General features: G+C 63.2%; 47 protein-coding genes (1 of these 47 running past the window's edge). 22 read left to right on the top strand and 25 right to left on the bottom strand.

Annotated features, from left to right (window positions below; genetic code table 11):
• Positions 1-360 precede the first annotated feature (360 nt).
• The 11 genes from FLO80_RS09780 to FLO80_RS09830 all read left to right on the top strand — a co-directional run bounded on the left by FLO80_RS09780 (position 361) and on the right by FLO80_RS09830 (position 15933).
• Positions 361-840, top strand: a complete 480-nt coding sequence (locus tag FLO80_RS09780; protein ID WP_246156641.1) for an ImuA family protein — start codon at positions 361-363, stop codon at positions 838-840.
• On the top strand, positions 782-2260 hold the full coding sequence (locus tag FLO80_RS09785; protein WP_111367848.1) for a Y-family DNA polymerase: 1479 nt from the start codon (positions 782-784) through the stop codon (positions 2258-2260). Before FLO80_RS09780 ends, FLO80_RS09785 begins: the two co-directional genes overlap by 59 nt.
• On the top strand, positions 2257-5637 hold the full coding sequence (locus FLO80_RS09790) for an error-prone DNA polymerase (protein WP_111367850.1): 3381 nt from the start codon (positions 2257-2259) through the stop codon (positions 5635-5637). Before FLO80_RS09785 ends, FLO80_RS09790 begins: the two co-directional genes overlap by 4 nt.
• Positions 5638-5950: 313 nt before the next feature.
• Positions 5951-6301, top strand: coding sequence for a hypothetical protein (locus FLO80_RS09795; protein ID WP_146611057.1), 351 nt, complete (start codon positions 5951-5953; stop codon positions 6299-6301).
• A 36-nt stretch (positions 6302-6337) separates the two neighbouring features.
• The gene (locus FLO80_RS09800; protein WP_111367854.1) at positions 6338-7393 is read left to right on the top strand and encodes a PseG/SpsG family protein; all 1056 of its coding nucleotides are present in this window, start codon (positions 6338-6340) and stop codon (positions 7391-7393) included.
• Complete coding sequence (locus FLO80_RS09805; protein WP_111367856.1) at positions 7390-8526, top strand: ATP-grasp domain-containing protein; 1137 nt, start codon at positions 7390-7392, stop codon at positions 8524-8526. The genes FLO80_RS09800 and FLO80_RS09805 overlap by 4 nt, the downstream gene beginning before the upstream one ends.
• Positions 8523-9404 (top strand): NAD-dependent epimerase/dehydratase family protein, encoded by an 882-nt coding sequence (locus FLO80_RS09810; RefSeq protein WP_111367858.1) that lies wholly within the window; start codon positions 8523-8525, stop codon positions 9402-9404. The genes FLO80_RS09805 and FLO80_RS09810 overlap by 4 nt, the downstream gene beginning before the upstream one ends.
• Before the next feature lie 44 nt (positions 9405-9448).
• On the top strand, positions 9449-10660 hold the full coding sequence (locus tag FLO80_RS09815) for a tetratricopeptide repeat protein (RefSeq protein WP_111367860.1): 1212 nt from the start codon (positions 9449-9451) through the stop codon (positions 10658-10660).
• A gap of 69 nt (positions 10661-10729) precedes the next feature.
• A complete protein-coding gene (gene pseI / locus FLO80_RS09820; protein ID WP_111367862.1) occupies positions 10730-11800 on the top strand; it encodes a pseudaminic acid synthase in 1071 nt (356 codons plus the stop codon).
• A gap of 6 nt (positions 11801-11806) precedes the next feature.
• Positions 11807-14746 carry a hypothetical protein gene (locus FLO80_RS09825; RefSeq protein WP_111367864.1) on the top strand — a complete coding sequence of 980 codons (2940 nt, stop codon included), beginning with the start codon at positions 11807-11809 and terminating at the stop codon, positions 14744-14746.
• Positions 14743-15933 (top strand): tetratricopeptide repeat protein, encoded by a 1191-nt coding sequence (locus FLO80_RS09830; RefSeq protein ID WP_111367866.1) that lies wholly within the window; start codon positions 14743-14745, stop codon positions 15931-15933. Before FLO80_RS09825 ends, FLO80_RS09830 begins: the two co-directional genes overlap by 4 nt.
• A gap of 37 nt (positions 15934-15970) precedes the next feature.
• On the opposite strand, the gene FLO80_RS09835 is transcribed toward FLO80_RS09830, so the two are convergent.
• Positions 15971-18919, bottom strand: coding sequence for a hypothetical protein (locus tag FLO80_RS09835; RefSeq protein WP_111367868.1), 2949 nt, complete (start codon positions 18917-18919; stop codon positions 15971-15973).
• A 277-nt stretch (positions 18920-19196) separates the two neighbouring features.
• On the opposite strand from FLO80_RS09835, the gene FLO80_RS09840 reads away from it, so the two are divergent.
• Both FLO80_RS09840 and FLO80_RS09845 read left to right on the top strand, forming a co-directional pair.
• Complete coding sequence (locus FLO80_RS09840; RefSeq protein ID WP_111367870.1) at positions 19197-20000, top strand: SDR family NAD(P)-dependent oxidoreductase; 804 nt, start codon at positions 19197-19199, stop codon at positions 19998-20000.
• A gap of 4 nt (positions 20001-20004) precedes the next feature.
• A complete protein-coding gene (locus FLO80_RS09845; protein WP_188078259.1) occupies positions 20005-21666 on the top strand; it encodes an aldo/keto reductase in 1662 nt (553 codons plus the stop codon).
• A 33-nt stretch (positions 21667-21699) separates the two neighbouring features.
• On the opposite strand, the gene FLO80_RS09850 is transcribed toward FLO80_RS09845, so the two are convergent.
• Genes FLO80_RS09850 through FLO80_RS09890 form a run of 9 tightly spaced genes read right to left on the bottom strand, consistent with a single transcriptional unit; the run spans position 21700 to position 31378 of the window.
• Positions 21700-22449, bottom strand: a complete 750-nt coding sequence (locus FLO80_RS09850; protein ID WP_111367874.1) for an aspartate/glutamate racemase family protein — start codon at positions 22447-22449, stop codon at positions 21700-21702.
• Entirely contained in the window at positions 22449-23102 is a 654-nt protein-coding gene (locus FLO80_RS09855; RefSeq protein ID WP_111367876.1) for a flavin reductase family protein, read from the bottom strand. The genes FLO80_RS09850 and FLO80_RS09855 overlap by 1 nt, the downstream gene beginning before the upstream one ends.
• The gene (locus FLO80_RS09860; protein WP_111367878.1) at positions 23102-24097 is read right to left on the bottom strand and encodes an ABC transporter ATP-binding protein; all 996 of its coding nucleotides are present in this window, start codon (positions 24095-24097) and stop codon (positions 23102-23104) included. Before FLO80_RS09860 ends, FLO80_RS09855 begins: the two co-directional genes overlap by 1 nt.
• Positions 24094-25119 carry an ABC transporter ATP-binding protein gene (locus tag FLO80_RS09865; protein ID WP_111368186.1) on the bottom strand — a complete coding sequence of 342 codons (1026 nt, stop codon included), beginning with the start codon at positions 25117-25119 and terminating at the stop codon, positions 24094-24096. Before FLO80_RS09865 ends, FLO80_RS09860 begins: the two co-directional genes overlap by 4 nt.
• Positions 25120-25133: 14 nt before the next feature.
• Positions 25134-26618 (bottom strand): chlorohydrolase family protein, encoded by a 1485-nt coding sequence (locus FLO80_RS09870; RefSeq protein ID WP_111367880.1) that lies wholly within the window; start codon positions 26616-26618, stop codon positions 25134-25136.
• On the bottom strand, positions 26615-27811 hold the full coding sequence (locus FLO80_RS09875) for an amidohydrolase family protein (protein ID WP_111367882.1): 1197 nt from the start codon (positions 27809-27811) through the stop codon (positions 26615-26617). The genes FLO80_RS09870 and FLO80_RS09875 overlap by 4 nt, the downstream gene beginning before the upstream one ends.
• A gap of 10 nt (positions 27812-27821) precedes the next feature.
• Positions 27822-28778, bottom strand: coding sequence for an ABC transporter permease (locus FLO80_RS09880; RefSeq protein WP_111367884.1), 957 nt, complete (start codon positions 28776-28778; stop codon positions 27822-27824).
• Positions 28775-29746, bottom strand: coding sequence for an ABC transporter permease (locus tag FLO80_RS09885; RefSeq protein ID WP_111367886.1), 972 nt, complete (start codon positions 29744-29746; stop codon positions 28775-28777). Before FLO80_RS09885 ends, FLO80_RS09880 begins: the two co-directional genes overlap by 4 nt.
• Positions 29747-29806: 60 nt before the next feature.
• Positions 29807-31378 (bottom strand): ABC transporter substrate-binding protein, encoded by a 1572-nt coding sequence (locus tag FLO80_RS09890; protein ID WP_111367888.1) that lies wholly within the window; start codon positions 31376-31378, stop codon positions 29807-29809.
• Between the two features lie 331 nt (positions 31379-31709).
• Between FLO80_RS09890 and FLO80_RS09895 the strand changes: the two genes are divergently transcribed.
• Entirely contained in the window at positions 31710-32357 is a 648-nt protein-coding gene (locus tag FLO80_RS09895; protein ID WP_246156642.1) for a GntR family transcriptional regulator, read from the top strand.
• 180 nt (positions 32358-32537) lie between these two features.
• Here the strand turns inward: FLO80_RS09895 and FLO80_RS09900 are convergent, their stop codons facing one another.
• Both FLO80_RS09900 and FLO80_RS09905 read right to left on the bottom strand, forming a co-directional pair.
• Positions 32538-32807 (bottom strand): DksA/TraR family C4-type zinc finger protein, encoded by a 270-nt coding sequence (locus tag FLO80_RS09900; protein ID WP_111367892.1) that lies wholly within the window; start codon positions 32805-32807, stop codon positions 32538-32540.
• Positions 32808-32848: 41 nt separating this feature from the next.
• On the bottom strand, positions 32849-34309 hold the full coding sequence (locus tag FLO80_RS09905; RefSeq protein ID WP_111367894.1) for a ferredoxin reductase family protein: 1461 nt from the start codon (positions 34307-34309) through the stop codon (positions 32849-32851).
• Between the two features lie 143 nt (positions 34310-34452).
• On the opposite strand from FLO80_RS09905, the gene FLO80_RS09910 reads away from it, so the two are divergent.
• Positions 34453-35565 (top strand): cytochrome c3 family protein, encoded by a 1113-nt coding sequence (locus FLO80_RS09910; protein ID WP_111367896.1) that lies wholly within the window; start codon positions 34453-34455, stop codon positions 35563-35565.
• Positions 35566-35576: 11 nt separating this feature from the next.
• Positions 35577-38327 carry a cation-transporting P-type ATPase gene (locus FLO80_RS09915; protein WP_111367898.1) on the top strand — a complete coding sequence of 917 codons (2751 nt, stop codon included), beginning with the start codon at positions 35577-35579 and terminating at the stop codon, positions 38325-38327.
• Between the two features lie 144 nt (positions 38328-38471).
• Here FLO80_RS09915 and FLO80_RS09920 read toward each other — a convergent pair whose 3' ends face one another.
• From FLO80_RS09920 to FLO80_RS09930, 3 genes are read right to left on the bottom strand one after another with little or no spacing between them, the layout of a single operon-like run.
• Positions 38472-39515 (bottom strand): alpha/beta hydrolase, encoded by a 1044-nt coding sequence (locus FLO80_RS09920; RefSeq protein WP_111367900.1) that lies wholly within the window; start codon positions 39513-39515, stop codon positions 38472-38474.
• A 54-nt stretch (positions 39516-39569) separates the two neighbouring features.
• Positions 39570-40307 (bottom strand): FG-GAP repeat domain-containing protein, encoded by a 738-nt coding sequence (locus tag FLO80_RS09925; protein WP_246156643.1) that lies wholly within the window; start codon positions 40305-40307, stop codon positions 39570-39572.
• Positions 40308-40348: 41 nt separating this feature from the next.
• Positions 40349-40672, bottom strand: coding sequence for a 2Fe-2S iron-sulfur cluster-binding protein (locus tag FLO80_RS09930; protein WP_111367902.1), 324 nt, complete (start codon positions 40670-40672; stop codon positions 40349-40351).
• 427 nt (positions 40673-41099) lie between these two features.
• On the opposite strand from FLO80_RS09930, the gene FLO80_RS09935 reads away from it, so the two are divergent.
• Positions 41100-41627 (top strand): peptidoglycan-binding domain-containing protein, encoded by a 528-nt coding sequence (locus FLO80_RS09935; protein ID WP_246156644.1) that lies wholly within the window; start codon positions 41100-41102, stop codon positions 41625-41627.
• Positions 41628-41711: 84 nt separating this feature from the next.
• Here FLO80_RS09935 and FLO80_RS09940 read toward each other — a convergent pair whose 3' ends face one another.
• The 7 genes from FLO80_RS09940 to FLO80_RS23370 form a co-directional block, all read right to left on the bottom strand.
• Positions 41712-43088: a DegQ family serine endoprotease gene (locus FLO80_RS09940; RefSeq protein ID WP_111368191.1), complete on the bottom strand. Its 1377-nt coding sequence runs from the start codon at positions 43086-43088 to the stop codon at positions 41712-41714.
• Positions 43089-43350: 262 nt separating this feature from the next.
• On the bottom strand, positions 43351-43548 hold the full coding sequence (locus FLO80_RS09945) for a DUF2065 domain-containing protein (protein WP_188078260.1): 198 nt from the start codon (positions 43546-43548) through the stop codon (positions 43351-43353).
• Positions 43545-44597, bottom strand: a complete 1053-nt coding sequence (gene hflC, locus FLO80_RS09950) for a protease modulator HflC (protein ID WP_111367906.1) — start codon at positions 44595-44597, stop codon at positions 43545-43547. Before hflC ends, FLO80_RS09945 begins: the two co-directional genes overlap by 4 nt.
• Positions 44597-45763, bottom strand: coding sequence for an FtsH protease activity modulator HflK (hflK, locus tag FLO80_RS09955; RefSeq protein ID WP_111367908.1), 1167 nt, complete (start codon positions 45761-45763; stop codon positions 44597-44599). The genes hflC and hflK overlap by 1 nt, the downstream gene beginning before the upstream one ends.
• Positions 45764-45825: 62 nt before the next feature.
• Positions 45826-47184, bottom strand: a complete 1359-nt coding sequence (gor, locus tag FLO80_RS09960; protein WP_111367910.1) for a glutathione-disulfide reductase — start codon at positions 47182-47184, stop codon at positions 45826-45828.
• 120 nt (positions 47185-47304) lie between these two features.
• On the bottom strand, positions 47305-48093 hold the full coding sequence (gene rpiA, locus FLO80_RS09965) for a ribose-5-phosphate isomerase RpiA (protein ID WP_111367912.1): 789 nt from the start codon (positions 48091-48093) through the stop codon (positions 47305-47307).
• Between the two features lie 95 nt (positions 48094-48188).
• Positions 48189-48320, bottom strand: coding sequence for a hypothetical protein (locus tag FLO80_RS23370; protein WP_281286990.1), 132 nt, complete (start codon positions 48318-48320; stop codon positions 48189-48191).
• 143 nt (positions 48321-48463) lie between these two features.
• Here FLO80_RS23370 and FLO80_RS09970 point away from each other — a divergent pair, with 143 nt between their 5' ends.
• The 4 genes from FLO80_RS09970 to FLO80_RS09985 all read left to right on the top strand — a co-directional run bounded on the left by FLO80_RS09970 (position 48464) and on the right by FLO80_RS09985 (position 52605).
• Complete coding sequence (locus FLO80_RS09970) at positions 48464-49168, top strand: glutathione S-transferase family protein (protein WP_111367914.1); 705 nt, start codon at positions 48464-48466, stop codon at positions 49166-49168.
• The gene (locus FLO80_RS09975) at positions 49169-50542 is read left to right on the top strand and encodes an L-serine ammonia-lyase (protein ID WP_111367916.1); all 1374 of its coding nucleotides are present in this window, start codon (positions 49169-49171) and stop codon (positions 50540-50542) included.
• A gap of 124 nt (positions 50543-50666) precedes the next feature.
• A complete protein-coding gene (locus FLO80_RS09980; protein WP_111367918.1) occupies positions 50667-51581 on the top strand; it encodes a DMT family transporter in 915 nt (304 codons plus the stop codon).
• 76 nt (positions 51582-51657) lie between these two features.
• Positions 51658-52605 carry a DMT family transporter gene (locus FLO80_RS09985; RefSeq protein ID WP_111367920.1) on the top strand — a complete coding sequence of 316 codons (948 nt, stop codon included), beginning with the start codon at positions 51658-51660 and terminating at the stop codon, positions 52603-52605.
• Here the strand turns inward: FLO80_RS09985 and FLO80_RS09990 are convergent.
• Entirely contained in the window at positions 52517-53212 is a 696-nt protein-coding gene (locus FLO80_RS09990; RefSeq protein WP_111367922.1) for a thiamine diphosphokinase, read from the bottom strand. The genes FLO80_RS09985 and FLO80_RS09990 overlap by 89 nt on opposite strands.
• 142 nt (positions 53213-53354) lie before the next feature.
• Between FLO80_RS09990 and FLO80_RS09995 the strand changes: the two genes are divergently transcribed.
• Positions 53355-55322: a hypothetical protein gene (locus FLO80_RS09995; RefSeq protein ID WP_111367924.1), complete on the top strand. Its 1968-nt coding sequence runs from the start codon at positions 53355-53357 to the stop codon at positions 55320-55322.
• 79 nt (positions 55323-55401) lie between these two features.
• Here FLO80_RS09995 and FLO80_RS10000 read toward each other — a convergent pair whose 3' ends face one another.
• A complete protein-coding gene (locus FLO80_RS10000) occupies positions 55402-56637 on the bottom strand; it encodes an acyl-CoA dehydrogenase family protein (RefSeq protein ID WP_111367926.1) in 1236 nt (411 codons plus the stop codon).
• A 277-nt stretch (positions 56638-56914) separates the two neighbouring features.
• On the bottom strand, positions 56915-57671 hold the 3' portion of the coding sequence (gene ettA, locus FLO80_RS10005) for an energy-dependent translational throttle protein EttA (RefSeq protein WP_111367928.1). It continues 899 nt past the right edge of the window; the window shows 757 of its 1656 coding nt (coding positions 900-1656); the start codon falls outside the window, past its right edge; its stop codon occupies positions 56915-56917.

Here is a 57671-nt window from a genome sequence, read left to right on the forward strand (position 1 = left end):
CCCTGACCGACAGACCGCCGAAATCCACATCCGCATCGCACTCATGAACCGCTTCTCTGCCCTCGGCACCGCCGAGATCATCCGCGTGGCTCGACAATGACGGGGCAAGGGGCAGTCACGCCCAACGCGTGAATTGCGCAACAACGCCTCGATTCCGCCCCCGACACCACTTAAACTCAACAAAAGCAAAAGCCTATAAGTTATGAGTGGCCGGCTGCCGTGTTCGAGGATTCGCGCTGGGTATCAATTGGGTAGCAACGGTTTGCTTCCATCCGCTATGTATGTGGCATGGTATTTGCAACAGGCATGAACCTCCCTTTATGCAAGGCGCGTGTGCATGAAGCATGCGGACCAGCTGCCATGGTGTTTGCCGCGATCTCTGCGGCTCGGGCTGGACGGGTGCTTTGGGTGCGTGAGGCGTGGCAGGAAGAGTTGGTAAACCCCGTTGGGTTGGCGGACTTTTTCGATCCGGCCTGCATGTTGGTGGCCCAGACCAGGAATCAGACCGAAACTCTGGCCGTTGCGGAAGAGGCGCTCAAGGATGGGGCGGTGCCATTCGTTATCCTCGAGATCACGCGCCCGCTCGATCTGCGCGAAGGGCGACGCTTGCAGCTTGCGGCGAAAGCGGGGAACACAACGGGTTTGTGTCTGATCCCCGAAGGTATGGGCAGCAATGCGGCGGAGACCAGATGGCACTGCGCCCCGGTTTTTGACCCGGATGACTCGACTCTGATGCGCTGGGAAATTATTAAGAACAAATCAGGAACATTGAAGGCCTGGCATGTTCGATGGAATGCAGCGGCGCGTCGTCTCGATGTGGTTTCCCCGGCTGGCGAGTGACCGGGTTCTGCAGATACGCCCGGTTGACGGCCCCTTTGCGCTGACACTCCGCCAAACGAATGCGGATCGACTTTATTGCCTGAACCCCGAGGCAGAACGGCAAGGGCTACACCGGGGAATGTCCTTTGCCGATGCGCGGGCGTTCTGCCCCGATCTGCAAAGCCGCCCGGCAGACCCGCTTGGCGACGAACGGTTCCTGCGCGTGTTGCGCCGTTGGGCCACCCGCTATTGTCCGTGGGTCGGGTTAGAGGGCAATGACGGGCTGGTGCTGGATATTACCGGAGCCGCCCATTTATTCGGCAGTGAGGCGATGATGCTGGCGGATATGCGCCAGCGGCTTACACGTGCGGGGCTAAACAACCGGATTGGGCTGGGCGATACGCGCGGGGCGGCCTGGGCGCTGGCCCATTTCGGAGAAGGCCGGGCAGAGATTGGTCAGCCTTATGCAGCATTGGCAGAATTGCCTGTCGCGGCGTTGCGGTTGGAGGAGAAGACCGTCATCGCTCTACAACGCTTGGGTTTGCGCACAATCCGCGATCTGGAAGATGCGGCCCGCGCTCCGCTGGCCCGCCGTTTTGGGCCGGACCTGATGATGCGTCTGGATCAGGCGCTTGGCCGTCAACCGGAACAGATTACCCCACTGACCGAGCGCCCCCATTACGGGGTGCGTATGACCTTGCCCGATCCGGTTGGCCTGTTTGATGATGTAATGGCCGGAACATCGCGCCTGCTGGATCAGCTTTGCACCAAATTGAAGGCGCAAGAGGCCGGAGCACGAGTGTTGCGGCTGACCTTGCGCCGGGTCGATCAGGAGGCTCATACGGTGGAGTTGCGCCTTGCAGGCCCGTTGCGTGATGCGACCCGTATCCTGCCGCTGTTCGAACGGGGCGTGGGGGAAGTTGATGCAGGCTATGGCATCGACCAGATGCGGCTGGAGGCAACACAGGTCGAATCGCAGCCGATGCATCAGGTCAGTCACATGCCCTCGGGGCGTGCGGATCAGTTGGATGACCTGATCAGCCGGATCGGCACCCGGATTGGGCTGGAAAATGTGCAGCGGTTTCTGCCTGCCGACAGTCACATCCCGGAACGTAGTTTCATTATTGCAGCAGCGGCTTTTTCAGAACCGGGCGGACCATGGGCAAGCGCGCGCCCACGTCCCTTGCGGCTGTTCCCGCCGGAGCCCGTCACCGGAACTGGTCCCCGCCCACCCCGGCACTTCCGCTGGCGGCGCATGTCGCTCTCCACGGCACGGGCGACGGGACCGGAACGGATTGCCCCGGAATGGTGGCTTCCGGATGAAAACTGGCACAGTGGAATACGCGACTACTGGCATGTGGAAACCTTGCAGGGGCGGCGGCTCTGGCTGTTTTACACGCCGCAACACCCCGGCTGGTTCGTACAGGGGGAATTCGCATGATCGAAATTGTACGAGATCACCGACAGGCCGAGACGGCCCGTTTTGATGCACTGCTCACGAGGCATGGTCGACCTGATTATGCCGAGCTTTGCGTCACGACGAATTTCACCTTCTTGACCGGCGCGTCCCATCCCGAGGAAATGGTTGTGCGGGCTGCTGAATTGGGTCTGTCCGCTATTGCAATCACAGACCACAACTCATTGGCCGGAGTGGTGCGTGCTTACCGGGCGTTGACAGAACTTCGACGTGGTGTCGAAGAGGCTATTCGCATTCGTTCGCAACACCGGATCGACCAATGTTCGCGTCAAGAGGTGGGTCAACCCACCCCGATTGAACGACCTGAGGCGGCGCAACTGCCGAAACTGATCGTTGGGTGTCGCCTGGTGCTACGCGATAGCCCGGTCGACTGGATCGCCCTGCCACGGGATCGTGCTGCCTATCAACGGCTGACCCGGTTGCTGACCCTGGGCAAACGGCGGGCAGAGAAAGGTGACTGTCATCTTGATCGGGCCGATCTGCTTGCGGCTTGTACCGGTATGATCCTGATTGCCCTGCCGCAAGGTGAACTGGACCCCGCCGCCCCGCATATCCAGCAGATGCAGCGCCGCTTTCCCGGCCATGTCTTTCTGGGGGCGACCCCGCGTTATGACGGCTCCGACCAGGCCTGGCTGAAGGCCTGTGCCCGATTGGCGCTTCAAAGCTCGGCCCCAATGGTGGCGGTGGGCGATGTGCTCATGCACCGGGGATCTCGCCGACAATTGGCTGATGTGCTTACCTGCATGCGTGAACATATCACCATCGACCAGATCGGCACCCGCGCCTTGCCCAATGCCGAACGCCGCCTCAAGGGTCGCGCGGATATGGAACGGGTGTTTCACGATCATCCCGCTGCCCTGCGCCGGACGCTGGACATCGCCGCCCGGTGCAGTTTTTGCCTGAGTGAACTCAGTTACGAATACCCGGATGAAATTTCCCAAGGCGAATCTCCGCAAGCGCGGCTGGAACGGCTGGCGCGAGACGGGTTGAAACGGCGTTATCCGGACGGCGCATCCCGGCGCGTTCATGATCTGATGGACAAGGAGTTGAAACTCGTCGCGGAACTGGGTTTTCCGGCATACTTCCTGACGGTTTATGACATTGTTCAATTCGCCCGCTCGCAGGGCATCCTCTGCCAGGGGCGTGGCTCGGCGGCCAATTCCATCCTGTGTTACCTGCTTGGCATCACGGATGTGTCCCCCGAGAAAATCGCCATGGTGTTCGAGCGTTTCATTTCGAAACACCGGGGTGAACCACCCGATATCGATGTGGATTTCGAACATGAGCGGCGCGAAGAGGTCATCCAGTGGATCTACGAAAAATACGGTCGTCACCGGGCGGGGCTTTGCGCCACGGTGATCCATTTCCGCTCCCGTGCGGCGATCCGCGAGGTCGGCAAGGTCATGGGCCTGTCCCAGGATGTAACCGCGGGCCTGTCTGGGCAAATCTGGGGCATGTCCAATGGCGGAGCCGATCCAGAGCGGATCAAGGAGCTTGGCCTTGATCCGAACGACCGCCGTCTGGCCCAGACCATCCGCCTGATCGGCGAGATCATCGGCTTTCCCCGCCATCTGTCCCAGCATGTGGGTGGGTTCGTCATTACCAAGGGGCGGCTGGATGAACTGGCCCCCATCGAGAACGCGGCGATGGAGGACCGCACCATCATCGAATGGGACAAGGACGATATCGACACGCTGGGCATCCTCAAGGTTGATGTGCTGGGCTTGGGGATGCTGTCCTGTATCCGCAAGGCTTTTGACTTGATACAGCAGCATGAGGGAGAGACATTGACCATCGCCTCTGTCCGGCCAGACGATGCAGCCACCTACGATATGCTTTGCAGGGCGGATGCGGTGGGGGTGTTTCAGGTCGAGAGCCGGGCACAGATGAATTTCCTGCCCCGAATGCAGCCTCGTACTTTCTATGATCTGGTGATCGAGGTTGCCATCGTCCGCCCCGGCCCGATTCAGGGCGGCATGGTGCAGCCATATATCAAACGTCGTCAGGGGTTGGAAAAAGCGGAACCGTTCGGCCCGGAGTTGGAAGCGGTGACAAGTCGTACCCTCGGCATCCCGCTGTTTCAGGAACAAGCCTTGCAGATCGCCGTGATCGGCGCGGGCTATTCTGCCGAAGAGGCCGATCACCTGCGCCGCTCGCTGGCGTCTTTCCGGCGCATGGGAACGATTGGGCAGCATCGGGACAAATTCATCGCCGGAATGCGCCGCAATGGCTATAATCAGGAGGTAGCCGAGCGTTGTTTCGGACAGATCGAGGGCTTTGCCGATTACGGCTTTCCCGAAAGCCACGCGGCGGCCTTTGCCATGCTCGCCTATGTATCGGCCTGGCTGAAATGCCATCACCCGGCGGTGTTTGCCTGCGCGCTGCTGAATTCCCAACCGATGGGATTCTATGCGCCTGCCCAGATCGTGCGCGATGCGCGTGACCATCAGGTGAAAGTGCGCCCCATTTGCGTGAATACCAGCCATTGGGACAACACCCTGGAACACCGCACCGACGGGCCGCTGGCCCTGCGGCTGGGGTTCCGCCAGATCAAGGGGTTCAAGGAAGAAGATGCTGGCTGGATCGTTGCCGCGCGTGGCAATGGCTATCGCGACCCGGAGTCCCTCTGGCTGCGCGCAGGAGTGGCCCCCGCAGTGCTGGAACGGCTGGCCGAGGCGGATGCGTTTTCCGATATGGGCCTGTCCCGGCGCGACGCGCTCTGGCAGGTTCGGGCAATCCGGGGACAGGCGCCGCTACCGCTGTTCAACGATCCGATTGACCGGGAAAGCATCCGTGAACCGCATGTTACCCTGCCGCCGATGCATCTGGGCGAAGAAGTGGTGGAGGATTACGTCTCCATGCGCCTGACCCTGCGCGCCCACCCGATGGAACTGCTGCGCCCCACACTTCCCGGCCTGACGCCACATGACAAACTGGTTACGACCCCACTTGGCCGTGTCAGCGTCTGTGGGCTCGTCATCACCCGTCAACGTCCCGGCACCGCCTCTGGCGTGATCTTCCTGACGCTGGAGGATGAGACCAGCGTATCAAACGTGGTTGTCTGGCCCAAAACCTATGAGCGGTTCCGCCGGATCGTCATGGGCGGGCGGCTGTTGCGGGTGACAGGGTATCTTCAACGCGAAGGGATCGTGGTGCACCTGATCGCCCAGCAGATCGAAGACCTCTCGCACCGCCTTTCCGACTTGGGACACCCGATGGAGAATGCAGTCAGCCAGACAACGCCGCAAACAGACAACGCCCCACGCCCATTGCCACCACCACGCGCCACACATCCACGGGAGCAAGCCAAACGCCTGTTTCCCAGCCGGGATTTCCATTGACGTATTTACAGGCCGCAGGCGAGGCGAGCAGGCGCTTTCCAAAATCTTGGGCTCAGCGCTTTTCACGCCTCCTTTTCGGTGGCTGGCCATCTCATCCACTGTCACGGCGTGCGCGGTCGCCAGCCCACTGGAAAGCGCGACGACGGTTGGAACTCAAAGCTTGCTCAGCGCGCGACGCAGGTGAGCATCGGCATTTCGAGCCGACATGATGATCAAGATGACAGGGGGATTGGGCCGCATTGGCTTCCGGCGGCGACAAGGGATCTGCGGCTGTTCCGGGGGCGTTTGACACTCCGGGAGGGACGGGATAACGGTGTCGTGGATTGTTTCGCTGCCACACGCTATTGCACTGCTTCAGGTATTAGAAAACATGACTCAAGCCTTCCCGCCGACCCAAGCGATTGCGGAAGTCGGGTGTGATCACAAGGGCGACCCGGACATCGGAGGAGAACCGGTTGCGATCAATCCCGCGATGCTCAATATCCCCTCTGCGACCACTGATATTTCGAGCTGCCGGGCTATCTCTGCAAGCATTTCGATGGTGGAGCCCATGTCTCGGACGGGATGCCCACCAGAAAGAAAATCGCCGCAGGGGTCGCCTTTTTCGAAGAGCGAGGCCGGGCGCATCATGCTTGACAACCGCGACCTCAGGGGCGTTTTTTGATGACCGGGCGCCTTCTGCCCACCTAGGTGACAGCCCATGACCGGCACCGTGATTTTCCGTTGTAATGTTTCGGCCAGCGTCGGGGTTGGGCATCTGATGCGCTGCCGGGAGATGGCGCGCTACCTGGGTGGAATTGGCTGGCGTTCGGTGTTGCTTGGTCCGCCCGACAATCTGCGCCAGAGTGTTGACGAGCGGCTCTTTGCCGCCTGGCATCCGGTGGAGGTGCGCGGCCCGTCCGATGAGGATGCGGCCCGGGTTCTCACGCTTTGCGAGGCCCATGGCACGCATTATGCAGTTATGGACGATTACCGCGTTGATCCGGGTTATCAGGAGATCCTGCGCGCGGCCGGGGTGCGCTGGTTGCAGCAGTTCGACACCTCGCGGCCCTGGATGTTCCAGCCCGACCTTCTGGTCAATGCCAGCCCCTACGAGCGGCGCGAGCAATACCTGCCTTGGCTGACGGAACCGGAGCGAACCAGAACGCTGTTCGGACCTGCCTATGCGGTGCTGCGCCCGGCCTTTTCCGGGATTGCGGCACGCGCCGACGGCCGGCCGGTGCGCCGGGTATTGGTGGCCTTTGGTGGCGGCGATGACCGCGGCGCGATCGATCAGGCATTGCGCGTGTTGGCCGGGCGGTTGGGGCCGGAGGTGACGCTGGTCATTGTATCCGGCGCAGGAAATCCGCGCTGCGAGCAGATCGCCGACGTGGTGTCGGCGTTGCCTGACGGCGAGGCAGAATTTCACGTCAACCCGCCCGACATGGCGGGGTTGATGCGCGGTTGCGATCTGGCGCTCATCGGCGGTGGAACCATGAGCTACGAGGCGGCGATCTGCGGTCTGCCCATGGTCTTTGTCGGGCTGGCCCCCAACCAGGAGCGGTCCTGCCGGGGATGGCAAAACCTGACGGGGGCGCCGTTCGTTGGGCTTGTGGGGACGGTGCCCGATGAGTGGCTTTACGAGACGGTTTCAAACCTTGTGGAAGATGACGACAGACGCCGCGCGATGGCCGTGAAAGGCCGGTCGCTGGTGGACGGAGAGGGCACGCGGCGGCTGGTCGAGGCGCTGCTTGAACGGGAAAGAGAAACGACATGAGCGGACAAAAGACCATTCTCGTGCTCGGCACCAATGCCGGTCAGGCGGACCTGATCCGGCACATGAAGGACCGTGGCTGGCGGGTGATCGGGGCATCGCCGGTCCCTGGTGAACCCGGGCAAGCCTTCTGCGACGCGGTGGAGGCGATCAACATCGTCGACCTCGACGCGCTGGAAGAGGCGGCGCGGCGTCACGCGATCGATCTGGTCTACTCGATCTCGTCCGACGTGGCGATGAAATCGGTTGTCGCGCTTTCCGAACGCATGGGGCTTGCGCATTTTTACGACAGCGCCCTTGTCGACCTGCTCGACGACAAGGCGGCGCTGCGCGGCTTCCTGGCCGAACACGATCTCGGGCCGGTGCCGTTTCGCAAGCTGGCAGGTCCGGCGGATGCCGCAGACTGGGATCACTTCCCCTGCATGGTCAAGCCGACCGACGCCCAGGGCCAACGAGGCGTTGTCCGGGTCGACCGGCGGGAGGATCTCGCCCCGGCGATCGAGGCGGCGGTGGGCTTCTCGCGCAGCAAGCAGGCGATTGTCGAAGGATTCCTCGACGGTGTCGAAATCTCGTGCAACGTGCTGGTCTGCGGGGGCGAGGTGAAGATGAAGGTGCTGTCCGAACGGCTGGTGCATGGCCCCCACGCACTGGGCGTGCCGCGTGGTCACCTGGTGCCCTGCGACGACGTGACCGAGGAAAACCAGCGTGCCGCACTGGCGCTGGTCGACGGGATCGTTGCTGCGTTGGGGCACCGTGACGGAGTGCTCTATTTCCAGATGATCGTGACCCCGGAAGGCCCCCGCGTGGTCGAGATCGCACCGCGGCTCGACGGGTGTCACATGTGGCGGCTGATCCGCGCCGCCGAAGGGGCCGACCTCATCGCGATGACCATGGATTGCCTGACCGGCGAAGGCGCGCCCGCCACGCTGCCCAATGGCGGCGAAGGCGACAGGCACCGCCCGATCCGGGAACTCATGTTTCAGCAGATGGCGCCGGGCCGGCCCTTCGACCCCGCGGCTTTCCCGGTGCCAGGGGATGCGATATATCACGAATACCGCTATAACGCGGGCGAAGAGGTGCGGCCGGTGAACGGCACGCTGGACGTCGTCGGATACTACGTGCGGGAGAGGACATGACCACAACCGTTGCTGTCACCGGGGCCTCGGGCTTCATCGGCCGCTACCTGTGTCCGGCACTGGAAGAGGCCGGGCACCGGGCGCTGCGGCTGGGCCGGGGCGCCCCCCAGGGGCCGGACGACCGGCAGACCGATTATTCCCGGCATAGCCTGACCGCGGCGCTGGCGGGCGCCGATGCAGTTGTCCACCTGGCCGGGCGCCGCATGACACGCGAAGACGCGCCGATGGATATCACCCCGTTCTGGCCGTCCAACGCCGCCGCCATGGCCGATCTCGTGGCCGCCGCGCGCGAGGTGGGCGTGCAGCGCATTGTCCTGGCCTCGACCATCGCCATCTATTCCCCCGCCTCGGGTCTGCCCTACCGCGAAAGCGCACCGGCGCGCCCGATCAACGCCTATGCCTTGTCGAAGCTCATGGCCGAGGCGCACCTGGAAATGCTGACCCGCGCCAAGGGGCCGTCGGCGGTGGCGCTGCGTTTTGCCGCCGTCTATGGCCATGGCGAGAAAGGCACCCCGGCGCTGATGAAGTTCATCGGCCAGGCCCGGGCGGGCGAGACCATCGTGCTCACCGGCAATGCCAACTATCGCATTGATCAGCTTTACGTGCGCGACGCCGTCTCGGCCATTCAGGCCGCCCTCGCCTCGGATGCGCAGGGGGTCTACAACATCGGTGGCGGCCGCGCGATCCCGGTGGGCGAGATCGCCGAGACCGTGAACGAGGTCTTCGGCAATGCGGGCAATATCCGTTACGACACCGACAGCGATGCGCCCATGCCCAAGACCTGCATGGCGCTCGACGCCGCCGCCGCCGACCTCGGCTGGCGCCCGGCGTTCGATCTGCGGGCGGGACTTGAGGATTTCACCGTTTCATGCGAATGACTTAGGTGCCAAGAGAAGGATTCTGCGTATTGTCCACCTCGACGATGAAACATCAGGAGAAAGCCTTTTCTCCTTTAATGGCGGGTGAGACTGAATCCGATACGCTGAACGGAGTACCTCAGGCCAGCGATTCTCACCGCCTGGTGCTGCATCCCGGTGCGCGTCAGCTTTTGGTCCTGATCAGTGCGACCGGAACCAAACCCGGGCGTTTCAATCTTTGGAAATACGCCGATATCCTGCCGTGTCATAAGCTGTACCTGCGCGCTCCGACCAACGACTGGTATCAGCAGGGCGTGCCGGGATTGGGGGCCGACTTCAAGGAAACGGCAGAGAACATTCGGCGTCTGGCCGCCGGGTGTCGAGCCGAAAAAATCTATACGTGCGGCAGTAGCATGGGTGGGTATGGTGCCATCTTGTTTGGCCTGGAACTCGATGCTTCGGTGCTGGCATTCAGTCCCGAGATTGTGCTGAAATTACCGTTCAGCCGGTCTTATAAAATGATGCCGGAAGGGGTGCAAATGACAGCCCCCGACTTACGGCAAAAACTGGCAGCCGCTCAAAGCCCTGTCGTGATCTATACGGGTGAAATGGACCCGGTAGATCTTTATTGTGCGGCGACGGTCCGCAATCTGCCCTCGGTCCAAATAGTCACGTTCAGGGATGATGAACATACGGTAATGCGGACACTGTTTCAGACGGATCGGCTGGAAACCACGCTCCGGGAATTCGTCGAGGACAAACCGCTGCCGACCATCATGGAAAAAGGCAGCGCGCTCGATATTGCCGGGTATCCGCGCAGTTTTTACCGTGGCTGGCAGTACTTCCTCAAAAAAGAGGACGATCTGGCTATAAAGGAGCTGCGGAAAGCGATCGCTGCGTACCCTATATCTGCGCGGGCGAACTTCTTTATGGCCAAGCTGATGTTGCGCAATAGCAATCCCGAGAAAGCCCGGGAGCACGCGGCCATGGCCGTTGCCATGACGCCGAACTTCGTCGAACACCGGGTTTTCTTCGCACATTGCCTGCGCATGACCGGCGCGCTTGAAGGAGCAATGTACAACCACATGAAAATTCTGGAAACTTGGCCCGATACACCTCAATCCCATTTCGATCTCGGGCAGATATATTTTCAGAAAGGGCAGATCGAGAAAGCCCGGTTGCAATTTTCCGAGGCAGTGCGTCTGGAACCGTCAAACCCCGCTTATGTCAAAAAGCTGGAGAAGCTCAACAAACTCTATCTGTCTATGCCAAGGTGAAGCTTTTACCTTTTGTTTAAGGTCCGCTCCCAGAGGAATTTCTCCGACACGATCAAATAAGAGATAGCCATGCTCACACTGCGCGAAGAACTCAGCAAGACCCACGGCATCGCCAACGATGGCAGCCCCTTCATCATCGCCGAGATGTCGGGCAACCATAACCGCTCGCTCGACCGGGCGCTGGCCATCGTCGATGCCGCCGCCGAAACCGGGGCCGACGCGATCAAGATCCAGACCTTCACCGCCGACAGCATGACGCTGGACCTCACCGAAGGCGAGTTCACCATCACCGACCCCAAGTCGCTGTGGTACGGGCGCACGCTCCATGACCTCTACGAAGAGGCCCATACCCCCGCGGAATGGCACAAGCCCATTGCCGACCGGGCACGGGAACGCGGCCTGCTCTTCATGTCCACGCCGTTTTCCGAGGATGCAGTGGACCTGTTGGAAAGTCTCGACGCGCCGCTTTACAAGATCGCGTCCTTCGAAGCGATCGACCTGCCCCTGATCCGCCGCGTCGCGCAAACCGGCAAGCCGATGATCATCTCCACCGGTATGGCCAGCGTGGTCGAGATCGGCGAAGCGGTGGAAACCGCGCTTGGTGCGGGCTGCACCAACCTGACCCTGCTCAAATGCACCTCTTCCTACCCGGCCAGCCCCGAGAATACCAATCTCGTCACCATGCCGGTGATCGGCCAGACCTTTGGCGTCAACTTCGGCCTGTCCGACCACACCATGGGCAATGGCGTGGCGGTCGCGGCCACCGCGCTTGGCGGCACGGTCATCGAGAAGCATTTCATCCTCGACCGTTCCGAGGGCGGCGTGGACAGCGCCTTTTCACTCGAACCCGATGAATTCACCGCTCTGGTCACGGAATGCAAGCGCGGAGCACAGGCGATGGGCGAGATCTGGTTTGGTGGCACGGCATCCGAACAGGCCGGACGCAAGAAACGCCGTTCGCTCTATATCGCGGAAGACCTCAAGGCCGGCGATCTGCTGACGCCGCAGAACCTGCGCCGTATCCGCCCCGGTCTTGGATTGGCCCCGCGCCATTACGACGTGTTGCTGGGCCGACGCGTCGGTCGCGACGTCAAGCGCGGCACACCGATGAGCTGGGATCTTCTGGACACGGAAAGCTGATCCCGGATGAAGGGACCGACACAGCGCCTTCGTCATGGCGGGCTGGCAGGCGTGGCCCGCCGGTGTCTCAAGCCGCTTGTGGCCGCCGCGTCGCGAAATACCCGCCTGCTCCAGATGATGGCGCGGACCGCCGATCTGATCGGCGCTGCCGACCGGGCCGCGCGCCTGCGGGCCATACGGCTCCGCCATCTTGCGCCGAAACATCTCGAGGCACGAAATCTGACCGGCGTGCTCGAACTCATGGCAGAGATGGAGCGCACCGGGCTCGCCATGCAATTCTCCACAGGCCGGCTGCTTGCGGATGAACTGGTCACCGCCGCGGGCCGGGCGCGCCTGCTCGAGGCCGCGCGGGACGTGCGTGAGACCTGCCCCGACAGTGCATTCGTCAGCCACGTCACGGCTCTCTGTCAAGCGATGGAGGAGGATCACATCGCGGCGGGGCATACGCTGATCGCCGAGATGAACGATCCGCCCACCGCGCCCAAATGGCTTCGGGCGCGGCGGTTTCGTATTCTGGAACAGAGCTGGCGGATCGTGGATCTCATTGCGCGGGAGCGTATGGACTGGGCTGACGAGGCAGGGGACTACGAGGCGCTGGCGATATCCTCGACCGAAACATCGCGGCAGGGCCCGCTCGAGGGGGGCGAACTGGTGCAGTCCTTCAAGGAGCATGCACTGCAGGGGCGGATGCGTGACACGTATCTCGATATCTGTGCCAAGGAGTTCAACACGGCGGACAGCCTGCCCGCGCGGCTGTCGGCGATTGAGGCGATGTTGCGGACCTCGATACGGCACATTCCCGATTACTCGGCCTCTCACGCCCTCGCCAACCATTATCTCGACGGGCTCGAAGTCGAGATATCGACCTTGTTCAACACACCACCGGACGAGGCAGCCGCCGAGGCCCAGGTTCTGACGCTATGCACGCTGCTGTTGCTGGCGCGGCGCCTCAATCGTCCGGAATTGGCGGCGAGAATCATCGCGCGCTTCGAGGACATATCGCAGGAACCATTGTTTCTGCCGGTGCTCTGGCCGGTTCCTGCGGCGCTGGCGCGCGACCCCGCCTGCCTGACACAGGCCGGGCGTATCATGTCCCGGATCCGCCACCAGGCACCCCGCATCAACCGCGATATGCAAAATTTCTTTCGCTGGGCGCAGTTGGCACAGGACGATGCCGGCGCGGAGGCGTTTTTCGGAACGCTATCCGAGACGATGCGGCGCCGGGCGGGCTGCCTTTATTATGTCAATATCCTGCAACGCCAAGGTCGCTTCGATGAGGCCCGCACCCTGTTGCGCGATATCCACGGGCAAGCGCTGGCCAATCCCTCAAAGGTCAATGCCGTCACCAGCCATGGCATGATCAAGCGGGCCGGCGAACTCGATTTCCTGATCGAGACAGCACAGATATGGCAGAGCGTGCCACAGCCGACCGATCCGCAAGGCCTCGTGGTGATCCCCGCGCGCAACATAGACGCGTTGCGCCGCTATCCTCTCATGGTCCTGCTGGAACTCAAGCGCAGGGGCTGGGCAGTCATCCCGCTGGTGCAGGGGCTTTTGCCATTCCAGCCCACGGGCCGTCCCGAAATCGACCTCATGGTCGGATCACTCACACCAAACCAGCATCTCACGGCCGCTGCCGAAGCGGCCTTTCCCGCCCTGACCGGTTTCGTGGCCGAACCCGCGCGTGGGCGATTGCTATGGAATGACTTGGATTTTTCCCACGCTGTCTGGGAGGATGCGGCCATCAACCGTCGCCGCTACGACATTTCCTACGACTGTCCCGAGCTGCAATCCTACCTGGGCATGTTGATGGACTGGACGGGGCTATTGGCCCGGGCTTTGCGATACGCCCATGATCTGGAACGCGCAGGCGGGCCGCCGGTGATGCACATGTCGCTGTTCAATGCGCGCTTGCCCGATGCGATCTATGCCGCCTATGCCCGGGCGCATGGCGATCCCGAGCGGTTCTTTCATGTCCATGTGGCCAATGGCTATCAGAACTATTTCACCAATTTCACCACCAACATGTCGCATCGGTTCGTGCTCCGCAATACGACCCGGGCGCGCGAGACCCGCTCAGCTTCTTTTCCGAGACCTGCCAATTTTGATCGCTACCTCGCTGCGGCCCGGTCCGAACTGCCACAGATCCGCGCCCGGTTTGCCCATACAACGCAGGTCCGCCGCTCGACCCGAGAGGCCGAGCCGCGCGCACCCGAGGCCGAGGCGGCCCTCGCACGTATCCGGGACTGGAAATCACGCGGTGGCCATGTGGCCTGTGCCTTTGGCAAAGTGGTCTGTGACAGTGCCGTGCCCTTCGACGGCGGACCGGTGCATCGCTCGATGAAAGACTGGATCAATCATTGCATCCGCGCGGTTCGGGACAGTGACACCCTGCTTCTCATCAAGCCGCATCCCCACGAGCTCAACAATCAGATTGCCACTTTCCTCACCCAGTATTTCACCGATCTTTTCGAGGAACCGTTGGGCGACAATGTCCTGGTTCTGGGGCATCGCTGGTTCGATATCCACGACCTCGCGGATATCGTCGATCTGGGGCTGATCTACAACGGCACCACCGCGGTGGAGATGGGGCTGTTGGGGATTCCCTGTCTGCTGTCGGGGCATTTTGCGCCAATCGACTACCCGATCGGTCACCCTGTCGTGGAAACGGCCGAGGATTTCGAGGCCGCACTGCGTTTCGAGCGCCCGGTCGATGCCGCCCCCGACCTTGCCGACCGCGCCGCGATCTGGCTCGATTACATGGCCAGCGAGACCTTCACCCTGCCCTACCGCTATCACGCGCGCCCGGTGACCAATACGGTGATGTATCCGCCCTGGTGGGTGGCCGAGGATCTTGAGCGATACCACAGATCGGGCGACCCGGCGGTACAGACCCTTGCCGATCGCGCTCTGGGGGTAAGCGGCGAACCGGGAGAGGGACCTTGAGCAATCACGAAAACAACTCTGATCTCACGGCCGCCCCCCTGCCCTACCCTTCGGCGCTCTCCGGGCCTTCCTTCCATATTCTGCCATCCGATGACCCGGGCGCCAGTCGTCTGGTCATCTTCTTTGCCGCCAAGGATCTGAGTTTCGACCGGTTCAACTTCTTTCAGCTTGGCCGCGAATTGCCCGAGCACCGCATGTTCGTCAACAATGGCAGCAATGAATGGTATCAATCCGGATTGCCGGGTCTGGGTGCGGATGTCTCGGAATGCGTCGCGATGTTGCAAGCCTGGCAGGCTGCGCTTGGAGCGGTGGAGATTTGCACTGTGGGCACCTCGATGGGGGCATATGGTGCAATCCAGTATGGGGCGGCGCTCGGAGCGCGGGTTCTGGCCTTCGCCTCCGAGTCCCGGCTCGGGATGCCGCATAGCCGCAGCGCCCAGCACTACGAGGCCAGCACGCCGCCCGTATACCCCGATCTGAGGCCCGTCCTGACCAAGAGCACGACCGACGTGACGCTTTTCGTCGGAGAGCGCGATCCGGTGGATCTAAGCGCCGCCAGCGAGCTGGCGGCCATACCGGGTGTCCGGGCATATAGCCTTGTCGGGTGCGCCCATGTCGTGCCAACGTTCCTGTCGCGCCGGTCCCGTCTGGGGCCGCTCCTGCGGGCCTTCGTTGCAGGAGAGGCGCTGCCGGACCTGCCTGCCATCGGAAGCGCGCTTGAGACACCGGAATATGTCACTGCCGTTCGGGATGCCCACCAAGCTGCGCAAACCAGAGAATGGCAGCAGGCCGAGACCGCCGCGCGCCGGGCGCTCCACCTGCTGCCCTTTGGCGAAGCGGCGGAATTTCTCCTCGGACAGGCGCTCTTGCATCAAGGGGCCACCGCAGAGTCCGTCGATCTGTTGGCGCGCAACGCCCTAAGCCAGCCGCCCGATGACAACGAGGCCCTCTTGTTGTTGGCCGTGGGTTTGCGGCGGCTGGGGTGTCTCGACCGCGCGGCGCATTTCTACCAACAGATGCTCATCTCCGATCCGGGTGAGCACAGGGCCCTGTTCGGCCTGAGCATGGTCCGCGAGAAACAGGGTGATATAGAACAGGCCTTGGCGCTGATCGGACGTGCGTTGCGGATCAGGCCCGGGCACGGGGTCTACCAAAAGCGATACAATACCCTCCGCGCAAGGCTCTGAGGATACTGCCCCCCGCAGGCCGACCGGACTGTCCGGTTCAGCGGACAGGTTCGACGGCGGTGCCGATCACCCGATCCGCCAGCAGACTGACATGCGGATCGCCCTTGGCGAGATAATCGTCCAGCTGATCTTTCAGCCAATAGGGCGGATAGACCACTTTGTTGGTCACCGGACGGGCATGATAGCAATAATCCAGCGCAAACCGGCCGTTTGACATGTAATCCAGCCAAAGCGCGGCGCGCGCGCGCATTTCGGGATGCGGATCAACCGGTGCCTCGAACCGCAGCATCTTGTGGTAATGTTCGGTCGAGCGCGGCACATGGTGCTTCACCGGGTAATCAATCGGCCCAAAGTGATTGGCCTGGATACACGGGATATTGAGCAGCGACATTTCGATCGCCACCGTACCGTTATAGATCACGCCCAGATCGGTAAAGCGGCTGAGCGCCGTGATGTCGAACCAGCGGTGCCCCAGCTTGACGACATTGTCAGGCAGGTCATCGGGCAGAAGATCAAAGAAATACTGGTTGAGATAAGTGGCGATCTCTTCGTTCAACTCGTGCGGATGTGGTTTGATCAGAAGAAGCGTGTTCGAGTCGCGAACCGCATCGACGCTGTCCAGCAACCATTCCTTGAAATCCGCATGGGCCGGTCCGCCATCAAAGGGCACGGCGCTGTCACAGACCACGCGCCCGAACAGACAGGCAACCTTGCCACCCTTGGCGCGCCACTCGTGGATACGGGCTTCGCATTCCGCGGCATCGGGATCCATCTCCTTGACCGGTCCGGAGGTCCGCTTGGCGGTGGCGATATGCTCCACCCGCGCGATGATTTCCTCGGCCCGCTCGTAATTCGCCTGGTAGTAATCCTCGAAAAACGCGGGACGCGGGAACGACGCCGAGCGCACTTCGGGAAAGGCGGTGACGTTGCGGATCACGCAGCGGGTAGAGATTTCGTGACTGAAATTCGCAAAATAATTCTCGTACCCGTTGGCGGTCTGCAAGGCGAAGAACGTCTCCGGATCGCCGACTTTTTCGCAATAGAGCCGGAAGAGCGTGTCGGGCAGACGGGAATTGAACAACGCGGCAAAGCCCGCGCGAATATTTTGCTCGGGCAGTCGGGAATGGGCGAAAACGGTGGCCCGGGCCGCCAGTTCCGTCCAGTCGCAGAGTTTCTGCAATGTGCTGGTCAGCGCCGGACAGGAAAAATCCACATCATAGGCGCGGCGGTTGATACGGGCATCTTCCATCAACGAGTGATGGAGATTGAGCCCCATCCACTCGATCCGCCCCTCATGCGGCGCGGCGACAAAATCCGTCAACTCGGGGAACACCTGCTCCGCCGCGGGGGACAGGCGGCATTCCAAGGTGATGCACCCCCCGAGAAGGTCGATATCCGGGTTGCCGGTGGGTTCGTTGGGCAAGAGCCCCTCGACAAGGCACTTCGCGGCCCAGCCCCGGCGGCGCAGTTCCATGAGCACGACCAGCGGATACTTGCGCAGCTGATCGACATTGCGCGCGGCAATGACCAGAACGCCCTTCGGATTCTGCGGCTGGGGCACGGCTGCAAAGGCATCGGCCGTATCGCGCAGAAAACTCAGTTCACCACGGCGGCGCAGCAAATTCCAGTGCTGGAAGGGATTGAGCCGTCCCGGATGACTCAGCAGTCGCACATGCAGCCCATCAAGCACGTCAAGCGCCCCGGCAAAGCGGCCTTGTCGTTGCAATATGTTCACGTAATAGAGCGAGCTTGCCGACTCACGTTGGGGCCCCGGGATCTTGCGGAAGGTCCGATCCGCCTCGTCGAATGCCCGCACCCAGAGGGCCCATTTGAAATAGGCCTTGATCTCGTGCGCCTTGCCCGGAACCTCGGGCAGATTGCGGCGAATGGTGTGGCTGCGCGTGACCCATTCGGGATCGTCGTCGAGCACCAGCTCCGGGAGGGCCAGCCAGATCGCGGTCTCGGGCGCACCGGCGGCGGCAAAGCTCTCGATCTGGGCCTTGATCCGCGCGACATCCGCTTCGCGTCCCAGTGTCCTGTAAGTTCTGAGGGCTGACAAGAGAATGTTGATGATGCGCACCGCTTCTCTGTCTTCCAGTTCCGCAGCGTCGACCACCACGGTGAGCGCCGCCAGATCGGCGACGATCCGGTCGATGGTCTTGTCGGCGAGTGCATAGGCCTTGTGGTAGCTGTACTGTCGCCGCACGCTCTGGCGCAGCATGTCGGCAACCGCCTTGACCTGGGTATGAAGCGTAGTCGCGGACTCGAACTCGGCAAGGCAGGCGCCGAGATAACCATCCGCGTTGCGCGCCTGTAGAAGGGGTTCCTTGAACGACACATCCCGTTCATTCTGGCTGGCGGCGCCGTTCGACTTCAGCAGGCGAGCGGAACTGCCGTCGTTGTCAATCCAGCCCATCTGTTCACGAGCAACCACATCAACCACGCGCCAGGCGTTCTTGAGCGCGGCAAAGGTCTTGTGCGCGCGGTCCTTTTCCTGTGGCGTGCTCGCCGTTTCCCTGGACAGGCGGTCCATGGCGACCTGCACGATATGACCTGCCTCTACATATTCTCCTGCCTTGGCATGCAGCGCGGCATAAAGATAAACGAGGAACGGGCTGAAGGGGGCGTGCTTCAGCGCCTTTTTTGCAGCGGTCCGCAACCGGAGACGGCCTTCCTCGTCGACCATGGCGCGTTCGATGAAGGCACCGGCCGCGCGCGGCATCGGCTTGTCGATGGCCTCGAACTGGGTGGCAATCCAGAGGACGCGTGCCAGATCGTTCTTCTTGATCCATTTGGCCAGCCGGTCCGAGAAATCCTTGTGACGGATCTTGGTGATTCTGGCAGACGAGGGACGTCCCGCAAAGGCGGCATTGATAGCCTCGCGAGTGCGCATGTTGTAGATCAGCCGATCGTCCCATAGGCTCAATATCTCGCGTGCGCGTGCCGCGCGGCCGGTCTTGAGCAGAAATTCGACACGCATCAACATTACGTTATAGCGCTGACGACGCAACGCTAATTTCAACCGGGCTACAGCTGGCTGCTGTTTAACCGTTTCCGTGCTCAGAAGTGAGGCCATGATACGTCTTATATCTTCTTTTGTTTAAGCGGGCAGCTTGAATAATTTACGTGGAAAGCAGCGTCCACAGGGCTTGGATTATGGGTCATTTACCTTTTGAACACAAGTGACACAGCACAAATGTCATGTTGCACCTTTGGCGAAAACCCTGCTATCGCTCCCCGCATAATCCGGTTGGGAAATTTGAATGTCTGTTGCGAAACCGAACGATTTATTTGGCCTCGAAGGACGGACTGCGTTGGTAACCGGCGCCGCCGGTCATCTGGGCGCGGCGATCGCCCGGGCCCTGAGCGGAGCCGGCGCAACGCTCTATCTGGCGGGGAGGCGTGTTGAACCGTTGGAAACCCTCGCCGCGGAGCTCGGGGCATCGGCCCATGTCCTGCCGCTTGATGTAACGGACAGCACGGCGATCGCCGAGGCGTTATCGGTGATCGAGGCGGACCGCGGACGGCTTGATGTGCTCGTGAACAATGCGCATTCCGGGCGCACCGGGACGCTCGAAACCGCCCGGGCCGATGATTATGCCAACGCCTTTGCCGTTTCGGTTCAATCATCTGCAGAGCTCGTGCGTCTTGGACTGCCACTAATGCGCAAGGCCGTCTCATTGGCCGGACAAGCCTCGGTGGTAAACATATCCTCAATGTATGGCATGGTCAGTCCGGACCCGGCGATCTACGGTGATAGCGGGCATAACAGCCCCCCCTATTACGGCGCGGCCAAGGCCGGCATTCTGCAATATACTCGGTATGCGGCCGTACATCTCGCGCCCGAGCGGATCCGGGTCAACGCCATTAGCCCCGGCCCGTTTCCCAAGCAGAAAGTCGCCCAGAGCATGCCTGAGCTCTGGGATGTCCTGAACGCCAAGCCCCCGATGAAACGGGTGGGACAGCCCCATGAAATCGGTGGCGCGGCTCTTTTCCTTGCATCGGACGCTTCCAGTTATGTGACCGGCATAAATCTGCCTGTCGATGGTGGATGGACGGCTTGGTAAGCAGATGAGCGCCCCAACCCGACATCGCCGCCCCGTGCGCGCCGTTCTGCAATGCCGCCTGTCATCGTCCCGCCTGCCCGCCAAGGTCCTGCTGCCACTTGCCGGTCTGCCGATTGCCGTTCTGGCCGCGAAACGCGCGATGCGCGACGGCCAGGACGTGATGCTGGCCACCTCGGTCGAGGCGTCCGACGACCTGTTGGTCAGCGAAGCCACGCGCCATGGCGTACCGGTGTGTCGCGGCCCGCTCGACAACGTTCTGGCGCGGTTTCTGATTGCGACCGAAGATCTTCCGGATGACGCGCTTTGCGTGCGCCTGACCGGAGACAACACCTTTCCCGACGCGGATTTCATTGGCACCCTGGTTGATCTTCTGGAGGCAAACGGCCTGCACTACATGGCACATGGCGGCAATCGCACGCAGTTGCCCTATGGCATGGCGGCGGAAGTCTTCGATGTCGGCACATTGCGAGAAGCGGCGGCGGCCACGACGGACCCTTTCGACCTCGAGCATGTCACGCCATGGATTCGCAAACGCCATGCCCCGAGACGGATGCCGCCCTTTCCCGGCCTTGACCGGACTTGGGGTCATCTGCGCGCCACGGTGGACACGTTTGACGATTACCAACGCGTCGCGGCCGTGTTCGAGGGCCTGACAGACCCGATCGATACCCCGTGGCAAGTGCTGGTCGAGCGGTTGCAGGCCCTGCCCGACGCTCCGACCTTCCATTTGCGCCGACAGGCCGGCGATCCGGCGGGCATGGTTCTGGGTACGGTTCAGTTGGGGCTGGCCTATGGGCGCGCCAATGCCGTGGGGCTGCCACCCGAGCACGCCGCCCACACCATCGTGCGCCGCGCCATCGACCACGGTGTCGAGGATATCGACACCGCCAGAGCCTATGGGCAGAGCGAAGCGCGGCTCGGTCGCATCCTGTCGCGGGGCCTCGCATCCCAGGCGCGCATCCTGACCAAGCTCGACCCGCTGGCGGATGTCACCAGCGACTGGCCCGCGGCCGCCGTGGCAGCACGGGTGCGCGAGAGCGTGCAGGCGTCCCTGCTCGCCCTGGGCCTCAAGCGGTTGCCTGTTCTCATGCTGCACCGGGCGGCGCATCTCGATATGGCCGACGGCATGGTGATGGAAACGCTTGAAGCACTGTGCCGCGACGGCCAGATCGGCACGTTGGGCGTATCGGTCCAGACTCCCGCCGAACTGAAGCAAGTTCTGGATGACGGGCGTATCGGCCATGTGCAGTTGCCTTGCAATCTTCTGGACTGGCGTTGGCGGGATCTGGTTCCCGCGCTGCTGGTACGGCCGGACCTTTGCGTGCATGTACGCAGCGCCTATCTGCAAGGGCTTTTGACACCGGCCGATCCACGGCACTGGCCCGTGATCGAAGGTGTCGATCCCGCCGCATTGGTGACAACACTCAGCGAGCTGGCCAAGCGGCTGGGGCGGCGGGACTGTCGCGATCTCTGTCTCGCCTATCTGCGCGGGTTGAGCTGGATCGACGGCATCGTCGTCGGTGTGGAAACGGAACCACAGTTGATGGACAATCTCGAACTGTTTCGCCGGGATGCCTTGAGCGCAAGCGAGATTGCCGAAGTAGACACCGCGCTTCCACACGTCCCAGAGGCGCTGCTCGACCCCAGCGGCTGGCCCCGTACCTGAGGTGAAGGCGAAACCCAGCGGCTTGCCCGCAAGTCAGTTCGACAAGGCGCGCAGCTCATCGGACGCGTCACGCCCGAACCCCCCGGCTTTTTCCAGCGGGGCAGCATAGCCGCCAAGCTTGGAAGTCACATATCCCGTACCGGCCACCGCCTCGGCCAGCCTGACGGCAGCGGTGACCCCGTCGATGACGAGCACGCCCGTGGTCGCCGTCAAGCTGTTGCACAGCTCGCTCATGCCAGCGCATCCCAGGATGATCGCCTCGGCGCGGTCTTCGCGTTTCGCGGCCATGATCTCCGCCGCCAAGAGCGTATTTGCCGCGCTCTGATCCTCTTCCACCGCAAGCACCGGCAGATTGATGGCACGCACGTTTCGACAGCGCCGCCCGGCGCCGTACCCATCGACCAGATCCTCGATGATCGGAATTGACCGGGGCAATGTCGTGACAACCGAAAACCGGCTGCTGAGCAGCAAGGCCACCCTCACGGATGCTTCGCATATGCCGATCACGGGTTTCACCGCCACCTCGCGCGCAGCGCCGATGCCGGGATCGTCGAAACAGGCGATGACATGGGCATCGGCGCCCCGCGCCTCGGCCGCGCGGATCTGCTCAAGCATCGGCGGAACGCAAAGCGCCTCGTCGGTATACCCCTCGATCGACGCCGGTGCCGCCACGCCACGCGTGAGGTCGATCGTGGTGCCGGTCGAGGCAACCTGACGGGCGACGCGGCCGATCTGCTGCGTCATGCCCATGCTTGAATTGGGGTTCACGACATGAATGCGCATTATCTGGACTCCACGGTTTCGCGGGATACGTGGCCGACTTCCCGCGTCGAAAGATCGGCGGGTTTCTTCAACTCGAATTGTCGGTCGGCGACGATGTAATTGTCGGCATGAAGGCGGGCCAAAGGCTGATAGGCGGAAGGGTCCACATAGCGCCCCGCCGCATCGAGACAGTCGTCGCGCACATGCATCTCGACCACCTCGCCCATGACGATGGCACGGCCGGGATAATCGATGATCCGCTCCACCCGGCATTCCATGGCGCATGGCGTTTCGGCCAGGCGCGCGGCCTCGATCTGTCGGCAGGGCGCGGCGTCCAACCCCGCGAATTCCAGTTCGTCGACATCCGCCGCGAAATTCACACCACACAGGATCATCTGATCGGCCAGCGCCAGATCGACCATGTTCACGCAGAATTCCCCGTTGCGGCGGATATTGCCGATCGTGTCCTTCTCGCTGCCGTCGGGACGGGCGCTGAAGCCGACGATGACGATTGGCGGCTCATGCGAGAAGACGTTGAAAAAACTCATCGGGGCTGCGTTGTCATGCCCGCCGGGCGAGCACGTTGTAATCAATGCGATGGGCCGGGGGCCGATGAAATTGGTCAGCAGGCGATAGCGGTCGGCCGGCTGCGACTGGGTGAAATCGAACCGCATCACGTTTCCTTTTCTTCCGGGGTTCTGGCCCGCCCTTCCGCGACGGCATGGCAACTTACGGTGGCATCGCCCCGGTCGCGCAACTGAGGCTCCTCTCTGCGGCACCTCTCGTCGGCCAGCGCGCAGCGCGGGTGGAACGTGCAACCCGTGGGCGGGTTGAGCGGGCTGGGTGGTTCCCCGCCCTGCAGTTCCCGATTCCGGTTGGGCGCGTGGATATCGGGGATCGTGCCGAGCAGCAGCCGGGAATACGGGTGCTGCGGGGCGGTGAACAGGTCTTCGGCCGGGGCCATCTCGACGATCCGCCCCAGGTACATGACCGCAATCCTGTCGGACATGTGTCGCACCACGCTCAGATCATGGCTGATGAAGAGGTAGGTCAGGCCAAGCTCTTTCTGAAGCCGCCGCATCAGGTTCAAGATCTGCGCCTGCACCGACACATCCAGCGCCGAGGTTGGCTCGTCGCAGACCAGCAACTCGGGCTCGGAGGCCAGCGCCCGCGCGATCGAGATCCGTTGCCGCTGCCCGCCCGAGAATTCATGCGGAAACTTGGCCACGTCGTCGCTGGCCAGGCCCACGATGCGCAACAGATCGTCAACCCGCTCGCGTGTTTCCTCCTCGCTTGCGCGAAGCTTCATCTCGCGGATCGGCTCGGCGATGATATCGCCGACACGCCAGCGCGGGTTGAGGCTGGATTGCGGGTCCTGGAATATCATCTGCACCCGGACCGGACGGCCCCCGGTGCCGGGGCCGAACCGGATCTCTCCGGCGGAGGTGGAATAGAGCCCGGTGACGAGCCGCGCAACGGTGGATTTGCCACAGCCGGATTCACCCACGATGCTGAAGCAACTGCCGCGCGGAATGGTGAGGCTGACATCGTTCACCGCCTTCACGTAGAGTTTTGGCTTGCGCTCGAGGACACGGTTGAGCCACGGGGCCGAGACGTCGAACTCCTTCGAGACATGGTCGATCGACAGGATGGGATCGGCAGGCGTCATTGGGTTCCTCCTTCGTGCAGGAAACAGGCGGCGCGGTTCGGGCCTGCATCGACCAGGTTCGGCCGGTCGCGGCGGCAGCGCGGGCCAGCCATGGGGCAGCGCGGGTTAAAGGCGCAGCCGCTGGGCCGACTGTTCAGCCGGGGCATCGAGCCGTCGATCTGGGTGAGGGTATCGACCCGGTCATGCAAGCTGGGGATCGCCGACATCAGCCCCTTGGTATAAGGGTGCTGCGCATTGTGTATCACGTCCTCGACCCGGCCCATCTCGACCATTCGACCGGCATACATCACCACCACCCGGTCGGCCGTTTCCGCAATCACACCCATGTCATGCGTTACCAGCATGATGCCGGTGCGGTGGTCCTTGCACAGCCGTCGCAAGAGCGTGGTGATCTGAGCCTGGATCGAAACGTCGAGCGCAGTGGTCGGCTCGTCCGCGATGATCAACTCGGGCTCGGCAGCCAGCGCCAGCGCGATGACAACGCGTTGCCGCATCCCGCCCGAGAATTGGTGAGGGTACTGCCTCAGCCGCTCCTCGGGCGCGGGGATGCCGACCTCGCGCAACAGATGCAGGGCGCGGTCGCGGGCGGCCTCCCTGGACAGATCGGTGTGCAGACGGATCGTCTCGACCAGTTGCGCCCCGACCGAGAACAGCGGGTTGAGCGCGGTCAGGGGGTCCTGAAAGATCGCACCCATTTCGCGGCCACGCACCTTGGTCAGTTCCTCTTCGGTGAGGGTATCGACGCGGCGGCCACTGACATGGATCTCGCCACCGGCGATGCGGCCCGGTGCCTCGAGCAGGCCAAGCACGGCCAGCCCGGTGATCGACTTGCCCGCGCCGGATTCACCCACGACACCCAGGATCTCACCCGGTTCGACCCGCAGCGAAACGTCGTCGATGGCCGTCAGAACGCCACGGCGCGTCGGGAATTCGACGGTCAGGTTCGACACCTCGAGTGCCGGCGCAGGGCTTGGGTCGGCGGCGCTTTCGGCGGCCTCCAACACGGTCGGGGAGTGCAACATCATCTCAGGGTCCTTCACGTCTGGCGCCCGTCCATAAGCGGGTAAGCGGGAGGAAAGATCGTTTCGAGCGCGGGATGACCCGCGGTTCGCTCGGGATATCTGGTCAAAAGGCCCTCGAACTGGGCCTGTGCCTGCGCACGGGCCCCGGCCATGTCGATGCCTGCCACTTCGCCGTCGCGCATCGACAGTCGCCCGTCGACGATGGTGGCACGCGTCACGCGGCCGGTGGCGCCCAGGATCAGGGTCTGTATCGGGTCGATTGTCGGCGCCATGGCCGCATCGCCCAGATCGAAAACGGCGATATCGGCCTTGCCACCCGCGCGCAGCACCCCGATGTCGTCGCGGCCCAGCGCCTGTGCTCCACTGATCGTGGCGGCATCCATGAAATCGGGCGATGTGCAGGCCGCGATATCGCCCTCGGCGACACGGCACAGCATCATGCCCACGGCCATGTTCAGAACCATGTCCGGCGGCGCGGTGTCGGTGCCCATGGCGATGCGGAGTCCCATGTCGCGCAGCGTGGCAAAGGAGCGCAGAACACCACCATGCCGCGCGGCGACCAGCGGGCAATGCACAACCGTCACCCCGCCCGCCGCATAGCGCCGCAGATCGTCCCCGGTCGCGACCGTGGCATGAGGCGCCAGCAGGCGGGGGGTCAAAAGGCCCATACCGTCCAGCCATTCAGGCGCGGTCTTGCCATGCAGGGCCGCGACGGTGTCGCGTTCCATCTTGCCCTGTGCCATGTGCAGGCGCACGGGGCAGTTCAACTCCTCGGCGGCATCCATCGTGCGGCGGAGAAGCGTTTCGGTGCAGGTCTCGACCCGATCCGGGGCAAGCATCGAACTGACGAGGTCATTGCCTTGCCATTTGCCGGCGAAGACAATGGCGCGGTCGAGACCGTCGAGGCCGCGGGCCTCGTCGAACTCGGGCACCATGCGACCGTCGGGCTCGAGCACCATACCGCCCGAACGATAGGCCGGGCCGAGCCAGACGCGCAGGCCAAGCTGTTGCGCGGCCTCTGCGGCGGCGTCGAACTCGGCGGTGGTTTCACCCCATTCGCGGTAGAAGAGCGAGGCGATGGGCGCGGCCGAGGTGATGCCGTTGAGCAGAAGCTGCCCAAAGGCAAAGCGTTTCTGAAAGGCCAGCTCCTCGGCCGAATACATCTCGTAAGGGCCACGGTCGACATAAGAACGCGGCCAGACGCGACCCTTTCGCTCTCCCGGCCAGTTGTCAAAGGCCAGGAGCGTGGTGTCGAGATCCGACAGCGCGTCAAGGTCGACGAAACCGGGCGCGATCAGCGCCGTGCCCATGTCGTGACGGGCGGCAAGCTCGCCCTCGAAGCGGTGGCCCACATGGATCACCCTGTCGCCTTCGATCACCACCTCGCCGTCGCGGATCAGGCGGCGCCCGGCACTCGTGTCGGCCAGCACCCATTGCGCGCGCAAGGACCAGCGGCCTGTCGGACGGGTGCCGAGCCGTATGTCGGAAAACCGGTTCACGGCGCAGCCATCAGCGTCTGACCGTCGCGCGCGGTGATATGCCCGCCCTTCACGACCAGCTTGCGCGGGGCATGGGTCACGACGGCCTGCACGACCGCCTCGCCCTCGACCAGCACGAGATCGCCGGGCGCGCCCGCCTTCAACGCGCGACGCGGTTTGCCCATCGCCACGGCGCCGCCGCCCGCGCAAATATCAAGCGCGCGCTTGACCTCGACATCCTCGCGCAGGTTGTTGCGCAGGCCCACGAACTTGGCCCGTTCCAGCATGTCGCCATTGCCATAAGGCCCCCAGGTGTCCTGTATCCCGTCATTGCCGGCGCCGATGCGGATGCCATGCGCGTCGAGTTGCTTGACCATCGGTGCGGGCGACGAGGCGGGCGCGGTGGTCATGATCGCCACGTCCATCGCGGCCAGCCGTTCCAGCATCGCCTCGACGCGCGGATAGTCCTGCATCCCGAGGCAGAAGGCGTGGGAGATCGTCACCATCCCCTTCATGTCCAGCGCCTCGGCCCGGTCGAGGATCATCTCCATCGAAAACAGGCCCAGGTCGCCACGCTCATGCAGGTGGATGTCGATGCCCTTGCCGTGCCTTTCCGCAAGGCCGAAGATGATATCCAGATGCCCCTTGGGGTCGCGATCCACGCCGCAGGGGTCGAGCCCGCCAACCAGGTTCGCACCCATGGCAAGCGCCTGGTCCATCAGTTCGGCCGTGCCCTCGCGGGTGGTCAGACCCGACTGGGGAAAGGCGACCGTCTCGATCTCGACCACATCGGCAAGGATTTCGGCGGTCTGCATCACGCCTTCGAGCGCGCGCAAGCCCCCTTGGGTGTCTATATCGATATGGCTGCGGATGAGCGTTGCGCCGAACCCTGCGGTCTTGAGCGCGTGGCGCATGGATTGAACGTGGGGGTCAAGGCCAAGGCGCTGTTTCATATCGCGCTCGTTCTCGATCATCGCCATCAGGCTCGCACCGCCCACGTCGTTCTTGTACCAGGGCCACCCCAGCAGCGACTTGTCGAGATGGGTATGCGCATCGACCAGCCCGGGCAGGGCAATAAGGCCGGTGGCATCCTCCTCCGCCACCCCGGGCGCGTCGAGACCGGGCGCGATCTCCGCGATGACGCCATCGCGGATCAGGATGTCGGCAGGTTCATCGTCCATGATGCGGACGTTCTTGATGAGCAGAGAGGTCATGTTCAGTCCTTCAGCGAAGTTTCGGGTTCAGCGCGTCGCGCAGCCAGTCGCCCAGCATGTTCACCGCGACCACCAGAATGCAAAGCTGGATCGACGGGAACAATACGATCCACCACGACCCCGAGAAGAGGTATTGATTGCCGACCCGGATCAGCGTGCCGAGCGACGGCTGGTTGGGGGGCATGCCGACGCCGAGAAACGACAGCGTCGCCTCGATCAGGATGGCAAGACCGAAATTCAGCGTGGCGGCAACGAAAACCGGCGTCAGCGTGTTGGGCAGGATATGCTTGAGCATCAGCCGCCGCGCGGGCGTCCCGACGAGGCGCGACGCCTGCACGTATTCCTTGCGCCGCTCGACCATCGTCTGCGCGCGCACCACGCGGGCATATTGCACCCAGGAGTAGAGCGCGATGGCCAGCACCAGCACCACCGCGATCCCCGCCTCGCGCAACTCGGGCGGAAGCATCGCCTGCGCGACCGAACTGACAAGGATCGCGACAAGGATGATCGGGATCGACAACAGCACGTCGCCCACCCGCATCAGGACATTGTCGACCCAGCCACCATAAAAGCCGGCGGTCAGCCCGGCGAGCACACCCACGACGAGCGACACAAGGACCGAGGCAATGCCGATGAAAATTGAAATGCGCGTGCCATAGAGAATGCCCGAGAGAATGTCGCGCCCCTGAACATCGGTGCCCAGGATATAGGGCATCTGCCCGCCCTCCATCCAGACGGGGGGCAGCTCGGCGTTCCACAGCTCCAGCGCGGCCAGATCATAGGGGTTCTGCGGCGACAGGACCGGCGCCAGAAACGCGGCGAGGATCACGAGGCCGAGCACGATGGCCGCCCCCATCGCGGATTTCGAACTCTTGAAGCTCCACCACAGGTCGCTGTCGAAGAACAGTTCGCGGCGGCTTCTGGTCTTGGGTTTGATCTTGGGTGTGGGGGCGGGGATATCGGTCATTTTTCGGCTCCACGCAGGCGGGGGTCGATCATGGCATAGGTGATGTCCACAAGGGTGTTGAGCAGCACAAAGATCAGCGCCACGATGCACAGATACGCCGCCATGATCGGCACATCGACAAAGGTGACGGCCTGGATGAACAACAGGCCCATGCCCGGCCACTGGAACACCGTCTCGGTCACCAGGGCAAAGGCGATCAGCCCGCCGATCTGCATCGCCGTCATCGTCACCACCGGCATCAGGCAATTGCGCAGCGCGTGGCGAAAATGGATGGCGCGGGCGGGGATGCCGCGCGCACGGGCGAACTTGATGAAATCCGAGCGCAGCACCTCGAGCATCTCGGCGCGCACAAGCCGCATCACCAGCGTGATCTGGAACAGCGACAGCGACAGCGCGGGCAGGATGATCGACATGCGGCCCGAATGGGTCAGCAGCCCCGTGGACCACCAGCCGATATCGACCGTCTCGCCGCGCCCGAAGGCGGGCATCCAGCCAAGCCAGACCGAGAAGATCAGGATCAGCCCGATCCCCACCACGAAACTGGGCAGCGAAACCCCGATGATCGAGGTGAATTGCATCGCTTCGGCATACCAGGTCTGTCGCCGGATCGCGGTGATCACGCCCATCGGGATACCCGCCACCAGCGAGATCAGGGTCGCCACGATCACCAGTTCGAATGTCGCGGGAAACCGTTCGGCAATCATGCCCAGCACGTCTTGCTGGTTGCGAAAGGAGATGCCGAAATCCCCCTGGGCCGCGTTACTGACGAAGGTGCCGAACTGCACGATGAAGGGCTCATCGAGGCCCAGCCGGTTACGCAATTCGTCGCGCTGTTCCTGGGTCGCCTGCTCGTTGAGCATCAATTCGACCGGGTCACCGACGAAACGAAAGATCATGAACGCGATGAAGCTGACCGAGAGCATCACGAAGATGGCATTGGCCGAGCGCTTGATCAGAAAAGCCAGCATGGCTGCCCCTTTCTCTGGAAAGATGGGCGGCACCGTGGTGCCGCCCCAGTGCGGCGGAGATTACTTGGTCACGTACCAGAGCCGCGGCTTGTTATCGGGGAACTGGGGAAAGTCCTCGAACTCGGCCGCCGCGGCCCAGGCCATGGGCTGCTGGTGCAGCGGCATCATCACGATCTCGTCGCGCGCGATCTTCAGCGCCTCGGTTTCCATCGCCAGCCGCTTTTCCCGGTCAAGCTCGACACCGGCGGCCTGGGTCAGGCGGTCGATCTCGGGATAGGACCAGTCACCCCAGTTGAACACGCCCGCATTGCCCTCCTTGCTGTGCAGCATCTGGATCAGGATCGAATAGGTGTCGAGCATCGGCAGCGTTGCCCAACCGATTGTATACACATCGGCCTGGCCATTCGCGCGCTTGGGCGTCTGTTTCGCGGTCGGCCCGATATCGAGACGGGGCTTCAACCCGATCCGCGACCACATCGAGGCGATGGCCTGGCAGAACTGCTCCTCGTTGACATAGCTTTCATTGGTGCAGACGAAATCGAACTCGAACCCGTCGGGATAACCGGCCTCGGTCAGCAATTCCTTGGCCCGGTTGACATCGACGCCCACGACCTCGTCCAGTTCCTCGGAATAGCCCGGGATGGCCGGGGCAACGAGGGTTCCGGCATTGCGCGACTTGCCGCGCATCACCTTGTCATGGATCAGCTCCATGTCCACGGCCAACTGCATCGCCTGGCGCACGCGCAGATCGTTCATCGGGTTCTCGCCGCCCGCGACCAGTTCGTCCCGACGGTTGAAGCCGAGCATCACGGTCCGCAGGTCGGTGCGTTCCAGCACCTTGAGGTTCTGCGCCGCCTGAAGCCGCGGCAGATCCTGGACCGGCGCACTGTCCACGAAATCGACCTCGCCGGAAAGAAGTGCGGCCACGCGGGTCGCGGCCGAGGAGACCGGCTGGAACTCGATCCGGGTCAGGTTGTGCTGCGGCTCGTCCCACCAGCCTTCGTTCACCGACAGGATGGTCTGCGCCTCGGGGGTGCGGGAATCGAGCTTGAAGGGGCCCGTGCCATTGGTGTTGAAGGTGGCAAAACCCTCGACCCCCGCGCTGACATCGGTGGGCTTTTCGGCGTTGTTCTCGACCAGCCATTCCTTGTCGAAGACGTGGATGTTGGTCAGATCGTTGAGCAGCAGCGGGTAAGGGCCGGTCAACTCGATGTCGATCGTGAACTCGTCGACCACCTCGGCACTCTTGTAGGCTGGCAGGTTGCCCTTGAGCGGCGAGGTCGGATCGCTCACACGCTGGAGCGATGCCAGAACGTCCTCGGCGGTGAAATCGTTGCCATTATGGAACGTCACGCCCTCGCGCAGCCTGAACCGCCAGGTGGTGGGCGAAACGATCTCCCAGGATTCCGCCAGCGCCGGCTCGATCTCGAGATCGCGGTTATAGCGGACCAGCCCTTCGTAGATGTGGTTGAGGAAATTGATCGTGTAACTGTCGCCATAGGAATAGGGGTCGAGCGACACGATGTCCCGCGGGGCACCCCACCTGACCGTTTCCGCCACGGCGCCGCTTCCGATGGTCGCGGCGATCAACCCGCCGACCAGCGCGGCTTTGGGTCCAAGTCTTGAGATCATTGTTGTTCTCCCTGTTTTGGATACGATTTCAACAGAACTTGCATCCATTTCATCTGTTCACCCCCGTTTCTCCGTTGATTCAGGGGCCGCATTGCGGTCGGAACGGCATTCCTGTCCCGACATGGGATCGGACGGTAGAAGCTGGAATTCAATGTGTCTACAAAAAATTTACATTATTGTATACATCTCAAGTATCCGATACATGGAGAAAGATTGCTGCTATCCTCCTCGCACCATTGGGCAGCATCCCGGCCGATCGAACCTTCAAGAAACCAAGTGACCAAAAACAATGTACAAATCTTCGACACGCAGCTTTCCGGTTTACGATTCATTGAGACAGGCAATTATCGAACAGGCGCTGAAGCCCGGGGTGAAACTACCCGAGGATTCCATCGGCGAGACCTTCGGCGTTAGCCGAACGATCGTACGCAATGCGCTGGTTCGGCTGGATGCCGAGGGGCTTGTCGACATTCAACCGAATCGCGGCGCGTCGGTTGCAGAACCCACGATCGAGGAAGCGTATGACATCTTCGACATGCGGCAATGTCTGGAGCGCGAAGTCATGCAGAGACTCTGCGCAATGGACCCCAAACCCATCATCAAGGCGCTGAAGGATCACCTCGCCGAGGAAGAGAAATACCTGGGCAAGGACGGGACACGCTCGATCCGGCTGGCGGGGGAATTTCATATCCTGCTTGCGGAACTGACCGGCTCGCGAATCCTTGCCAATTACGTGAACGAAATCGTCTCGCGCTGCTCTCTGATCCTGGCACGTTTTGCCCAGGCCCATTCGGCGGAATGCGGTGTCGAGGAGCACGCCGAAATCATCGAGGCCATTGCCCGCGGCGACGCGGAACGCGCAACAACGCAGATGCACAGCCACCTTCATGGCGTGCAGGACCGGGCCCTGCTCAATCCCGAAGACGATCGCACCGAGAACGTGGCGCAGATCCTGTCCCGCTACAGGCCGGAAAAATGAGCTGATGCCCGCTGGCGACGCGCGCCCCGCGACCCACCCGGGCGAGCGCCCATGGCGATTGCGCCGAAGATAGACTGTAGCCGGGAAATATTGCGGCCCTGGTTCAGCAAGTGAAACCCGACACAGGCCGACAGGATAGCGTGACATCGCAGGAGCGTGCCAGGCTCACCACACCCCGCCTCACCGCAACTGGCTGTCCTTGCTCCCACGGCGGTTGATCCCGCCACGCGCGTTCGCCGCGCCATCGCGTTCCGACGCGCAATCCACGCAAAGCTTGACCCCCGGGATCGCCTGTCGCCGCTTCTCGGGAATCTCCTCGCCGCATTCGGCGCATTCCGTCAGGCTCTCACCGACCGGCACCTTGCGCCCCTTCATCCGCGCCAGCTCATCCTCGATCGAGGCTTCGATCTGTTCGCTGACCGCACCATCCTTTGCCCAGCCACCGGCCATCGCGCCACCTCCTTGCATCCAGCATACGCCCTGCCCCGCGCCTAGATCAACCACTGCGACAGCAGCGCCACCAGCCCCGCCAGAGCGGCGAACACCGCAACAAAACCCAGCGTCCGCCGCCGGTCCTGCCGCGCCGCCAGCCCCCCGGCATAATCGAACCGCTCATAGATCACCCGCTCCCCGGGCATCCCCATATCCTCAAGCGTGTCCGACACCGCCGTCACCATCGGCCCCGGCCCGCACATCAGCACCACGCCCCGCTTGGGGTCGAGCCCGTCAAGAAGCACGCCCAGCTTGTCGCGGTCGAGATACCCGGTCGCCCCATCCCAACCCTCGCCACTCTCACTGATCAGCAGCACATCGAGATCCAGAACCTCCTTCGCCGCCTCGATCTCGTCGAGACAGGCGAAATTCTCCGGCTGCCCCACCGCATAGGCCACCCGCACCGGCCGCCTGTCCCCCCGCGCCACGAGATCGCGCAACAGCCCCATGATCGGCGCGATCCCCACGCCCCCCGCGATCAACAGAACATGATCGCCCGGGTGCCGCTCAAGCGTGAAGGTGCCATGGGGTCCGTCGATCCCGATCGCCGTGCCGGGCTGCAACTCACCCACGGTGCTTGTGAAATCTCCCGCTTCCTTGATGATCAGGCTCAGCCCCGCCCGCCTCGGACTGTCGGCGATCGAGAACGGATGATCGAAGAGCGGAAACCGTCGTCCCGCCACCGTCATCCACACGAACTGCCCGGCGCGATAGGCCAGCGCCGTGCTGCCCTTGGCGGGCTGGATGTCCAGCTCCCACACCCGGTCCGCCTTTTTCTCGACGCGGCGCAATTCCCACGGCTGGCGATGCAGACGCATCCAGCGCCAGCCATAAAGCACTGCGAATGCCAGCACGACCACCGCCCCCACGCCCCACCAGAACCCGTGCAACGCGCCCAGCGCACTCAGCCGCCCGGCGCTCACCGCGTGATGCAACCCGCCACCCAACGCCACCAGAGCAAGGATGACGTGACTGCCCCGCCATATCTCGTAACGAAAGAAATCGCGCGCCACCCCCATCGCGACCAGCAGCACCAGCGCGCCCAGCGCAATCACCCCGCTGCGCCAGTCCGCCCCGGTGAGATAGGCGGTCATCCGCTCAACCCCCCGCGCCGGATCATCAAGCCATGTCGGCCAGACATAGGCAATCGGATGCAGCACCAGCATCAGCACGACGACATAGGCCGCGATCTTGTGAAACGCCATCACCCGGTCGATGCCCATGCCGCCGGACACGGCGCGAAACCGCCCCGAGGTCAGAACCTGCACCGCCATCGCGGTCAACCCGGCAAGGCCCGGCCCCGCCCCGAACGCCTCCCACGGGTCAAGCGGCGCAGCGCGCGACAACCCGCCAATGCCGATGGGCAGCACACAGGCGACGAGATAGACCAGTGCCATCGCCCGCGCCGACAGCGCCGGCCATGGCGCCGCTGCGGGCGCCATGTCTGCGCGACTCGTCATCCTGCACGCTCCTCTTGCCGCTTCATGTCGCCAACCTGCCCCGACTTTCGCCGGCATGCTTTGATCCGGGTCAAGGGAATCGTCTACACTCTGTGTGATCCTGACATGGCAAGGCAACCTCACCCCGCTCGAAGGAGCCAGAGATGACCCCGCACGCCCTGATCCGCACGTTGACGCCGCTGCTTGTCGCGGCGGGCCTCATCGCCACGCCCGCCATGGCCCAGCCCGATTGGGAACAGCGCCACCGCGACGGGCTGGCCGCCATCGTGCAGCAATGGCTCGACGCGCCGCATGGCGATTACGGCTCGCTCTCCTTCACCTACTGGAACAAGGACGGCGCCGTGCCCGAGGATTGTGCCGCCTGCCACTCGCAGCCCGGTTTTCTCGACCATCTCGGCGCCAACGGCTCTGCCCCCGGCACCGTCAACGCCCCCGCCGCGATCAACGCGCCGATCGGCTGCGCCTCCTGCCACACCGAAGCGGCCCACGCACTCGACGAGGTGACGTTCCCCTCGGGCGTATCCCTCACCGGGCTTGGCCCCGATGCCACCTGCATGACCTGTCACCAGGGCCGACATTCGGGCGACGACGTGGCAGCGGCGACCGAAGGGCTCGACGCTGATACCGTCTCCGCCGATCTGGGTTTCCTCAACATCCACTACGGCATCGCCGCGGCGGTGATCGGCGGGGCCGACCTGCGCGGCGGCTATCAGTATCCGGGCCAAAGCTATGCGGGAACCTCCACCCATGTGCCCAGCGCCAACACCTGCACCGACTGCCACGACCCGCACAGCACGCAGGTCATCGACACCGAAGGCTGCATGAGCTGTCACCGCGGCGTCGAGAACCTGCGCGACATCCGCATGCAGCACGGCGATTTCGACGGCGACGGCGACATCTCGGGCGGCATCCACGCCGAGATCACCGGCGTGCAGGCGCAGCTCGACACCGCCATCCGCACCTACGCATCCGAGGTGATCGGCACCCCGATCGGCTACGCCCCCGGCCGCTTCCCCTATTTCTTCACCGACAGCAACGGCAACGGCGTGATCGACGAGGACGAGGCGACCTTCCCCAACCGCTACCAGAGCTGGACCCCGCGCCTCCTCAAGGCCGCCTATAACTACCAGGCGGTCAAGAAAGACCCCGGCGGCTATGTCCACAACCCGCGCTACCTGCTGCAACTCCTGCATGACAGTCTCGCCGATCTGGGCACCGTGGTGGCGCTCGATCTGGGCGCGAATCGCAGACCCTGAAACGGATCACCATGACCGACACGCCCGCGCTGCCCACCGATCCGCATGCCAGCGCCGCACAGGACGTGCTGCGCGCGCTGGCCACCGACGACTCCGGCCTCACCACGCAAGAGGCGGAACGCCGCCGCGCCAGCCATGGCCCCAACCGCCTGCCCCGCGCGGCGCGGCGCAACCCGGTGCTGCGCTTCCTCGCGCATTTCCACAACGTGCTGATCTACGTGCTCCTGGGCGCGGCGCTCGTCACCGCGACCCTCGGCCATTGGATCGACACCGGCGTGATCCTCGCCGTGGTGATCGCCAACGCGGTGATCGGCTTCGTGCAGGAGGGCCGCGCCGAACAGGCGATGGAGGCGATCGACCGCATGCTCGCCCCCCGCGCCACGCTGCGCCGCGACGGCCACCGGGTCACGCTCGACGCGGCCGAACTGGTCCCCGGCGACATCGTCCAGATCGAGGCGGGCGACCTCGTCCCCGCCGACCTGCGCCTGATCGAGGCCCGCAGCCTCACCGCCGAAGAGGCCATCCTGACCGGCGAATCCATGCCGGTCGAGAAGAACACCGCCCCCGTCGCCCAAAACGCCGCCCTCGGCGACCGTCACCCGATGCTCTTTTCCGGCACGCTCGTCACCACCGGCACCGGGCGCGGCGTCGTCACCGCCACCGGCTCCGAGACCGAGATCGGCCGGATCAGCGGCATGATCGCCCGGGTCGAAACCCTGACCACGCCCCTTGTCGCCCAGATGGACCTGTTCGCGCGCTGGCTCACCGTCTTCATCCTGGTCGTCGCCGCGCTGCTTCTGACCTATGGCTATTTCATCGGCCACATGCCCTTTGCCGATCTCTTCATGATCGTGGTCGGCCTCTCGGTTGCGGCTATTCCCGAAGGGCTGCCCGCCGTGCTGACCATCACCCTCGCCGTAGGGGTGCAGGCCATGGCCAGACGCAACGCCATCGTCCGCCGCCTTCCGGCGATCGAAACGCTCGGCGCGGTCTCGGTGATCTGCTCGGACAAGACCGGCACCCTGACCCGCAACGAAATGATGGCGGCGCGGATCGTCACCGCCGGGCATGATTACGGGATCGACGGCACCGGCTATGATCCCTCGGGCACGATCCGCACCGATGATGGCACCGAAGCCGACACTGCCGACCCCCGGCTGGCCGAATGCGCCCGCGTGGCCGGGCTCTGCAATGACGCGGTGCTGAAACGATCCGACACCGGTTGGCATAGCCAGGGCGACCCGATGGAGGGCGCGCTCATCGCGCTCGCCGCCAAGATCACCCAACCGGCCCGGACCGACATCCATAGCGCCGAGGCCACGTTCAACGGCTGGGGTCGCGCCGACGCGATCCCGTTCGATGCCGCGCATCGCTACATGGCCACGCTCGACCGCACCCCCGAAGGCACCGCCCATATCCACGTCAAGGGCGCGCCCGAGGCCGTCCTCGCCCTCTGCGCCAACCAGCGCAGCGCCGACGGCACGACCGAACCGCTCGATCCGGCGTGGTGGCATGATCGGGTCGAAACCCTCGCCGCCGACGGACAGCGCGTGCTGGCGCTGGCCACCCGCACGGCGCCCGCGGATCACTCCGGCCTCCGCCACGCCGATCTCGACGGGCGGCTGACCCTTGTCGGCCTCGTGGGCCTCATCGACCCGCCCCGCCCCGAGGCGATCGCGGCGGTGGCCGACTGTCACGCCGCCGGCATCCGGGTCAAGATGATCACCGGCGACCACGCCGCCACCGCCCGCGCCATCGCCGCCAAGATCGGGCTCAGGAACACGGGCCGTGTTCTCACCGGCAACGATCTCGAAGCCATGGACGACGCCGCCCTCGCCGAAACGGTGGTCGAGACCGATATTTTCGCCCGCACCTCGCCCGAACACAAACTGCGCCTCGTCACCGCGCTGCAATCGCGCGGGCTCACCGTGGCGATGACCGGCGACGGGGTGAACGACGCCCCCGCCCTCAAACGCGCCGACGCGGGCATCGCCATGGGGCAAAAGGGCAGCGAAGCGACCAAGCAGGCCGCCGAGATCGTGCTCGCCGACGACAATTTCGCCTCGATCGCGGCCGCCGTGCGCGAAGGGCGCACCGTCTATGACAACATCAAGAAGGTGATAAGCTGGACCCTGCCCACCAATGGCGGCGAGGCGATGACCGTCATCCTCGCCCTTGCGCTGGGGATGAGCCTGCCGATCACCGCGGTCCAGATCCTCTGGATCAACCTCGTCACGGCGGTGACGCTGGGCCTCGCGCTGGCGTTCGAACCACCCGAGCCCGGCACCATGCGCCGCCCGCCCCGACCGCGCCACGCGCCCCTGCTCAGCGGCACATTGGTCTGGCAGGTCCTGTTCGTCTCGGCCCTGTTCGTCGCGGCGGTGTTCGGCATCTACGCCTATGCGATCGACAAGGGCCACCCGCTGGAACTGGCCCAGACCATGGCGCTCAACATGCTTGTCGTGCTCGAAATCGCCTATCTCTTCTACATCCGCAACCTGCACGGCGCCTCGCTCAACTGGCAGGCCGTCCGGGGAACGCCGGTGATCTGGACCTGCGTCATCACGGTGACGGCGGCGCAGTTTGCCGTGACCTATGTGCCGCTGCTCCAGACCGTGTTCGGAACCCGATCCGTGCCGCTCTCCGACGGGATGCTGATCGTGGGCCTGGGCGCGGTGTTTCTCGCGCTGATCGAGATCGAGAAACAGATGCGCCTCGCCTTCCGCGCCTCGGGCGACGAGGATGACCGCGCGCCGCGTTAACTTAATTCGGGTTAACCTTTTGCCCGCTCACCCGGCAGCCGGGCGGCAGCCGAATGTCAGCCGGATGTCACCCCCCCCCGATTTTTCGCAGAAAAATCGTGTTAACCACGCGGGACGCTGCGTGAAGGGGTCATTCACGATGATCTATTGCAGGACCAGCGCCGCGTCGATCCGCCGATCACGACCTTGCAGGACAAAGTCACGCAAAGCGCCCCCACCCTCGCGGATTTGCCGCTCCAACCCGCTGAAAACCTCGATGGCCCGGGCCGAACTGACTGAGGCGCTATGACCGCCGATATCCCCCTCATCGAGATCGGTGAAATCCACCACAGTCACGTCAAGCCCTTGAACAGCCTCGGAACTTTCGATCCTGCCCAGCCGCGGCTTGCGCCCGGTCAGGAACTCGGCAATGTTCAGAACCCGGTCTTTTTGCGACGTCATCACGATGAAGGGCTGCGGCAACTGGCCGATCGTCAATGCCTGTCGGCGAAACACGTCCGGGTCGATATCGGGCGACATCAGCACCACGCCCTCGATCGCATCCATGACGTGATGATCCCCCTTGAGCGCAAGCTGCCTGAGCGCCTCCATGGTCAGGTATCCCCCCATGGAATGCGCCAGGATCAATATCCTGTCCTGCCCTAACCCTCTCAATTCCCTCAGGAATTCCTCGAACCCGTCACGCGCGAAAAGCACGCTGTCACGATCATAGACATAGCCCCGCGGATCGCCTGCCGACGGCCACGAGAACAGCACCGCGGGCTCGTCGATGCCGAAATCATGCTTGATCTGCGCCAGCCGGAATGCCGCGTCCTCGGTCGTGTTGTTATAGCCATGGACGTAAAGCAGGATACCACCATCCGCCGTCCCCTCGCGCCGCAGAGTGCGCGTGAACTCATTCATTCCATTGAACATTTCAATCCCGAGCGGCGCAAAGAACCGCGCGGCATCGGCCACTCCCGAGGTGCGCTCGATCCTGCCCGCCTCATGCCCCGGGGGAATCGACACATCGACCTGGGCAAAATTGATCCGCGTACTGCGCCGTTCACCGAAGATCTGCCCCAGTTGACCGGGTGTGCGCTGCGTCGCCACGAAAATGCGTTCGACCGTGGCCCCGGAATAAGGCTCTGAAAAACCTGTCAATTCCGGCCGCGAACAGGCACCCAGAACAACCAACGCACCGAGCAACAGGATAGGGACAGCCCTGCGAATCACACCTTCAACTCCACAAAAGGGCCACGCTCACTCACACGCCATGGCACGGCTCACGTCATCCTCGTCACGATACGGCCCTAATGCCCGAGAGGCAAAGCCTTTGCCATCGAACCGCGTCACCATCACCCGACTCCAGTCCGCATCCGCCGTGACGATCTCGGGCCCCTGCCCGCAGTCGCGGATGCCGCCCGAGATGTAATCCCATCCGATCCGGTGATTGGTCAGGCCCGGTACATCCGCCATGTGCCGCAACCCATCGTCGCGGTCAAAGCTCCATATTCTCAGTACCTTGGCCAGGTGTGGCCGGTCGATATAGGCAATCTCCCGCACCCCGTCACCGTCGAAATCCGCCGCCCCCACTGGCGCCAGCCAACGGTTTGCGCGCCCGATGAACGGGGTCGCCGCGATCAGTCCGGTGCCGTCATAGACCGCCAGCCGCGCGCCGTGCGACATGTCGCTTTCCACCACGATGACCTCCGGGCGGCCGTCCCCCTCAAGATCGACGAGCCGCGGGGCCAGATCCTCGAACACGCGCGTCTCGGGCAAACGAATCGTCACCTTTCCGGTCTCCGTCCGCAAACAGCCGGCACACGGCCCCACGATCAGTTCCAGCGCACCCCATTCCACGTCATCGCCCAGAACACCATGCGCATAACGGGTCGTCGGCTCAGCATAGCGTGCCTCGCGAATCATGCCAGGCTCGGCCATCACGGCGTGCGCGACAAGGGCCAGAACCATCGCAAACGGCGCAACCGCCAGGCGCATCTAACGCCACCAGCGCGCCGACCGCGATCCGGCCCGCAGCATCAAATCTGTTTTTCAGGCATTTGCACGACCAACCCGTCAAGCGCATCGCTCACCTTGAGCTGACACGTGAGGCGCGAGCGGTCGGGATCGGGCTCATAGGCGAAATCGAGCATGTCCTCTTCCATATCCTCCCTGGGCGGAAGCTTGGCCACCCAGTCAGGGTGCACATAGACGTGACAGGTCGAACACGCACAGGCCCCACCGCAATCGGCCTCGATGCCGGGAATATTGTTGTCACGCGCACCTTCCATGACAGTCAGGCCATTGGCCACGTCAACGGTATGCTCGGTGCCGTTATGCTCGACATAGGTAATCTTGGCCATGGCGCTCGGGACTCCCTTTCTTGAAACTAGTCGGTGTTCTAGCCAAGCCATCCAGGGGCTGCCACCCCCATTTGCGACTCCCCCCGGGTAGGTCCTGCCTAAATCGACAAATATTCTGTTTCTGTTCTCGCTCGACACTCTTTTTCAAGCGGAGAGATCACATTCCCCCTCTCCGCATGGCCTGCCCGCCAATCGACTGCAAGCGCATCAATCCAGCACGCAGGCAACGGGGCGGCTTCACGATGAAAGCGGCTCCAGCCACCTGATCGTGGGAGAGATCCATGATAGCACCGGTCATCTTGACCATATGTCTGATCCAGACGACGACGCAGAGCCGCCCGATACGTCATCACTTTCACCGGCAGGCCAAACCAGCTAGTCTTGCATCAACAAAGCCAAAACGGGCCGGGCAGCCATGCGATTTCAAGTGACACGAGTTCTTGCCAGTCTTGCCGCCTTCGCCGCGCTCGGAGCCTGTGATACTCCCACCGACGAAGTGCTTCGAGGAGAACCCGCACTCGTCCAGACCCACGAAAAGGCCCCGCCCGGCGCAGCCCCCGGCACCTGCTGGGGCAAGGATGTCACGCCTGCCATCATCGAAACCGTGACTGACCGTATCCCGGTTCAACCGGCCGACATGCACGAAGACGGCACGATCAATGCCGAACCCGTCTACAGGCTCGAAACACGGCAGGCCATCGTGCAAGAGCGTCGCGAGCTTTGGTTCGAAACTCCTTGCGAAGACCAACTCACCCCGGATTTCGTCGCCTCGGTCCAGCGCGCACTGGCGGCGCGCGGCCTCTATCGCGGGGCAATCACCGGCGAGATGGACGCCCGCACACGCCGCGCGATCCGCCGGTTTCAGGCGCCAGAGGGGATCGACAGCGGAATCCTGTCTCTTGCCGCCGCGCGCAAGATGGGGCTGGTTGCGGTCCAACGCCCCGACGTGGAGTAGCAGCCTGATATTTGAACCCGGCCAATGAAAAAGGGCGGGATACGACCCGCCCTGTTCCAATTCTTTTGGTCGTCGAACGCAACTCTACTCGAGCGAAAGCGCCACGAACCGTGGATCGCCCGCCCGCCGCACAAGCAGCAGAAGCGATTTGCGGCCCGCCTCCCTGGCCTCGTCGATGCGATCTTCCAACTCCGTGATCGTGCTGACCTTTTGCTGACCGGCCTCGGTGATCAGATCGCCCGCGCGCAGCCCCTTTTCATAAGCTTCCGACATCTCGTCGATGTCGCGCACGACGAGCCCCTGCGCATCCGCGTCAAGATCCAGCTCACCACGCAACTCATCGGTCAGCGGGGCAAGCGTGAGGCCCATCATTTCCTTGTTTGTCGGGGCTTGTTCTTCCGGCGTATCTCCGCCGCCACCAGACTGCGCCGCTTCGGCTTCTTCCCGGCGGCCCAACACAACCTTGAGCGTCTGGGTCTTGCCTTCGCGAAACACCACGACGCGCACGCTCTTTCCGACGGGGGCATTGCCGACCTGCCGCACAAGGCCACGGGTGTCCTCGACATTGACCCCGTCGAAATTCATGATCACGTCCCCGGCCTCGATCCCGGCCTCCTTGGCCGGACCATCCGGAACATCGGTGACAAGCGCCCCGGCCACTTTCTCAAGTCCGATCGCTTCGGCCACATCGTCGGTGACGTCCTGAATACGCACACCCAGCCAACCGCGCCGCGTTTCGCCATATTCGCGCAACTGGTCGACCACCCGCGTGACCACGTTCGACGCCATCGAGAATCCGATCCCGATCGACCCGCCGCTGGGCGACAGGATCGCGGTGTTCACACCGATCACCTGGCCGTCCATGTTGAAAAGCGGCCCACCCGAATTGCCCCGGTTGATCGCCGCATCGGTCTGGATGTAATCGTCATAGGTTCCCGACAATGCGCGGTTACGCGCCGATACGATCCCGACACTGACCGAGAACCCCTGCCCCAGCGGATTGCCCACCGCCATGACCCAATCGCCGACACGCGCGCTGTCGCTGTCGCCGAATTTGACAAAGGGCAACGGCTTGCCCGCGTCGACCTTCAGCAATGCGATATCCGTATTTGGGTCGGTGCCAACCACTTCGGCCTTGAGTTCCTCTCCGGTGAAGAACTCGATGACGATCTCGTCGGCACTGTCGATGACGTGGTTGTTTGTCACCACGTAGCCATCCTCGGAAATCACGAAACCCGATCCGAGTGCCGATGACCGGCGCGGCCGCCCGTTGTCGCGATTGCGATCCTGAAATTCGCGGAAGAAATCCTCGAACGGGCTGCCCTCGGGCACGATTGGCCCCGGCCCGGTGCCCCGCGCAACCGCGGTCGAGGTGGTGATGTTGACAACAGCCGGACTCACCCTGTCGGTCAGATCGGCAAAACTGTTGGGCCGCGCATCGGCCTGAAGCGTATGGGCCATCAAGACAACGAATGTCAGAAGGCCGAGCCACAAAACCCGGAATGCGCCCGCGCCCCGGACCTGTTTGTTCCCCTCTTCAAGGGTCGGATTGATGGATGTTGCAATCGCGTGCTCTCTCACACCGAAATCTCCTTGGCTTTCCTGATTGGTCCTCTTCCCGTAACGGGATCTTTCACTCAAAGTCTAATCTAGGATAGACCCAGCGCAACACAATCCTCTGACATCTCGGTCAAGCCATCGTGAAGCCGCGTGTTTTGGGCCGTCACGCCCCCAGCATCTTGGCCAACCAGACCAAGACAAGGCCGGACAGGATTGCCAGAAACCCCAGAATGCGCCGTGCCTCCGGTGGCATCTGCCGCAAGACTTCGAGCATCTGCTCGACAAGCGAAGGGGCCAGTGCATAGACCAGCCCCTCCACGATCAGTACCAGCCCAAGAGCCAGAAGTGCCGTGCCGATCAATTCGACGCGTCCGAACCGTCGTCGGCCTCGGATTCGTTAGTGCCCGAGTTGATCGCATCTTCCTCAAGCCTCTGGCGTTCCTCCTCGGGCAGATCGGGCGATATCTCGCTTTTCGGCGCCATCTCTCGCAGGCTGTCGATGTCGATTTCGCCCATCGCAACCTTTCCGAGGCCCTCGGCACGCACCGCGTCGAACATCTGGCTGAGGAACCCGCTGTCGGGTGAAAACACGATGGTCGAGTTTTCCTTGTTCAACGACCGTTCCAGCGCCGTGAGCGAGCGGTAAAAGGCAAAGAACTCCGGATTGTTGCCAAAGGCTTCGGCATAGATCCGGTTACGCTCGGCATCGGCTTCACCACGGGTGATCTCGGCCTCGCGCTCGGCATTCGAAACCGTCTCGACCACGGTCCGGTCGGCCGCCGCGCGCACCCTTTGCGCCGCTTCGTTACCACGCGCGACCTCATCAGCGGCTTCACGCTCGCGCTCGGCCCGCATCCGGGCATAGGTCGCGGCAAGGTTCTGTTCCGGCAAGTTGGTCTGCTTGAGCCGCACATCCACGATTTCAATCCCCAGACCGGCCGCGCTCGATCGCGCCTGCGCCCGGATACGCAACGCCAATTCGCGACGCTGCGGTGACAGGATCGTGTTGGATGTCACCTGATCGGCCCCCAGAACCTCGCGGATCTGGGCGTTCAGGATCGACGACAGCCGGTCTTCGGCGGCACGAATGCCCCCAATGCCCACCGCCTGTCGAAATTGCACGACATCGGCAATCCGGTAGCGCGTGAAGGCATCGACCACCAGTCGACGATCATCCGACGGCGTCACCTCGATCGGGTCGGTATCGAGCGACAGGATACGCGCATCGTATCTCACAACATCCTGGATAAGCGGGATCTTCACGCCCAACCCAGGTTCCTCGACAACTTTCTTGATCTGCCCGAACTGCAGGACCAGCGCCTTTTCGCGTTCGTCCACAATGTAAAGCGCGGAGAGAATGCCCGCTCCGACAATCACAAGGATCGGGAGAATGAATGTGGTTTTGCGCATCAGTTCGATCCTCCTGTGCCCGATTGACCCGAGCGTCGCAATTCATTGAGCGGCAGGTAGGGCAAGACCCCTTGACCGCTATCTCCGACGCCTTCATCCAACAGGATCTTGTCCATCTGGCCCAACGTGCGCTCGACCGTTTCCAGATAGAGCCTGCGTTGCGTGACTTCGGGCGCCTGGTTGAATTCCTGCGCCACCGCGACAAAGCGGCTCGCCTCACCGATGGCTGCATTGACCACTTGGGCGCGATAACCCTCGGCTTCCTGGATAATCTGCGCCCCCGAACCACGCGCCTCGGCCAGAACCCGGTTGGCATAGGCATCCGCCTGCCGTTGCAACCGGTCGCGTTCCTGCTCGGCGGCCTGTACTTCGCGGAAGGCGTCGATCACATCGCGGGGCGGGTCGGCCGTGTCGAGGTTGACCCGGACCACCGTGATCCCGCTGGCATAGTCATTCAGCGTCGTCTGGATGTTCTCGCGGGCGGTATCGGCGATAATCCCCCGGTCGCGGTTGAGAATCGGAGCCAGGTTGCTGGCCGCGATGATCTCGCGCATGACCGCTTCCGACACCGCCTGAACCGTCAGTTGCGGATCACGAATGTTGAACAAAAGCTTGGCCGGATCGTTGATGTTCCATACCACCTGGAAGTCGATATCCACGATGTTGGCATCGGTGGTCAGCATAAGGCCATCACCGCCCGCGCCGCCGCGACCGCCGCCGATATTCTCGGTCCTCTCCGAGGTCACATTGACCACCTCGGCCGTCACGACCGGCCAGGGTGCAAAGTTGAGACCGGGATTGCCTGTGGAATAGTATTCGCCAAGAAACAACTCGACCGACTGTTCTTCGGGCTTGACCGTGTAGAAACTCGCGTAGAGCCAAAGCGCCAGAACCGCCAGAATCCCGATCCCGATCGAGCCGCGGTTGAGGCTCGGCCCCTGACCGCCGCCACCGCCGCCGCGCGCGCCGTCACCGCCGCCGCGCCCGCCCATGAGGACACGCAGTTGCTCCTGGCCCTTTTTCATCAGTTCGTCGATCTCGGGAATCTGCGGCTTGTCCTCACCGGGCCGCCGGCCCCCGCCTCCACGGGTGCCGCGGTCGTCATCGCCACCGCCACTCCCGTTATTTCCTCCGCCGCCCCATGGGCCGCCTGAATGTCCAGCCATTCAACTCTTCCTCTCTGCGTCGAACCGGTTCACCACACTACCTGTGCAATGCGCCGGAAATTTCAAGCCGCCCGCGTGGGCGATCTCATCGTTACGATCTCTTCGCTCATCGTCGGATGCACCGCCATGGTGCGATCAAAATCCTCTTTCGTGGCCCCCATCTTGACCGCGATCCCGGCAAGCTGGATCATTTCGCCAGCCCCCGGCGCAACGATATGGCAACCCAGAATCCGCCGCGTCTCGGCACAGACAACCAGCTTCATCATGCCCCGCGCCTCGCGACCCGCGAACAGCGTCTGCATCGGCCGGAACGAGGTGCAGTAGATCTCGACCGGCCCCTTGTCGCGCGCCTCTTCCTCGCTCATGCCGATCGTCCCGAACTCGGGCTGCGTGAAAATCGCCGTCGGGATCAGGTCGTGATCGGGTTTGGTCGGGTTGCCCTTGAACACGGTTTCGACAAAAGCCATCCCCTCACGGATCGCGACCGGCGTCAGGTTCACGCGATCGGTCACATCGCCCACCGCGTATACACTGGGCACGGATGTCTGGCCATAGTCATCCACGATGACCTCGCCCTTGCGGCCCAATTCGACCCCGATCTCCTCGAGCCCCATATCGGCGGTGTTGGGTGCGCGACCGGTGGCGAACATCACCACGTCGAAATCACGCTTGTCGCCATTGGTGGCTTTCACATGGATACCGTTAGCGGTCTTCTCCATCTCGATCACATCGGTCCCGAGATGAAGTTCGATCCCGTTCTGGATCATTTCCTCCGACACCAGCCCGCGCGCTTCCTCGTCGAAACCGCGCAGGATCTGCGCGCCACGGTAATACTGGGTCGTTTTCACCCCCAGCCCGTTCATCACACCGGCGAATTCGCACGCGATATAACCGCCGCCAACGATCAGCAGGGATTTGGGCAATTCCGGCAGGTGGAAAATCTCGTTCGAGGTGATGGCGTGTTCGTCACCGGGGATGCCCGCTTTCACCGGTCGCCCGCCCATCGCCAGAAGGATGTGTTTCGCACTCTTCCGCTCGCCGGTCGAAAGCTCGACCGTATGCGCATCGACCAGCCGCGCGCGGGCGTCGAACGTCTCGACCCCGGCCCCCGCCAGCAGATTGCGGTAAATCCCTTCCAGCCGGTCCAGTTCCGCCTCGAGCTGGCCATGGAATTTCATCCAGTCAAAGCCCCCGGCATGGACAGTCCAGCCATAGGCGGCGGCATCCTCGATCGCGGCGGAATATCCGCTGGCAAACACCATGAGCTTCTTGGGAACGCAGCCCCGGATCACGCAGGTGCCGCCATAACGGTCTTCCTCGGCCAAGGCGACCTTCGCCCCCGTCTCCGAAGCTGCCACACGGGCCGCGCGCACCCCGCCCGAGCCGCCGCCGATCACGAAAAGATCATAGTCGAATGCCATCTGCCGCACCTTTCCAGCCACGCGCCCCACATCTATTGCATCAGGCCCCGGTGTCTACCCCGTGCGGAACCCGCGCGCCTGTGAACCCGGAATTTTCGCAGGAAATTCGCCGATGCGCGCTCAATCCATGAGATCGGTAAAAAGATTGTCCTCTTCGACGAAATCGAGGCGATCTTCCTCGATCGTGCCTGCGTTGATGTCGCGCAGCTCGACCCGCCCGTCGCCGTACCCCACGACCACCACGTCACAGATATCGATGAAAAGCCCGTTCTCAACCACGCCGGGCATCTGGTTGAGGACCATGGCCAGTTGCCGCGCATTGCCGATCCGGCTCAGGTGCAGGTCGATGATGTGATTGCCCTCGTCGGTCATGAAGGGCACCTCGCCATTCATCCGAAGCGACGTCTGGCGGCCCAGAACATCCATGCTGATCAACGTCTCCTCGATCAGCGCCTTGGTGGTTTGCCAGCCAAACGGGATCACCTCGACCGGCAACGGAAACGCCCCCAGCGTCTCGACCTCCTTGCCGACATCGGCGATCACCACCATCTGGTCGCTCGCCGTCGCGACAATCTTTTCCTGCAAGAGCGCCCCGCCGCCACCCTTGATCAGGTTCAGATCGCCATCGAACTCATCTGCCCCGTCGATGGTGATGTCGAGCCATCTCGCCTCATCGAGGCTGATCACCTCGATGCCCACTTCGCGGGCCAATTCCGCCGTGCGGGTCGATGTCGGCACACCTTTGATCTTCAATCCGTCCTCGCGCACCATTTCGCCCAGACAGCGCACCAGCCACGCCGCCGTGCTGCCGGTGCCCAGCCCCACACGCATCCCGTCCTCGACCATGTCGGCCGCGCGCTTCGCGGCGACGAATTTCGCCTTGTCGATCGGTGAAAGTTCCCCAGCCATCACAGCCCCTTTCCTGACGTTGCACCGGCCTTATAGGTGACTTGCCGGCCTCAGGCGAGGGGCAAATGCCCACGGACTGGCATCGCCCGGGCCTCTCACCACCCAAAGAACGACACTGCCCCGACTGCGGCCAACTCGGCAACATCAGGCTGGCCCCAAGGCCCGCCTCCCTCGACCGCCAGCATGATTTGCCCGGCCAGAACGGCAACCCAGAACATGATCCACATCTTCGGCTTCTCCTTTGCGCCCCACGTTCCCGATTTGTTTCAAATCAAGCTTAACAACACGTCAACAGGCGCCGGGTCGTGGGTCGTCCCCGCGATGCCGCTTTCCTTGCATCGATGCGCAAAGCTTGGCCTATTGTTCCGGCATGACGAGCCCCTATCGCCTCTACTACGCCCCCGACAACGCGTCACTCATCGTGCGCCTTGCGCTCGATGAGCTGGCATTGCCCTATGAAACCTCGCTGGTCGATCGCGCCACCGGGGGACAGACGGCGCCGGGCTATCTCGCGCTCAACCCGCATGGGCTGATCCCCACGCTGGTTACGCCCGATGGCCCGATTTTCGAGACCGGCGCGATCCTCCTGTGGCTGGCCGACACCCATGGCGCGCTGGCCCCCGCACCGAGCGACCCCGACCGCGCGGCATTTCTCAAATGGCTGTTCTTTACCTCGAACACGCTTCATGCGAGCCTGCGCATGTTGTTCTATCCTGCCAAATACACCGGACCCGATCCCGCGGCCCAGGCGGCGTTGCGCGCCCGGACCAAGACCAGCCTCACCACCCATCTCGCCCGGCTCGACGATCTTGCCGCGACCGGCGCGCCCGTGCTGGGCGGCATTCCGCTAACCATGCTCGATCTTTACGTCTGTGCCTGCCTGCGCTGGATGGCGCTCTATCCCGAAGGCGAAACCGCCTGGTTCTCGCTCGGTCAAACGCCGCATCTGGCCCATCTCGCGGCGCGAATCGAACAGCGCAACAGCGTGAAACGCGCAATCCGGGCCGAGGGGCTCGGTTCGACCCCGTTCACCGCCCCCTCGATCGCCACCCCACCAGAAGGATCACCAACCTAGATGTTTCTTTCCGTCTTCGAGATATTCAAGATCGGCGTCGGCCCGTCCTCGTCACACACCATGGGTCCGATGGTGGCCGCCGGCCGTTTTCTCGACCTGATACGCGCCGCGCCGTTCGATGTCGCGGGGCTGCGCGGATCGTTGCATGGCTCTCTGGCCTTCACCGGGGTTGGTCACGCCACCGACCGCGCCACCATTCTTGGCCTCGCCGGGTTCCTGCCGGAAAGCTATGACCACGCGCAAGCCGAAGAAACCCTCGCCGCGATTCGCGAAAGCGGCAAGGTGACGCCGCCGGGCCTGCCCACGCTGAACTTCCGGCCCAAGGACGACCTGACCTTCGATTACGGCCCCGCCCTGCCCGGCCATGCCAACGGCATGATCCTGATGGCCACCGACGCCCAGGGCGACGTGATCCTGCAAGAGACCTATTACTCCGTCGGCGGCGGCTTCGTGCTCACCGAAAAGGAACTGGCCGCGGGCAAGGACACCGATACCGGCCCGCCCGTCCCCTACCCGTTCAAGAGCGCGGCCGAGATGCTCGACATGGCCAAGACCTCGGGCAAGTCCGTCGCGCAGATGAAGCGCGCAAACGAGATCTCGCGCGGTTGTTCTCAATCCCTTGCCGAAGGCACCGCGCGGCTCTGGCAGGTGATGGATGATTGCATCACCCGCGGTCTCGACACCGAGGGCGAATTGCCCGGCGGGTTGCGCGTCAAACGCCGCGCCAAGGCGATCCGCGAACAGCTTGAGGCCGAGCGCGGCATGAACCTCAACGCGCCGCACACGATCAACGACTGGATTTCGACCTATGCCATGGCGGTGAACGAGGAGAACGCCGCCGGGGGACAGGTCGTGACCGCCCCCACCAACGGCGCGGCGGGGGTGATGCCCGCGGTGATCCGCTACTGGCTCGATCATGTGCCGGGTGCAGCACCTTCGAAGATCGAGGATTTCCTGCTCACCGCCGCCGCCATTGGCGGGCTGGTGAAATACAATGCCTCGATTTCGGGCGCCGAGGCCGGTTGCCAGGCCGAGGTCGGCTCCGCCGCCGCCATGGCCGCCGCCGGGCTCTGCGCGGTGATGGGCGGCAGCCCCGAACAGGTGGAAAACGCCGCCGAAATCGCGCTCGAACATCACCTCGGCATGACCTGCGACCCGGTCAAGGGGCTGGTGCAGGTGCCCTGCATCGAACGCAACGGACTGGGCGCGATCAAGGCCATCTCGGCCGCCTCGCTCGCCCTGCGCGGCGACGGCACCCATTTTGTGCCGCTCGATTCCGCGATCGAGACGATGCGCCAGACCGGGCAGGACATGCACGAGAAATACAAGGAAACCTCGCTCGGCGGTCTGGCCGTGAACGTGCCCAATTGCTGATCCCTCAGACGGCCGGTTGACGCCCGTGTCGGCGCTCGCGCCGTGCGTTTTCCCTGTACCCACCCAGGATTGACGCCCCCGGCTCCACCCTCTAAGCCGGGCTGTCCCCATAAGCGAGCCCTCCATGACCGACCGCACCACCCTCGGCATCCTCCTCATGATCGGCTTTTCGATCGTGGCCCCGGTGATGGACAGCTTTGCCAAGGCCACGCCCGAAGAGGTGCCGGTGCTGCAAATCCTCGCCGCCCGCTTCGGCATCCAGGCGTTCCTGCTCCTGCCTATCGCGTTCTGGATGCAACACGCGCACCGCCCCGGGCGCGGCGAACTCGGGTTGCATGTCGTGCGGGCGCTGCTGATCCTTGTCGCCACCGGCTGTTTCTTCACCGCCCTGCGCTTCATGCCGATCGCCAACGCGATTGCCATCTTCTTTGTCGAACCCTTCATCCTGACGCTGATGGGCGGACTGTTTCTGGGCGAGGCGATTGGCCCGCGCCGGATCATCGCCTGCCTCGTGGGGTTTGCCGGGGCGATGCTGGTGATCCAGCCAAGCTTTGCCGATCTGGGTCCGGTCACGCTCCTGCCCATAGTCACGGCCTTCTGCTTCGCATTCTACATGGTGCTGACCCGGCAGATGGCCACGCGCACCCACCCGCTGGCGCTTCAGGGCTATACCGCCATCGCGGCGATGCTCTTCATCGTGCCGTTGCTCTGGGGCTTTGACGGGTCGGACATTGCCGCGCTCGATCCGGTCTGGCCGCGCGGATTGGCGGTCTGGACCCTGCTGGGCGTCGGGATCGTCTCCACCATCTCGCATCTTTTCATCAGCTTCGCACTGCGCTTTACCCCGGCGGCCACCATCGCACCGCTGCAATATCTCGAAATCGTCTTTGCCACGATCCTGGGCTATTACATCTTTGCCGATATTCCCGACCGCCTGACCGTGCTGGGGGCCACCATCATCGTGGGATCGGGCCTTTACGTCTTTGCCCGCGAACGCGCCTTGGGCCGCCCGGCGCGCCGTCCACCCCCTGCCCCCTGAAGCAAACAGGGCCGCGACGGTATTACGCCCTTCATGCGCGATTGCCACGCCGCGCAATTGCCCCTAGCGTATCCGGATGAACACGGACCGCCCGCTTCTCGGCATCGCGTTGATGCTCGGATTTTGCATCATGGCGCCGATGGCCGACGCGGTGGCGAAACTGCTCGGCCAATCGGTGCCCGTGGGGCAGCTCGTGCTGATCCGCTTTCTCGTGCAAGTCCTGTTGCTGCTGCCCTTCCTCATGCTGGGCCTGCGCCCGTGGCGGATACGCGGACGCATCCTGCATCTCGTCATGTTGCGCACGCTCCTGCATATCCTCGGGATCGGGTTGATGGTCTCGGCGCTGCAATACCTGCCGCTGGCCGATACCGTCGCCATCGCCTTTGTCATGCCGTTCATTCTCCTGCTACTGGGGCGCTTCTTTCTGGATGAAGAGGTCGGGCGGCGGCGCTTTATCGCCTGTATGGTGGGCTTTTCCGGCACGCTTCTCGTGATCCAGCCAAGCTTTGCCGCCGTCGGCTGGCCCGCCCTCCTGCCGCTGGGCGTCGCGGTGAATTTCGCTCTCTTCATCCTCGTCACCCGCAAGATCGCCCGCGACACCGACCCGATCGGGCTTCAGGCCGTCAGCGGCGCCATGGCCGTCCTGTTCATGGCCCCGCTGTTGTGGCTCTTCGGGGGCAACGGCACCGGCCTGCTCGACACGATCCGTCCCGATGCCACCGAATGGGCGCTGCTATTGGCCATCGGGGTTCTGGGCACGCTGGCCCATCTGCTCATGACATGGTCCCTGCGCTATGCACCGTCGGCCACGCTCGCCCCGATGCAATATCTCGAAATTCCGGTCGCCGCGGTTCTGGGCTGGATCGTGTTTCGCGATTTTCCCAACGGGCTGGCCATGGCGGGTATCCTCGTCACCATCGCGTCCGGGCTCTACATCATGATGACGGAACGCAGGGCCAGCGCACGGCCTCTGCCCCCGTCAGGCCCGCAATCACCGCTTCCAGCGCCCGCGCCGGCAGAATAGCCAGCATCGCGGGCGCACTGACCTCGATCTCCACCGGCCCCGATACCGCGTTCGAAGTACCGATCCGTACCCCCGGCGCGAACCCGATATCATCCAACGGCCAGCGCAAGCCGAGCGACCGCGCCCGCACCTCGCCCAGCGGGAACAGCGAAAACCGGCTGCCCTGTGGCAAGGACAGGCACAGCGCGGGCGGCATCAGGAAGACAAGATCGCGTTCCCCCAAAAGCAGACAGGGGCGATCGGCATGGCGCATCAGCCCGTGAAACGCCGCCAGTTGATGATCGACCCGTCCGCCGCCGAACCCCACGCCGATCACCAGCGGCGCGCAGATATTGCGCAGGCATTTCTCGAAATCGGTGCTGTCCTGTTCCGTGATCCGGTGCAATCGTGCCGGTGGAATGCGCGCCCGCGCCGCTTCGGGAATCGAATCGAAATCGCCGATCACCGCGTCCGGCATGATCCCATGATCCAGCGCCACCTGTGCCGCCCCGTCCGCGGCAACCACCGCCGGAGCCTGAACAATCGCCCGCCGCAGCACGGTTTCTTTCACGGTTCCGCAACCAATCAACGTGACTGGACGGCTTTCATCAACAATCGCCTCATTCATTGGCGATTTACCCCCTCTTCAGGAAACAGACCACATTCTTGTCACAAAATGATACGGTAAACATCCAAGATTCGGGCAGCTTTGGTCTCCGTGGGGTGGTTATAACTTTAGCCAAGTAACATATCTTTGGGCGAGCATCATTATGGTTAACACGAACAAGATCCTGACAGTCTCTTACGGCACCTTCTCGTGCACGTTGGAAGGTTTCGACGATTCTTTCGGGACCATGAAGGCCATCGCAGAGTATTTTCGTGATCTGGCTTCCGACGACCGTTATTTCGGCGCCGAGCCGCCGACGCCCGATGCCGAGATGCTGGCCCGGATCGCCGAACGCGAGATCGAACGCCGCGTCGATGCCCATTTCGACCAGAACAGGATCGTCCTGCGCGCCGGCCCCGGCAGCACCCTGACCGCCGCCGCGGCCGCTGACCCCGAGGCCGAAAAGGATGAGATCACGGATGACGCGACCGAGAACCTGACTCCCCGCGACAATGACCAGACCCGGCCCGAGCAGCCGAGCGAACCGCGAGAGACCGAACAACTCGCCGAGGCCCCCACCGCGCCGGAGGCAATCGAGGCCGCCCCAAACACGCCCGACTCCGCCGCCAAAGACCCGGTCGGACACAAAGCTGACGACGCATCCCCGCAAGAAGGCGAATCCGCCACGCAGCTGGATGCGCCGATACACGCGCCGATTCCCGCCGCAGGCCCGGAACCCGAAAGTGTCGCCGCCAAGCTTCAGCGCATCCGCGCCGTCGTCTCGCAGGCCGAAACCGCGGATACGCCGACCGCCGCCTATTCCGAGGACGAGCACGCCGACGATCTCCTCTCCGAAGCCCATGACGACATCGAAGCGGCGATGGATATCGACGACGAAACCGAAATGCGCCGGTCCGACTTCGACGATTCCGATGAGGACACAAGCAACGAGAACGACACCATCTCGTCCCTGCTGGCGCGTTTCGACACGCCCGATGATGACGACGAGGATCTGTTCGACGAAACCGAGGATGAGGCCCTCACCTTTGACATCGGCGACGATGAGATCGAAGCCGATCAGCCCGCAAGCGATACGCCGCCGGTTCGCGCCCGCGTCATCAAGATGAAGCGCGCCGAATTCGAGGCGGCCATCGCCGATGGCAAAATCGAAGACGACGACGCGGCGGCAGATACCGAAGCCGAAACGGACCTCTCGCCCGAGGACGAGGCCGACCTGCTGCGCGAACTGGCCGCCGTCGAGGCCGAATTGACCATATCCACTGACGACGGGCATGGCGATACCGCCGCGGATGACGATGAGGACAACCGCTCCTCTCTGATCGACGAAAGCGAAGACGACGAATTTGACGAGGACGAAACCGGCGAGGATAGCATCAACTTCTTCGCCGATGAGGAAGACGACACGACCGATCGCACCACCCCGTTTGCCGGCTCCGACGCCGAGTCCGAAATGGGCCGCATCTTCAAGGAAACCGACGTCCATCTCAACGAGGAAACCGGCCGCGGTCGGCGCAACGCCATCGCCCACCTGCGCGCCGCCGTAGAGGCCAACAAGGCCGAGATCGGCGCCGGCGGCGATCTGGCGGGCGAAGGCCCCGATTCCGAGGCCTATCGCGACGATCTCGCCAGCGTCGTGCGTCCGCGTCGCCCGCAGGCTCACGATCAGGCCGACCGCTCGCGTCGCCCCGGAACCGCACGGCCGGCCCCGCTCAAGCTTGTCGCCGAGCAACGGGTCGATCTGGGTGACGCAGAGCCCGCCCCCGTGCGCCCGCGCCGGGTGCAGGTCGCCACCGCCACCCATGCCGAGATTGCAGCGGCAACCAGCGATTTCGCCGAATATGCCGATACCGTCGGCGCAACGAGCCTGCCCGAGCTTCTCGAAGCGGCAGCAGCCTATCTCTCCTTCGTGGAAGGCCGCGAACAATTCTCACGCCCGCAGCTCATGACCCATGTGCGCCAGGCCGAGAAAAACGATTTCAGCCGCGAAGACGGTCTGCGCAGCTTTGGCCAGCTTCTGCGCGAAGGCAAGATCGTCAAACTCAAGGGCGGCCGCTTCACCGCGTCCGACAGCATCTCCTACCGCCCCGACGCGCGCTACGCAGGCGAATAAAGCCCCGTGATATAAACGAAAAACGGCGCCCTGAGATCGGGGCGCCGTTTCGCATTCACCGGGGCATTCGCCCCGATTCTCAGACCTTTTGCTGGGTGTATTGGCGCAATTCCTTGCGCGCCACCTGGCGGCGGTGCACCGCGTCGGGCCCATCGGCAAGGCGCAGCGTGCGCACCTGCGTCCACGCGATGGCCAGCGGGGTATCCTGGCTGACACCACCCCCGCCATGAAGCTGCACCGCCTCGTCGATCACCTGCAACGCCGTCAGCGGCGCCACCACCTTGATCATCGAAATCCACGGTGCCGCGGCCCTTGCGTCACCCTGGTCCATCATCCACGCCGCCTTGAGACAGAGCAGCCGCGCCTGTTCGATCTCCATCCGTGCATTGGCGATGATGTCGTAGTTCGCGCCCAGATGCGCGATCGGCTTGCCAAAGGCCTCGCGTTCCAGCGACCGCTTGCACATCCGCTCCAGCGCCGCTTCAGCCTGACCGATGGCGCGCATGCAATGGTGAATGCGCCCCGGGCCAAGCCGCCCCTGCGAAATCTCGAAACCCCGGCCCTCGCCGAGGATCATGTGATCGGCCGGAACCCGCACATCGGTAAAGCGGATATGCATATGCCCGTGCGGCGCATCGTCATGGCCATAAACCTGCAACGGGCGCAGGATCTCGATCCCCTTCGTGTCGGCCGGGACCACGATCATCGAATGCTGCTGGTGCTTGGGCATGTCGTCGGTGCCGGTCTTGACCATGGTGATATAGACCGAACAACGCGGATCGCCTGCCCCCGACGACCACCATTTCTCGCCGTTCAGAACATAATCATCGCCATCGCGCACGCACGACATCGAGATGTTGGTCGCGTCCGAACTGGCCACATCCGGCTCGGTCATGAGGTAGGCCGATCGGATCTCTCCCGCAAGCAGCGGCGTAAGCCATTTTTCCTTCATCCAGTCGGCGCCATAGCGTTCCAGCACCTCCATGTTTCCGGTATCGGGAGCGGAACAGTTGAACACCTCGGCGCCCAGCGGCGTCTTGCCCATTTCTTCGGCGAAATAGGCGTATTCCACGGTTTTGAGGCCGAACCCGCGTTCACTGTCGGTCAGCCAGAAATTCCACAGCCCCCGCTCCCTGGCCTTGGCCTTGAGGCTTTCGAGAATCTCGAACTGCCGGTCGGTATATTGCCAGCGGTCGCCCTTGCCGATCTCGGCGTGATATTCCTCCTCCAGCGGCATGACCTCGTTACGGATCATGTCGCGCACCTTTTCGAGAAGCGGCATATGCTCCTCGCGCATCCCCAGATTCATTTCCATCTTGGATTCCTCTCCTCTCAACGCGTCTCCACCAAAGTAGAAGCCCCGCTTGACCGAGAGTAAAGGGCGCTTGGCAAATGCCGTTACGTCGTGGCGCGGGGTCTGCCCCTGCGCCCGATACCCGTCACATCGCTGTCACCTATCGGTGGCAGTCTGACCACAATTTTCGATTCCCCATTTCAAACGCTCCGCGGCGACCTTTCCCCGAGGTCGCCGCAATTTCTTTCCGGGCTTTCGCAACCTGTCGCGAAACGCCATGCAGGCGCAAAGCAAGGCTTCAGCGCGCGAATTTCTTGTGCTTGATCCGCTTGGGTTCCAACGCATCGGGGCCAAGCCGCCGCTTCTTGTCTTCCTCGTAATCCTCGAAATTGCCTTCGAACCATTCGACATGGGCGTCGCCCTCGAAAGCAAGGATATGCGTGCAGATACGGTCGAGGAAAAAGCGGTCGTGGCTGATCACCACCGCACAGCCGGCGAAATCGACCAGTGCATCCTCAAGCGCGCGGAGCGTCTCGACATCGAGATCGTTGGTCGGTTCATCGAGCAAAAGCACGTTGCCACCCGATTTCAACAGCCGCGCCATATGCACCCGGTTGCGCTCACCACCCGACAGGAGGTTGACCTTTTTCTGCTGATCGCCGCCCTTGAAGTTGAAGGCCGAACAATAGGCGCGTGAATTCATCTCGGCATCGCCGAGCTGGATGATGTCCTGCCCGTCCGAGATCACTTCCCAAACGGTCTTGTTGTCGGGCAATGCGTCGCGGGTCTGATCGACATAGCTAAGCTCGACCGTGTCACCGTATTCGATCTGGCCGTTGTCGGGCTGTTCCTGCCCGGTGAGCATGCGAAAGAGCGTGGTTTTACCCGCACCGTTGGGGCCGATCACCCCGACAATCCCGCCGGGAGGCAGCGCAAAGCCCAAATCCTCGATCAACAGCTTGTCACCCATATGTTTCGACAACCCGTCGACCTCGATCACCTTCGAACCAAGGCGCTTGCCGTTGGGAATGATGATCTGGGCACGCGCGAGCTTC

This window comes from Aquicoccus porphyridii (assembly GCF_008369105.1).
Taxonomy (GTDB): Bacteria; Pseudomonadota; Alphaproteobacteria; order Rhodobacterales; family Rhodobacteraceae; genus Aquicoccus; species Aquicoccus porphyridii.

Coding starts and splice junctions, on each gene's coding strand:
- FLO80_RS09780 (WP_246156641.1), top strand. CDS start 361: ATGGTGTTTGCCGCGATCTCTGCGGCTCGGGCTGGACGGGTGCTTTGG.
- FLO80_RS09785 (WP_111367848.1), top strand. CDS start 782: ATGTTCGATGGAATGCAGCGGCGCGTCGTCTCGATGTGGTTTCCCCGG.
- FLO80_RS09790 (WP_111367850.1), top strand. CDS start 2,257: ATGATCGAAATTGTACGAGATCACCGACAGGCCGAGACGGCCCGTTTT.
- FLO80_RS09800 (WP_111367854.1), top strand. CDS start 6,338: ATGACCGGCACCGTGATTTTCCGTTGTAATGTTTCGGCCAGCGTCGGG.
- FLO80_RS09805 (WP_111367856.1), top strand. CDS start 7,390: ATGAGCGGACAAAAGACCATTCTCGTGCTCGGCACCAATGCCGGTCAG.
- FLO80_RS09810 (WP_111367858.1), top strand. CDS start 8,523: ATGACCACAACCGTTGCTGTCACCGGGGCCTCGGGCTTCATCGGCCGC.
- FLO80_RS09815 (WP_111367860.1), top strand. CDS start 9,449: ATGAAACATCAGGAGAAAGCCTTTTCTCCTTTAATGGCGGGTGAGACT.
- pseI (WP_111367862.1), top strand. CDS start 10,730: ATGCTCACACTGCGCGAAGAACTCAGCAAGACCCACGGCATCGCCAAC.
- FLO80_RS09825 (WP_111367864.1), top strand. CDS start 11,807: ATGAAGGGACCGACACAGCGCCTTCGTCATGGCGGGCTGGCAGGCGTG.
- FLO80_RS09835 (WP_111367868.1), bottom strand. CDS start 18,919: ATGTTGATGCGTGTCGAATTTCTGCTCAAGACCGGCCGCGCGGCACGC.
- FLO80_RS09840 (WP_111367870.1), top strand. CDS start 19,197: ATGTCTGTTGCGAAACCGAACGATTTATTTGGCCTCGAAGGACGGACT.
- FLO80_RS09845 (WP_188078259.1), top strand. CDS start 20,005: ATGAGCGCCCCAACCCGACATCGCCGCCCCGTGCGCGCCGTTCTGCAA.
- FLO80_RS09850 (WP_111367874.1), bottom strand. CDS start 22,449: ATGCGCATTCATGTCGTGAACCCCAATTCAAGCATGGGCATGACGCAG.
- FLO80_RS09855 (WP_111367876.1), bottom strand. CDS start 23,102: ATGCGGTTCGATTTCACCCAGTCGCAGCCGGCCGACCGCTATCGCCTG.
- FLO80_RS09860 (WP_111367878.1), bottom strand. CDS start 24,097: ATGACGCCTGCCGATCCCATCCTGTCGATCGACCATGTCTCGAAGGAG.
- FLO80_RS09865 (WP_111368186.1), bottom strand. CDS start 25,119: ATGTTGCACTCCCCGACCGTGTTGGAGGCCGCCGAAAGCGCCGCCGAC.
- FLO80_RS09875 (WP_111367882.1), bottom strand. CDS start 27,811: ATGACCTCTCTGCTCATCAAGAACGTCCGCATCATGGACGATGAACCT.
- FLO80_RS09880 (WP_111367884.1), bottom strand. CDS start 28,778: ATGACCGATATCCCCGCCCCCACACCCAAGATCAAACCCAAGACCAGA.
- FLO80_RS09885 (WP_111367886.1), bottom strand. CDS start 29,746: ATGCTGGCTTTTCTGATCAAGCGCTCGGCCAATGCCATCTTCGTGATG.
- FLO80_RS09890 (WP_111367888.1), bottom strand. CDS start 31,378: ATGATCTCAAGACTTGGACCCAAAGCCGCGCTGGTCGGCGGGTTGATC.
- FLO80_RS09900 (WP_111367892.1), bottom strand. CDS start 32,807: ATGGCCGGTGGCTGGGCAAAGGATGGTGCGGTCAGCGAACAGATCGAA.
- FLO80_RS09905 (WP_111367894.1), bottom strand. CDS start 34,309: ATGACGAGTCGCGCAGACATGGCGCCCGCAGCGGCGCCATGGCCGGCG.
- FLO80_RS09910 (WP_111367896.1), top strand. CDS start 34,453: ATGACCCCGCACGCCCTGATCCGCACGTTGACGCCGCTGCTTGTCGCG.
- FLO80_RS09915 (WP_111367898.1), top strand. CDS start 35,577: ATGACCGACACGCCCGCGCTGCCCACCGATCCGCATGCCAGCGCCGCA.
- FLO80_RS09925 (WP_246156643.1), bottom strand. CDS start 40,307: ATGCGCCTGGCGGTTGCGCCGTTTGCGATGGTTCTGGCCCTTGTCGCG.
- FLO80_RS09930 (WP_111367902.1), bottom strand. CDS start 40,672: ATGGCCAAGATTACCTATGTCGAGCATAACGGCACCGAGCATACCGTT.
- FLO80_RS09940 (WP_111368191.1), bottom strand. CDS start 43,088: ATGGCCCATACGCTTCAGGCCGATGCGCGGCCCAACAGTTTTGCCGAT.
- hflC (WP_111367906.1), bottom strand. CDS start 44,597: ATGCGCAAAACCACATTCATTCTCCCGATCCTTGTGATTGTCGGAGCG.
- hflK (WP_111367908.1), bottom strand. CDS start 45,763: ATGGCTGGACATTCAGGCGGCCCATGGGGCGGCGGAGGAAATAACGGG.
- gor (WP_111367910.1), bottom strand. CDS start 47,184: ATGGCATTCGACTATGATCTTTTCGTGATCGGCGGCGGCTCGGGCGGG.
- rpiA (WP_111367912.1), bottom strand. CDS start 48,093: ATGGCTGGGGAACTTTCACCGATCGACAAGGCGAAATTCGTCGCCGCG.
- FLO80_RS23370 (WP_281286990.1), bottom strand. CDS start 48,320: ATGTGGATCATGTTCTGGGTTGCCGTTCTGGCCGGGCAAATCATGCTG.
- FLO80_RS09970 (WP_111367914.1), top strand. CDS start 48,464: ATGACGAGCCCCTATCGCCTCTACTACGCCCCCGACAACGCGTCACTC.
- FLO80_RS09975 (WP_111367916.1), top strand. CDS start 49,169: ATGTTTCTTTCCGTCTTCGAGATATTCAAGATCGGCGTCGGCCCGTCC.
- FLO80_RS09980 (WP_111367918.1), top strand. CDS start 50,667: ATGACCGACCGCACCACCCTCGGCATCCTCCTCATGATCGGCTTTTCG.
- FLO80_RS09985 (WP_111367920.1), top strand. CDS start 51,658: ATGAACACGGACCGCCCGCTTCTCGGCATCGCGTTGATGCTCGGATTT.
- FLO80_RS09990 (WP_111367922.1), bottom strand. CDS start 53,212: ATGAATGAGGCGATTGTTGATGAAAGCCGTCCAGTCACGTTGATTGGT.
- FLO80_RS09995 (WP_111367924.1), top strand. CDS start 53,355: ATGGTTAACACGAACAAGATCCTGACAGTCTCTTACGGCACCTTCTCG.
- FLO80_RS10000 (WP_111367926.1), bottom strand. CDS start 56,637: ATGGAAATGAATCTGGGGATGCGCGAGGAGCATATGCCGCTTCTCGAA.